This window comes from Pseudoclavibacter sp. RFBG4 (genome assembly GCF_002931515.1).
Lineage (GTDB): Bacteria > Actinomycetota > Actinomycetes > Actinomycetales > Microbacteriaceae > Pseudoclavibacter.
The window spans coordinates 1-56,429 of sequence record NZ_PSYC01000039.1; the positions used below are offsets into that span (position 1 = coordinate 1).

The 56,429-nt window shown below is 68.5% G+C and carries 50 protein-coding genes and 2 tRNA genes (1 of these 52 running past the window's edge); 22 read left to right on the forward strand and 30 right to left on the reverse strand.

Annotated features, from left to right (window positions below):
- Nucleotides 1-437: 437 nt before the first annotated feature.
- Complete coding sequence (locus tag C5E10_RS14580; RefSeq protein WP_104332253.1) at nt 438-1,352, forward strand: endonuclease domain-containing protein; 915 nt, start codon at nt 438-440, stop codon at nt 1,350-1,352.
- 522 nt (nt 1,353-1,874) lie between these two features.
- Here C5E10_RS14580 and C5E10_RS14585 read toward each other — a convergent pair.
- Nucleotides 1,875-2,972, reverse strand: a complete 1,098-nt coding sequence (locus tag C5E10_RS14585; protein WP_104332254.1) for an SDR family oxidoreductase — start codon at nt 2,970-2,972, stop codon at nt 1,875-1,877.
- A gap of 97 nt (nt 2,973-3,069) precedes the next feature.
- On the opposite strand from C5E10_RS14585, the gene C5E10_RS14590 reads away from it, so the two are divergent.
- Nucleotides 3,070-3,723, forward strand: coding sequence for a CatB-related O-acetyltransferase (locus C5E10_RS14590; protein ID WP_258071158.1), 654 nt, complete (start codon nt 3,070-3,072; stop codon nt 3,721-3,723).
- Between the two features lie 84 nt (nt 3,724-3,807).
- Here C5E10_RS14590 and C5E10_RS14595 read toward each other — a convergent pair whose 3' ends face one another.
- Together C5E10_RS14595 and C5E10_RS14600 are read right to left on the reverse strand one after the other, a co-directional pair.
- Nucleotides 3,808-4,083, reverse strand: coding sequence for a hypothetical protein (locus C5E10_RS14595; protein ID WP_104332256.1), 276 nt, complete (start codon nt 4,081-4,083; stop codon nt 3,808-3,810).
- Between the two features lie 112 nt (nt 4,084-4,195).
- The gene (locus C5E10_RS14600) at nt 4,196-5,848 is read right to left on the reverse strand and encodes a RecQ family ATP-dependent DNA helicase (protein WP_104332257.1); all 1,653 of its coding nucleotides are present in this window, start codon (nt 5,846-5,848) and stop codon (nt 4,196-4,198) included.
- A gap of 135 nt (nt 5,849-5,983) precedes the next feature.
- Here C5E10_RS14600 and C5E10_RS14605 point away from each other — a divergent pair, with 135 nt between their 5' ends.
- Nucleotides 5,984-6,889 carry a MerR family transcriptional regulator gene (locus tag C5E10_RS14605; RefSeq protein WP_181062787.1) on the forward strand — a complete coding sequence of 302 codons (906 nt, stop codon included), beginning with the start codon at nt 5,984-5,986 and terminating at the stop codon, nt 6,887-6,889.
- A 48-nt stretch (nt 6,890-6,937) separates the two neighbouring features.
- On the forward strand, nt 6,938-7,717 hold the full coding sequence (locus tag C5E10_RS14610) for a phosphotransferase (RefSeq protein WP_104332259.1): 780 nt from the start codon (nt 6,938-6,940) through the stop codon (nt 7,715-7,717).
- A 144-nt stretch (nt 7,718-7,861) separates the two neighbouring features.
- Here C5E10_RS14610 and C5E10_RS14615 read toward each other — a convergent pair whose 3' ends face one another.
- A complete protein-coding gene (locus C5E10_RS14615) occupies nt 7,862-8,704 on the reverse strand; it encodes an aldo/keto reductase (RefSeq protein ID WP_104307033.1) in 843 nt (280 codons plus the stop codon).
- A gap of 65 nt (nt 8,705-8,769) precedes the next feature.
- On the opposite strand from C5E10_RS14615, the gene hrpA reads away from it, so the two are divergent.
- On the forward strand, nt 8,770-12,699 hold the full coding sequence (hrpA, locus tag C5E10_RS14620; RefSeq protein WP_104332338.1) for an ATP-dependent RNA helicase HrpA: 3,930 nt from the start codon (nt 8,770-8,772) through the stop codon (nt 12,697-12,699).
- Nucleotides 12,700-12,887: 188 nt separating this feature from the next.
- On the opposite strand, the gene C5E10_RS14625 is transcribed toward hrpA, so the two are convergent.
- The 4 genes from C5E10_RS14625 to C5E10_RS14640 all read right to left on the reverse strand — a co-directional run bounded on the left by C5E10_RS14625 (nt 12,888) and on the right by C5E10_RS14640 (nt 18,710).
- On the reverse strand, nt 12,888-13,643 hold the full coding sequence (locus C5E10_RS14625; RefSeq protein WP_104241755.1) for an SDR family NAD(P)-dependent oxidoreductase: 756 nt from the start codon (nt 13,641-13,643) through the stop codon (nt 12,888-12,890).
- Between the two features lie 168 nt (nt 13,644-13,811).
- The gene (locus tag C5E10_RS14630) at nt 13,812-15,515 is read right to left on the reverse strand and encodes a glycoside hydrolase family 13 protein (protein ID WP_258071159.1); all 1,704 of its coding nucleotides are present in this window, start codon (nt 15,513-15,515) and stop codon (nt 13,812-13,814) included.
- Nucleotides 15,516-15,612: 97 nt separating this feature from the next.
- On the reverse strand, nt 15,613-16,317 hold the full coding sequence (locus C5E10_RS14635) for an amino acid ABC transporter ATP-binding protein (protein WP_181062797.1): 705 nt from the start codon (nt 16,315-16,317) through the stop codon (nt 15,613-15,615).
- A gap of 107 nt (nt 16,318-16,424) precedes the next feature.
- Complete coding sequence (locus C5E10_RS14640; RefSeq protein ID WP_104299278.1) at nt 16,425-18,710, reverse strand: amino acid ABC transporter substrate-binding protein/permease; 2,286 nt, start codon at nt 18,708-18,710, stop codon at nt 16,425-16,427.
- Between the two features lie 288 nt (nt 18,711-18,998).
- On the opposite strand from C5E10_RS14640, the gene C5E10_RS14645 reads away from it, so the two are divergent.
- Nucleotides 18,999-20,690 carry a metallophosphoesterase gene (locus C5E10_RS14645; RefSeq protein ID WP_104332262.1) on the forward strand — a complete coding sequence of 564 codons (1,692 nt, stop codon included), beginning with the start codon at nt 18,999-19,001 and terminating at the stop codon, nt 20,688-20,690.
- Here the strand turns inward: C5E10_RS14645 and C5E10_RS14650 are convergent.
- From C5E10_RS14650 to nrdH, 6 genes are all read right to left on the reverse strand, one after another.
- Nucleotides 20,654-21,187, reverse strand: coding sequence for a DUF6328 family protein (locus C5E10_RS14650; protein WP_104332263.1), 534 nt, complete (start codon nt 21,185-21,187; stop codon nt 20,654-20,656). The two genes, C5E10_RS14645 and C5E10_RS14650, sit on opposite strands and share 37 nt — an antisense overlap.
- An 89-nt stretch (nt 21,188-21,276) precedes the next feature.
- The gene (locus C5E10_RS19210) at nt 21,277-21,438 is read right to left on the reverse strand and encodes a hypothetical protein (protein ID WP_181062788.1); all 162 of its coding nucleotides are present in this window, start codon (nt 21,436-21,438) and stop codon (nt 21,277-21,279) included.
- A 359-nt stretch (nt 21,439-21,797) separates the two neighbouring features.
- Nucleotides 21,798-22,781 (reverse strand): class 1b ribonucleoside-diphosphate reductase subunit beta, encoded by a 984-nt coding sequence (nrdF, locus tag C5E10_RS14655; RefSeq protein ID WP_104241767.1) that lies wholly within the window; start codon nt 22,779-22,781, stop codon nt 21,798-21,800.
- A 105-nt stretch (nt 22,782-22,886) separates the two neighbouring features.
- A complete protein-coding gene (nrdE, locus tag C5E10_RS14660) occupies nt 22,887-25,013 on the reverse strand; it encodes a class 1b ribonucleoside-diphosphate reductase subunit alpha (RefSeq protein WP_104241769.1) in 2,127 nt (708 codons plus the stop codon).
- A complete protein-coding gene (gene nrdI, locus C5E10_RS14665; RefSeq protein WP_104241771.1) occupies nt 25,010-25,441 on the reverse strand; it encodes a class Ib ribonucleoside-diphosphate reductase assembly flavoprotein NrdI in 432 nt (143 codons plus the stop codon). Before nrdI ends, nrdE begins: the two co-directional genes overlap by 4 nt.
- 121 nt (nt 25,442-25,562) lie before the next feature.
- Nucleotides 25,563-25,799 carry a glutaredoxin-like protein NrdH gene (gene nrdH / locus C5E10_RS14670; protein WP_068478736.1) on the reverse strand — a complete coding sequence of 79 codons (237 nt, stop codon included), beginning with the start codon at nt 25,797-25,799 and terminating at the stop codon, nt 25,563-25,565.
- Between the two features lie 331 nt (nt 25,800-26,130).
- Here nrdH and C5E10_RS14675 point away from each other — a divergent pair, with 331 nt between their 5' ends.
- The 5 genes from C5E10_RS14675 (at nt 26,131) to C5E10_RS14695 (ending at nt 30,538) form a co-directional block, all read left to right on the forward strand.
- On the forward strand, nt 26,131-27,345 hold the full coding sequence (locus C5E10_RS14675; RefSeq protein WP_104332264.1) for an MFS transporter: 1,215 nt from the start codon (nt 26,131-26,133) through the stop codon (nt 27,343-27,345).
- A gap of 39 nt (nt 27,346-27,384) precedes the next feature.
- On the forward strand, nt 27,385-28,215 hold the full coding sequence (locus C5E10_RS14680; RefSeq protein WP_104332265.1) for an aldo/keto reductase: 831 nt from the start codon (nt 27,385-27,387) through the stop codon (nt 28,213-28,215).
- A gap of 258 nt (nt 28,216-28,473) precedes the next feature.
- A complete protein-coding gene (locus C5E10_RS14685; RefSeq protein WP_374953517.1) occupies nt 28,474-29,217 on the forward strand; it encodes a DUF4349 domain-containing protein in 744 nt (247 codons plus the stop codon).
- Nucleotides 29,218-29,324: 107 nt separating this feature from the next.
- Nucleotides 29,325-30,242 (forward strand): PRC-barrel domain-containing protein, encoded by a 918-nt coding sequence (locus C5E10_RS14690; protein ID WP_104332267.1) that lies wholly within the window; start codon nt 29,325-29,327, stop codon nt 30,240-30,242.
- An 8-nt stretch (nt 30,243-30,250) separates the two neighbouring features.
- On the forward strand, nt 30,251-30,538 hold the full coding sequence (locus C5E10_RS14695) for a YciI family protein (protein WP_104332268.1): 288 nt from the start codon (nt 30,251-30,253) through the stop codon (nt 30,536-30,538).
- A 67-nt stretch (nt 30,539-30,605) separates the two neighbouring features.
- Here the strand turns inward: C5E10_RS14695 and C5E10_RS14700 are convergent, their stop codons facing one another.
- Nucleotides 30,606-32,093: a DHA2 family efflux MFS transporter permease subunit gene (locus C5E10_RS14700; protein WP_104332269.1), complete on the reverse strand. Its 1,488-nt coding sequence runs from the start codon at nt 32,091-32,093 to the stop codon at nt 30,606-30,608.
- A 104-nt stretch (nt 32,094-32,197) separates the two neighbouring features.
- On the opposite strand from C5E10_RS14700, the gene trxA reads away from it, so the two are divergent.
- Nucleotides 32,198-32,584 (forward strand): thioredoxin, encoded by a 387-nt coding sequence (gene trxA, locus C5E10_RS14705; RefSeq protein ID WP_104241786.1) that lies wholly within the window; start codon nt 32,198-32,200, stop codon nt 32,582-32,584.
- Here trxA and C5E10_RS14710 read toward each other — a convergent pair.
- From C5E10_RS14710 to C5E10_RS14720, 3 genes are all read right to left on the reverse strand, one after another.
- Entirely contained in the window at nt 32,524-33,474 is a 951-nt protein-coding gene (locus C5E10_RS14710) for an SDR family NAD(P)-dependent oxidoreductase (protein WP_181062790.1), read from the reverse strand. The two genes, trxA and C5E10_RS14710, sit on opposite strands and share 61 nt — an antisense overlap.
- Nucleotides 33,475-33,566: 92 nt before the next feature.
- On the reverse strand, nt 33,567-34,655 hold the full coding sequence (locus C5E10_RS14715) for a GNAT family N-acetyltransferase (protein ID WP_181062791.1): 1,089 nt from the start codon (nt 34,653-34,655) through the stop codon (nt 33,567-33,569).
- 101 nt (nt 34,656-34,756) lie between these two features.
- Nucleotides 34,757-35,527 (reverse strand): alpha/beta hydrolase, encoded by a 771-nt coding sequence (locus tag C5E10_RS14720; protein WP_104332272.1) that lies wholly within the window; start codon nt 35,525-35,527, stop codon nt 34,757-34,759.
- A 156-nt stretch (nt 35,528-35,683) separates the two neighbouring features.
- Here C5E10_RS14720 and C5E10_RS14725 point away from each other — a divergent pair, with 156 nt between their 5' ends.
- From C5E10_RS14725 to C5E10_RS14735, 3 genes are all read left to right on the forward strand, one after another.
- Nucleotides 35,684-36,493: a siderophore-interacting protein gene (locus tag C5E10_RS14725; protein ID WP_104332273.1), complete on the forward strand. Its 810-nt coding sequence runs from the start codon at nt 35,684-35,686 to the stop codon at nt 36,491-36,493.
- A 370-nt stretch (nt 36,494-36,863) separates the two neighbouring features.
- The gene (locus C5E10_RS14730) at nt 36,864-37,067 is read left to right on the forward strand and encodes a cold-shock protein (RefSeq protein ID WP_068478769.1); all 204 of its coding nucleotides are present in this window, start codon (nt 36,864-36,866) and stop codon (nt 37,065-37,067) included.
- 511 nt (nt 37,068-37,578) lie between these two features.
- The gene (locus tag C5E10_RS14735) at nt 37,579-38,781 is read left to right on the forward strand and encodes a TetR/AcrR family transcriptional regulator (RefSeq protein ID WP_181062792.1); all 1,203 of its coding nucleotides are present in this window, start codon (nt 37,579-37,581) and stop codon (nt 38,779-38,781) included.
- 70 nt (nt 38,782-38,851) lie between these two features.
- Here C5E10_RS14735 and C5E10_RS14740 read toward each other — a convergent pair whose 3' ends face one another.
- From C5E10_RS14740 to C5E10_RS14755, 4 genes are all read right to left on the reverse strand, one after another.
- Nucleotides 38,852-39,301: a DUF1622 domain-containing protein gene (locus C5E10_RS14740; RefSeq protein ID WP_104332275.1), complete on the reverse strand. Its 450-nt coding sequence runs from the start codon at nt 39,299-39,301 to the stop codon at nt 38,852-38,854.
- Nucleotides 39,302-39,309: 8 nt separating this feature from the next.
- Nucleotides 39,310-40,515, reverse strand: a complete 1,206-nt coding sequence (locus C5E10_RS14745) for an MFS transporter (protein ID WP_308471718.1) — start codon at nt 40,513-40,515, stop codon at nt 39,310-39,312.
- 132 nt (nt 40,516-40,647) lie between these two features.
- Nucleotides 40,648-41,949 carry a heparan-alpha-glucosaminide N-acetyltransferase domain-containing protein gene (locus tag C5E10_RS14750; protein ID WP_104332276.1) on the reverse strand — a complete coding sequence of 434 codons (1,302 nt, stop codon included), beginning with the start codon at nt 41,947-41,949 and terminating at the stop codon, nt 40,648-40,650.
- A 55-nt stretch (nt 41,950-42,004) separates the two neighbouring features.
- Nucleotides 42,005-42,355 carry a DUF2200 domain-containing protein gene (locus tag C5E10_RS14755; RefSeq protein WP_104332277.1) on the reverse strand — a complete coding sequence of 117 codons (351 nt, stop codon included), beginning with the start codon at nt 42,353-42,355 and terminating at the stop codon, nt 42,005-42,007.
- A 97-nt stretch (nt 42,356-42,452) separates the two neighbouring features.
- On the opposite strand from C5E10_RS14755, the gene C5E10_RS14760 reads away from it, so the two are divergent.
- Nucleotides 42,453-43,103 (forward strand): NADPH-dependent F420 reductase, encoded by a 651-nt coding sequence (locus tag C5E10_RS14760; protein WP_104332278.1) that lies wholly within the window; start codon nt 42,453-42,455, stop codon nt 43,101-43,103.
- Nucleotides 43,104-43,224: 121 nt separating this feature from the next.
- On the opposite strand, the gene C5E10_RS14765 is transcribed toward C5E10_RS14760, so the two are convergent.
- Nucleotides 43,225-43,300: transfer RNA gene (locus C5E10_RS14765), tRNA-Ala, on the reverse strand.
- A 380-nt stretch (nt 43,301-43,680) separates the two neighbouring features.
- On the opposite strand from C5E10_RS14765, the gene C5E10_RS14770 reads away from it, so the two are divergent.
- Nucleotides 43,681-44,325 carry an AraC family transcriptional regulator gene (locus C5E10_RS14770; protein ID WP_181062793.1) on the forward strand — a complete coding sequence of 215 codons (645 nt, stop codon included), beginning with the start codon at nt 43,681-43,683 and terminating at the stop codon, nt 44,323-44,325.
- A 34-nt stretch (nt 44,326-44,359) separates the two neighbouring features.
- Here the strand turns inward: C5E10_RS14770 and C5E10_RS14775 are convergent, their stop codons facing one another.
- The 4 genes from C5E10_RS14775 to C5E10_RS14790 all read right to left on the reverse strand — a co-directional run bounded on the left by C5E10_RS14775 (nt 44,360) and on the right by C5E10_RS14790 (nt 48,164).
- A complete protein-coding gene (locus C5E10_RS14775) occupies nt 44,360-45,286 on the reverse strand; it encodes a hypothetical protein (RefSeq protein WP_104332280.1) in 927 nt (308 codons plus the stop codon).
- A gap of 43 nt (nt 45,287-45,329) precedes the next feature.
- Nucleotides 45,330-46,451 carry a hypothetical protein gene (locus tag C5E10_RS14780; RefSeq protein WP_104332281.1) on the reverse strand — a complete coding sequence of 374 codons (1,122 nt, stop codon included), beginning with the start codon at nt 46,449-46,451 and terminating at the stop codon, nt 45,330-45,332.
- A 129-nt stretch (nt 46,452-46,580) separates the two neighbouring features.
- Nucleotides 46,581-47,228 carry a GNAT family N-acetyltransferase gene (locus C5E10_RS14785; protein ID WP_104332282.1) on the reverse strand — a complete coding sequence of 216 codons (648 nt, stop codon included), beginning with the start codon at nt 47,226-47,228 and terminating at the stop codon, nt 46,581-46,583.
- A gap of 12 nt (nt 47,229-47,240) precedes the next feature.
- Nucleotides 47,241-48,164, reverse strand: coding sequence for a UTP--glucose-1-phosphate uridylyltransferase (locus tag C5E10_RS14790; protein ID WP_104332283.1), 924 nt, complete (start codon nt 48,162-48,164; stop codon nt 47,241-47,243).
- Nucleotides 48,165-48,297: 133 nt separating this feature from the next.
- Between C5E10_RS14790 and C5E10_RS14795 the strand changes: the two genes are divergently transcribed.
- Genes C5E10_RS14795 through mscL form a run of 3 tightly spaced genes read left to right on the forward strand, consistent with a single transcriptional unit; the run spans nt 48,298 to nt 49,721 of the window.
- A complete protein-coding gene (locus C5E10_RS14795) occupies nt 48,298-48,876 on the forward strand; it encodes a 5-formyltetrahydrofolate cyclo-ligase (protein WP_104332284.1) in 579 nt (192 codons plus the stop codon).
- A gap of 59 nt (nt 48,877-48,935) precedes the next feature.
- Nucleotides 48,936-49,238 carry an FmdB family zinc ribbon protein gene (locus tag C5E10_RS14800; RefSeq protein WP_104241820.1) on the forward strand — a complete coding sequence of 101 codons (303 nt, stop codon included), beginning with the start codon at nt 48,936-48,938 and terminating at the stop codon, nt 49,236-49,238.
- A gap of 45 nt (nt 49,239-49,283) precedes the next feature.
- Complete coding sequence (mscL, locus tag C5E10_RS14805; RefSeq protein WP_104332285.1) at nt 49,284-49,721, forward strand: large conductance mechanosensitive channel protein MscL; 438 nt, start codon at nt 49,284-49,286, stop codon at nt 49,719-49,721.
- 219 nt (nt 49,722-49,940) lie between these two features.
- On the opposite strand, the gene C5E10_RS14810 is transcribed toward mscL, so the two are convergent.
- Genes C5E10_RS14810 through C5E10_RS14815 form a run of 3 tightly spaced genes read right to left on the reverse strand, consistent with a single transcriptional unit; the run spans nt 49,941 to nt 55,643 of the window.
- Nucleotides 49,941-51,269 (reverse strand): MFS transporter, encoded by a 1,329-nt coding sequence (locus tag C5E10_RS14810; RefSeq protein ID WP_104241824.1) that lies wholly within the window; start codon nt 51,267-51,269, stop codon nt 49,941-49,943.
- The gene (locus C5E10_RS18930; protein WP_146080296.1) at nt 51,262-51,504 is read right to left on the reverse strand and encodes a hypothetical protein; all 243 of its coding nucleotides are present in this window, start codon (nt 51,502-51,504) and stop codon (nt 51,262-51,264) included. The genes C5E10_RS14810 and C5E10_RS18930 overlap by 8 nt, the downstream gene beginning before the upstream one ends.
- Nucleotides 51,505-51,506: 2 nt before the next feature.
- Nucleotides 51,507-55,643, reverse strand: a complete 4,137-nt coding sequence (locus tag C5E10_RS14815; protein ID WP_104332286.1) for an ATP-binding protein — start codon at nt 55,641-55,643, stop codon at nt 51,507-51,509.
- 258 nt (nt 55,644-55,901) lie between these two features.
- On the opposite strand from C5E10_RS14815, the gene C5E10_RS14820 reads away from it, so the two are divergent.
- Nucleotides 55,902-55,973 (forward strand) — tRNA-Arg (locus C5E10_RS14820).
- A 75-nt stretch (nt 55,974-56,048) separates the two neighbouring features.
- On the forward strand, nt 56,049-56,429 hold the 5' portion of the coding sequence (locus C5E10_RS14825; RefSeq protein WP_104332287.1) for a DinB family protein. The gene runs 162 nt beyond the window's last position; 381 of the gene's 543 nt are visible here — the first part of the coding sequence; the start codon lies at nt 56,049-56,051; its stop codon lies off the right edge, out of view.

The following is a 56,429-nucleotide window of genomic DNA, read 5'->3' on the forward strand; positions in this document are numbered from 1 at the left end:
TCGGCATCCTGACGTCCCGACATCCCGGCGTCCCCGCAGCCCGCACGCACACCCGAATCTGCGTCCCCGCCCCGAATGGGCCACTTTGCCCCCATCTGACCACGCAACACGGGCTCAAAGTGACCTCTTCACGAGGCGCGGCGACGCCGGGATGTCGGGACGTCAGGATGCCGACGTGCGCGGGCTTCCCGCATGGCCGCGAGCATCCCCCGCACGCGCCCCCACGTCGAATGGGCCACTTTCGCCCCATCGGGCCGCGCCACACGGGCTCAAAGTGACCTCTTCACGAGGCGCGGCGACGCCGGAGGCGGCAACCGCGGTGAGCGGTCAGCGGTCAGCGGTCTGCGGATGCGCCGAGCTGTGGATGCTTCGGGCGTCGGGGCGGCGAGCTGTGGAGAACTTCAGCGCGGCGACGCCGAGATACGTAGGTTTCCGGCATGGCCGCGCGCATCCCGATCCCCGAGGAGCTCAGAGACCGCGCGTTCGGGATCGCGGAGGGGAACGCCGCGGGTCTCACCAAGAAAGCCCTCGCCCGTCAGAGCCTCGCTCGGCCCTACCGCGGAGTGCGAGCGACGGAACCCGCACTCACCAGCAGGGAGCAGGTCCTCCGCTTCGGGCCGCGACTTCGCGGTGGCCAGGCGCTGAGCGGGCGCTCCGCGCTGCGGGTCTACGGGCTGCCGGTACCGCGGCGCCATCGCTCCGACACCGTCGACGTGCTTGCCAGGCAGTCGACCTCGAGACCGCGAGCGTCGGGGGTCCGTGCGCGGCGCATCCGGGATGACCTCTGGGAGGCGGACCTCATCGAGGGGGTCCGGGTCGTTCCCGCGCCGCTGCTCTTCGCTCTGCTCGGGAGTTCGTTCAGCGAGACGGAGCTGATCACGGTCGGCGACGCGATGATCAGCGACTTCGACCGCTACCCGGGGCGCGTTTCGTCCGGCTCGTTGACGCAGCTCACGAATCTAGAGGATGCCGTCGAGCGCTGGGGCCGACTCCGCGGCTGCTCGGTCCTGCGCAGCGCCCTGCCGCGCCTTCGGGAACACGTTGCCTCGCCACCGGAGAGCTGGCTTCGCTGCCTCATCGTGGATGCGGGCATCGAGGAACCCGCCGTCAACGCCGATATCCACGCGGGCGGACGCTTCCTGGCACGAGGCGACCTCGTTTTCCGAGCCCAGCGCGTCGTCGTGGAGTACGAGGGCGAAGGGCACCTGAGCCCCGCGCAGTTTCGGCGCGACATAACCCGCACGGAGGTGCTGATCGCGGCCGGATGGCGCGTCATCCGCGTCACCCACGCTGACCTGTTCCCCGACGCCGCCGTCTTCCTCGCGCGGTTGCGTGTGGCGCTGTCGCGGTAGCGCGGCAGCGCGGCAGGCCGGCAGCGCGGTAGCCCGGTAGCGCATAGGCCCACTTGGGCCACTTTCACCCCACTCGGAGCCGTCTGGAAGGGTGAAACTGACCCAAATGACCCAAATGACCCAGGCGGAGCCGTCGGCAGGGCGAAAATGACCCAAGTAGCCCAGGCGGAGACATCTGGAGGGGTGAAAGCGACCCAAACGGGCCAGGCGGAGCCGCCTGGAGGGGTGAAAGCGACCCAAACAGGCCAGGCGGAGCCGTCGGCAGGGCGAAAGTGACCTAACTAGCCCTGGCGGAGACATCTGGAGGGGTGAAAGCGACCCAAACGGGCCAGGCGGAGCCGCCTGGAGGGGTGAAAGCGACCCGGATGGTCCAGGCGGGGCCATCCGGAGGGGGGGGGGAAGTGACCTAGCTGAACCATCCGCCGAGCGCGGTCAGCCGGGAGGCGCGCAGCCGGGAGCGCGCTGAGACGGGAGGCGCGCAGACTGGAGGCGCGCAGCCGCGAGGCGGTCAGGGAGATGCGATCAGGGGATGAGGCGGTCGGCGCGGTAGCGCTCGAAGAGGTCGGCGAAGGCTTGGTCGGTTCGGCGGAAGCTGAGGAAGCCGGCGGCGCGGCTCTTGCCCATGTCGGTGACGACCTCCATCTCGCGTCCGAGGTCGGCGTCGGTGTGCCACCAGGATGCGAGCCGCGAGATGTCCGCCTCGACGAGGCCGTGCTCGGCCGCGATGGCCGGCCAGTGCTGCTCGAGCTGCGCCATCTGCTCCTCGAGCGGCCGCGCCTGCCCGTCGAACCCGACGACCTGCTCGGCGGGGACGCCGAGCATCTCGGCGAGGCGAGGCCACATCCACCGCCAACGGAAGATGTCCCCGTTGACGATGTTGAAGGCCTCGTTGCGTCCTGCCGGCTCCGTCGACGCCCACACCATCTGCTCGGCGAGGACCCCCGCGTCGGTCATGTCGGTGAGGCCGTTCCACTGCGCCGCGCTGCCGGGGAACACGAAGGGCACGCCGAGGTGCTTCGCGATCGTTGCCTGCACGGCGATCGTCAGGCCCATGTTCATGGCGTTGCCGACGGCATGCCCGATGACGGTGTGCGATCGATGCACCGACCACGTGAAGTGCTGGCGGGCTGCTGCTGCGAAGAGCTCGTCCTCCTGCGCGTAGTAGAAGTTCGGGGTGTCGAGCCGCTCCGACTCCTCACGGAACGGGGTGTCGGGCATCTCCCCCGCGGCGTAGGCCTCGAATGGGCCCAGGTAGTGCTTGAGTCCGGTGACCAGGGCGGCGTGCTCCACTGGGGCGTGGTCGAGCGCCGCGAGCAGGTCACGGACCATGGCGCCGTTCACGGCGATGTTCTCCGCCTCCGTCGCCTGTCGCTGCCACGCGGTGAAGAACACGTGCGTGGGGCGCTCCTCCGCGAGCGCAGCGCGCAGGCTCGCCGGGTCGCGGAGGTCGGCGGCGATGCCCCGCACGGTGCCGCTCGTCACGGCGCGACGGGAGAGGGCGAGCACCTCCCATCCGTCCTGGCTCAGGCGATCGACGAGGGCGGAGCCGGTGATCCCGGAGGCGCCCACAACAAGCGCGGTCCTCGGTGCGTTGGCGGTGCTGTTCGAGTTCGAGGTCATCAGGGGTGCAACGAGGCTGCCGCGATTGCTATTCCATGGCCGCGCGGTTCGGGATGCGCACCGCAGGCCGAGAATGGGGCGGTTCTACACTGGTTCGGTGAATGAACCCGCGTCGCCCCCTGACCCCAGCACGCTGCATCCGATCGAGGGTCAGGAGCGGGTCATCCTCCTGAAGCCGCTCATCACCAGCCCGCTCATCAGCGTCGGAGACTTCACGTACTACGACGACCCCGACGACCCCTCGGCGTTCGAGACGCGCAACGTGCTGCACCACTATGGGCCCGAGCGTCTGGTTATCGGGAAGTTCTGCGCGATCGCCTCCGGCGTGCGGTTCATCATGAACGGCGCCAACCATCGCATGTCTGGGCCATCCACGTATCCGTTCCCCATCATGGGCGGAGCCTGGGGGCAGCACGTCGACCTCGTCAGCGACCTGCCGAGCCGCGGCGACACGGTCGTCGGCAACGACGTCTGGATCGGCGGGGACGTCACCATCATGCCGGGGGTGCGGATCGGCGACGGGGCGATCATCTCCACTGGATCCGTCGTGACGAAGGATGTGCCCGACTACGGCATCGTGGGCGGCAACCCGGCGACGCTCATGCGTCGCCGTTTCGATGACGACGACGTCCGAACGCTCCTCGAGGTCGCCTGGTGGGACTGGCCTCTCGAGGCGGTCACGGAGCATGTCCGTGTCATCGCCGACGGTTCAGTGGCCGAGCTCGCTTCGATCGCCGGCCGGTTGGCGTAGCGGCGGCGCTGCACGGCCACGCCGCAGCGCGGCGCCGCAGCGCGGCGCCGCTGCACAGCACCGCCGCGCCACGTCTCGGTCGGCTTACGGGTAGGCGACGTAGAGGCGGTACATGCCCGCGAACGTGCCCGTCGTGTCCTGCGAGCAGGCGTTCGGCCCGATGTACACGTTCGATCCGGTGCCGACGGAACCGCCGACGACGGCTCCCCATTTCGTCACGCATTCGGCCTGGGTCTCGAAGGCGTAGTAGGCCGAACCGGCGGCGCTGGCGGGGGTGGCGGCGAAGAGCGCTCCCGCGAGCGCGCCGACCGCGGCGAGTCCACTGAGCCCTGCAAACTTGCGAGTCTTTGAATTCGTCATCGTGCGAGGCTAGGACGCCTCCTTGAGCGAGCCGTCCGAAGTCCCTCCGTATTCCGTGGGTACGCAGGCAGCATCCCGTGGGTACGGACGGAGCCTCCGAGAAGGGTGTCGGCTACGCGGTGACGTCCGCGACCTGGCGCAGTACCTTGGAGTCGAGCGCCGCGAGTGCGACGACCTTGTACCCCTCCGACTCGAAGAAGATCGTCGCCCGGTCCTCTTCCACGCTGATGACCGTGCCTGCTCCCCACTCGCGGTGCTCGACGGTCTCGTCGATGGCGAGCGGCGCATCCGCCGGCACGCTCTCTGCCTGGGCGTCCGACGTGTCCTCGCGCCGATCGCAGCCGTCGCAGTTCCCACACCACTCCGGCCCGTCGACCCCGAAGTAGTCGAGCAGTACGCGGCGGCGGCACTGCGTCTCCTCCGCGTAGGCGCGCATCATCGACAGTCGCGACTCGGCGATTCGCTCCCGCGCTGCGGATGCCTCCTTGACGGCCTTCACCACGACATCGACTCGGGTCCTGCGCAGCGGATGCACGCCCCCGGCCGCCTCGACCAGTTCGGCATCCACGAGCTGGTTGACGAGCCTCGAGACAGTTCTTGTTGATTGACCGACGGCCTCGGCAAGGTCCCGGATGCTCACCCCTGGCGTGCGTGTGACGGCGCGCCACAGGGTGCGCAGTCCGGCCTTGTCGATCGAGCGCTTCGCGAAGAAGCGCCGCAGCGCGAGGTCCTCGACGCGGTAGTGCAGCACCGCCGTCGCGGGCTCGCCGTCCCGCCCCGCGCGGCCGACCTCCTGGTAGTAGGCGTCGAGCGATTCCGTCGTCGCCGCGTGCAGCACGAAGCGCACGTCACCCCGGTCGATGCCCATGCCGAACGCGGACGTCGCGACGACGACATCGAGCTCGCCGTGCCGCCAACGGTCCTGCACAGCTTGGCGCTCCGCGACCTTGAGGCCGGCGTGGTAGGCGGCGACCTCCCGCCCTTCCGCGGCGAGCTCTGCCGCGTACGACTCCGTCTCCCTGCGCGAGGCGACGTAGACGAGACCGGGTGCGGTCCAGCTGCGCGCTTCATCGACGATCGCAGCCCGCTTGTCGTCCTCGCTCTCATGGCGCTGGACCGCGAGCCGGATCTCGGGTCGGTCGACGCCGTGCACCTGCACGTCCGGATCCTGCATCCGCAGCCGCTCGATGATGTCCGCCCGCACAGGCTTCGACGCCGTCGCGGTCATCGCGAGCACCGGCGGGTCGCCGAGCGCTGATCGCACGTCGCCGAGCCTCAGGTAGTCGGGCCGGAAATCGTGCCCCCACGAGGAGACGCAGTGCGCCTCATCCACGACGAGCAGAGACACGTCCTGCGCTGCGAGGCGGGCGATGTTGTCCTCGTTCGCGAGCTGCTCCGGCGCGAGGAGCACGTACAGCGACCCGCCCGCGTCGATCCGCTCCCAGGCTCGGGCCACCGCAGCAGCGCCCCGTGACGAGTTGATGGCGACGACGTCGGGGGCATCCGGGGCGGCCTCGATCGAGGCGCGCTGATCTGCCTGCAGGGCGATGAGCGGCGAGACGACGAGAACGATGCCGCCGCGCGCAGCCCCCGCGACCTGGTAGACCGCTGACTTCCCGCCACCGGTTGCGAGAACGAGCAGCGTGTCGCGCCCGGCCGCCGCAGAGCGGATCGCGTCGCCTTGACCGGGGAGCAGCGACTCCCACCCGAACCGCTCCCGCGCGATGCGCTCGAGCGTGCGACGGGTTGGTGCGGAGGAACTCATGCGCCGACGCTATCGCCGTCGAACTGGGTGAGGACTTCGCTTGACAGGCCTCTCAGCCCGTGTGCTGGGTGCGGGGCGGTGTGCCGTTCGCTGCCGCCTTGACCTTGCCCATGGGGCATGGCCCAAGGTGGATGCATGACCACCTCAATTCACTCACGACTGACCGCCGGGGAGTTCCGTGCACTGACCGGCCTCTCCCCCAAGGCCCTCCGCATCTACGCGGAGCGGGGCCTTCTCACCCCGGACGATGTCGACCAGGCCACCGGCTACCGCACGTTCACGCACGACCAGCTGCGGGCCGGCCTCCGCCTGGACTTCCTCCGTCGATCTCACGTTCCACTCGCGGAGATCAGCGACGTCTCCTCGTTCTCCGTCGCCGACTGGCGCCTCAAGCTCTCCCTCCGCCGCAGCATGGAGGACTTCTACCTGGACCTCGCGGAGCACGTCGGCCAGCGCGATCTCGCGGCGTTCGTCCCAGAACTCGTCGACGTTCCCGAGACGCATTGGGTCGCTGCCAGCGTGGAGCTCAGCCTTCCGAACGATCCAGAAGACACCCTGGAGACGTTCAGCGCACTCGCCGTGGACACCCCGGGGCTCGACCGCGTGCTCCTCGATGTCCTCGACGAAGCTGGCGCAGAGGTCGAAGACGAGTCGTGGACCATGGCCGCCGCGGGCGAGAACGAATCGAGGATGCTCATCGCGCATCGCGTGGCCTCACCCCTGGCGCCTCAGCAGCTGGGCCGCTGCCAGGACGAGCTCTCCTCGCGTGCAAGCGGGAGCGCGCAACTCGTCACGGGAACCCTCCCCGAGCGTCAGGAGCTGACCTTCGCAGGGACGAGCGACGCGGACGACCCTGTCGCGGAAACCGGCGACGCCTACCTCCAGGTCGTCGCGTTCGCCCAACTCGCGAGCGAGCGCGACCTCACGCCGCTGCGGGCGCTCCCCCGCCGTCGCGTCGCGTCGCGCTCCATCTTCGATGGCGAGCCCCGTGATGTGTTCGACCTCGAGATCCCGCGGCGTGGCGGCCGCAGCACACGGTGAAAGCGAGGGGATCGGCAGCCACCTGAGGTCTGCGGCTAGCCTCGAGCGATGGATGAAGCGCAGACCCTTCCGGGAGGCAATGCAGGCGGCGAAGTCGTGCGCATCGCCGACACCGTGCGCAAGCGATGGACCGCTGCCACGCCAAGCGTGACCGCCTACGTGCATGCCCTGCGCGAGGCGGGCGTGGATGCACCGGCTCCGCTGGGGCGAGATGCCGAGGGTCGCCAGGTGCAGGAGTTCATCCCGGGGCACCTCGCGATGGCGGCTCAGCCGCTGACACACGCCGAGCTGCGCCGGGCTGGATCGATGGTGCGTTCGATCCACGATGCGAGTGCGAGCTACGTGCCCGCAGCGGACGCGGTCTGGGAGACGGCGATTCCAGCTCCCGATCATGAACTCGTGTGCCACAACGACCTGGCGCCGTGGAACCTCGTCCTCGGCGAGAGGTGGGTCTTCATCGACTGGGACGCCTCAGCTCCGAGCACGCGGCTCTGGGACCTGGCCTATGCGGCTCAGTCGTTCACCGTGAACGACCACCGTCAGCCACCCGCCGTCGCGGCCCGCGCACTCGCCGCATTCGTCGACGGCTACGGCCCGGATCCGGAAACGCGCGAACTCCTCCCGGCCGCGATGGGCGAGCGAGCCGAGGCCATGTGGGAGCTGCTCCACACGTCGAGCGGGACAGGGCACGAACCCTGGGCGTCCATGTTCCGCAACGGACACGGAGCACATTGGGAGACCGCGACGCGCTACGTCAAGGAGCACCGCGACACGTGGGCGCGTATCACTGCGCCGCGTTCGAACCAAGCGCGAGGCGATGGCTCCTGATGCCAGGCCCCATCTGCCAAGGCCTCAGCTCCGAGGGGCCGAGCGCCTAAGCCGGCTCCCTGCCGCCGCCGCCCGGACGACCGCGCCAACGACGAGACGGCCGGCGCCCCTCTGGGCGCCGGCCGTCTCAGCAGCTGCTGGGAGCTAGTTCACTTCGTTGGGGTGCGCCGCGACGCGTCCCTCTTCGCCGCGCTCGAGTGCCGTGATGGCGTCGTACTCGGCGCCCGACAGCTCGAAGTCGAAGACCTGAGCGTTCTCGACCATGCGCTCTCGCGACGTGGTCTTCGGGAAGACGATGTTGCCCTTCTGGAGGTGCCAGCGGATGACGACCTGCGCGGGCGTCTTGCCGTGTGCATCCGCTGCCGCCTTCACGGGCTCCAGCTCGAAGAGCGGGTACTTGGCCTGGCCAAGCGGTCCCCAGGCTTCGGTCTTGATGTCCTCGGCCTGCAGGTAGGCGTCGAGCTCCGGCTGCTGGAAGATCGGGTGCTGCTCGATCTGGTTGACGACCGGCTTCACGCCGGTTGCCGAGATGATGTCGCGCAGGTGCGACTCGAAGAAGTTGCACACGCCGATCGACGTGGTCAGGCCGGCCTGCTGCAGCTCGACGAGCGCCTCCCAGCTCTCGACGAACTTGTTCTGCTTCGGCGTCGGCCAGTGGATGAGGTAGAGGTCGGCCTTCTCGAGGCCGAGGCGCTCGAGGCTCGCGTCGATCGCAGCACGGGGCGTGTCGCGGCCCTGCTCGTCGTTCCAGAGCTTCGTGGTCACGTAGAGCTCGTCGCGCGGGATGCCGGACTTCGCGATGGCCCTGCCAACGCCCTCCTCGTTGCCGTAGATCTTGGCGGTGTCGATGTGGCGGTAGCCGACCTCGAGGGCGTCGGACACGATGCGCTCGGTCTCTGCCGGGTCGACCTTGAAGACTCCGAAGCCGAGCTGGGGAATGCTGGTGCCGTCGTTGAGGGAAACGTTGGGGATCTGCAATGCGGTCATCCCACTGTTCTAGCAAGCGGAACTGGTTCCGCGCTGACCGGACACGGCAATAGACTGTAATGCTCATGACTACGACTCCCCTCGAGATCTCCTACCCGCCGGAGCTGCCCGTCAGCCAGATGCGGGACGAGATCCGCGACGCCATCGCCGGCAACCAGGTGGTCATCGTCGCGGGCGAGACCGGGTCGGGCAAGACGACGCAGCTGCCGAAGATCTGCCTCGAGCTCGGCAGGCAGATGATCGGGCACACGCAGCCCCGACGTATCGCAGCGCGCACGATCGCGGAGCGGATCGCGGATGAGCTCGGCGGCGACATCGGCGGGCTCGTCGGCTACCAGGTGCGCTTCACCGACGAGGTGTCGGCCGAGACGCGCGTGAAGCTCATGACCGACGGCATCCTCCTCAACGAGATCCACCGCGACCGCCTGCTGCGCAAGTACGACACGATCATCATCGACGAGGCGCACGAGCGCAGCCTCAACATCGACTTCCTCCTCGGCTACCTGAAGACGCTCCTCCCGAAGCGACCCGACCTGAAGGTCATCATCACGTCGGCGACGATCGACCCCGAGTCGTTCTCGAAGCACTTCAACGACGCCCCGATGATCGAGGTCTCCGGCCGCACCTTCCCCGTCGACGTCCGCTACCGGCCCCTCGTCGCCGACGCTCCGCTCCCCGGCGACGAGGACGAGGACGCCGCCCCGCAGACGCCGGAGCGCGACATGTTCGAGGGCATCGTGGATGCGCTCGACGAGCTCGACCGCGACCTGCCCGGCGACGTGCTCGTGTTCCTGTCCGGCGAGCAGGAGATCCGGGACGCGCAGGACGCGATCCGCGCCCACGTCGCGCGCGACGCTCGCCCGGAGTCGACCGAGGTCCTCCCGCTCTTCGGCCGCCTCTCCTCCGCGGAGCAGCACCGCGTGTTCGAGTCGAAGCGTCCGCCCGGGGTGCGCCGCCGCGTGGTGCTCGCGACGAACGTCGCCGAGACGAGCCTCACGGTGCCAGGCATCGTCGCCGTCATCGACACGGGGACGGCGCGCATCTCCCGGTACTCGACGCGAGCGAAGGTGCAGCGCCTCCCCATCGAGGCGATCTCGCAGGCGTCCGCGAAGCAGCGTTCGGGCCGCGCCGGCCGCACCTCGGCTGGCGTCGCCATCCGCCTCTACTCGGAGGACGACTTCGATCGCCGCCCCGAGTTCACCGAACCCGAGATCCTCCGCACGAACCTCGCGAGCGTGCTCCTGCAGATGCTCGAGCTGGGCCTCGGGGCCCTCTCCGAGTTCCCGTTCCTGCAGCCACCTGACGCGCGCGGCATCAAGGACGGCACCGACCTCCTCAGCGAGCTCGGGGCCGTGGAACCCGGCAAGGCCAGCAACGGGAAAGACAGCCAGCTGCGCCTCACGAAGACGGGCCGCAGCCTCGCCCGCCTCCCCATCGACCCCCGATTCGGCCGCATGGTCATCGAGTCGAAGCAGCACGACGTGAGCCGCGAGATCCTCATCATCGTCGCCGGAATGACGGTGCAGGACATCCGCGAGCGTCCGCTCGAGAAACGGCAGAAGGCCGACGAGCTGCACGCGCGGTTCCGCGACCCGTCCAGCGACTTCCTCACTCTCGTGAACCTGTGGAACTACCTCGAGGAGCAGAGCCACGAGCTCGGCTCGAGCGCGTTCCGTCGCAAGTGCCGCGACGAGTTCATCAACTTCGTCCGCTTCCGCGAGTGGCAGGACGTGTTCCGTCAGCTCCGCCAGCTCGCCGGCCCCATCGGCTTGAAGGTGCAGCGGCCAGCCGCCGGGCAGGTGCAGGAGCCCGGCGCCCTCGCCGACGCCATCCACCGCTCCATGCTCGCCGGGCTCCTCAGCCACATCGGCATCCGCGACGAGCTGAAGCGCGACTACGCGGGAGCACGCGGCACCCGGTTCCAGATCTTCCCCGGTTCCGGGCTCGCGAAGGCGAAGAAGCAGCCGGATGTCGTCATGGCGGCCGAGCTCGTCGAGACGAGCCGCCTCTTCGCGCGCACCGTCGCGAAGATCGACCCAGCCTGGGCGGAGGTGCTCGCGGGCTCCCTCGCGAAGCGCAACCACTCCGACCCGCACTGGGAGAAGAAGCAGGGCTCCGCCGTCGCCATCGAGCGGGTGACCCTCTACGGCGTGCCCATCGTCCGCGGACGAACCGTGCAGTTCTCGAAGATCGACCCGGCCTGGTCGCGCGATCTGTTCATCCGCCACGCCCTCGTCGAGGGTGACTGGAACGGGCGCCACAGCTTCGACTCGAAGAACCGGGCGCTGCGCAAGAGCCTCGCCGACCTCGAGGAGCGCACCCGTTCGCGCGGCGCCTACACCGACGACGAGGACGCCGTCTTCGAGTTCTACGACGAGCGCCTCCCCAGGGATGTCGTCTCGCAGTCCACGTTCGAGAAGTGGTGGCAGGGCGCGCAGCAGCAGACCCCGCAGCTGCTCACGATGACGAGGGCGGATGTGCTCGGCGAAGAGCACGCCGACCCGGACGAGCAGGGTGCCGGGTTCCCCACCGAGTGGAAGCAGGGCGACCAGCGCCTCCGCCTCCGGTACCGCTTCGACCCGGGTGCGCCCGACGACGGCGTGACGGTCAACATCCCGCTGCCCCTGCTGTCGCGCCTCGACGACCGCGGCTTCGACTGGCAGGTGCCCGGCATGCGCCGAGAGCTGGTCATCGCGCTCCTGAAGTCGCTGCCGAAGGCCACCCGACGCAACTTCGTGCCCTCCGCGGACTGGGCCGACAAGCTCCTCGGCGAACTCGGCGAGGCGAGGCCAGACCTCGGCCAGGAGGTTCCCGGGGACTTCGACGACGCGCTGCGGCAGATCATGCAGCGGCAGGCGGGCATCCGCTTCGACGTGAGCGAGTTCGACTGGAGCCGCGTCCCCTCGCACCTTCGGGTGCGCTTCCGAGTCCTCGACGACCGCGGCCGCGAGCTCGGCACCGGAGAGGACCTCAGGGCGCTGCAGGAGAAGCTCAAGAAGGCGTCGGAGGCGTCGGTGCTGCGCGCGACGCAGCAGGTCGCGGCGCCCGCCCGCCCCGGGAACGGCGTGCGCGAAGCCGGTTCGGTGCCCGCGCAGAGCGCGTCGACCGCGGAGCTCCGCTACGACCAGCACGGGCTCACCGAGTGGCCGCTCGACGAGATCCCCGAGCTCATCGACATCAAGCGCAAGCACGGCGTCATCCGCGCCTACCCGTCCCTCGCCGTCGTCAAGGGGAGCATCGACCTGCGCCTCGTGACGACGCCAGAGGACCAGGCGCGCGAGCATCCCATCGGCGTCGCTGCCCTCCTCGTCGCGTCGGTGCCCTCCCCTGCGAGCTACGTGCAGGAGCACCTGACGGCGAAGGAGAAGCTGGCCCTCGCGACGAGCCCGTACCACTCGACGCCGGCGCTCTTCGGCGACATCGTCGCGGCCCTCGCCCAGGATGCGGTTGCCGCGTACAGCCAGGAGCACGGCGGCCCCGTGCGCACGCGGGCCGCGTTCGATGCGCTGCGCGAGACGTTCAACGCCACCCTGCTCGACCGCATGTTCGCGCAGACGAAGCTCGTCTCCGAGATCCTCGACCGCTTCCGCGAGGCCAACAAGGCGCTCAAGGCGGCGAACCACATCTCGGTGCTGCCATCGCTCTCCGACGCCCGCTCGCAGCTGCAGGCGCTCGTCTACCCGGGCTTCGTGTCGAAGACCGGCGTCACGCGGCTCGCGCATCTCCCCCGCTATCTGCGGGCGCTCACCTACCGCCTGGAGCGGGTGCTCAGCCACTCCAGCATCGAGCGGGCCGGCCTCATGCAGGTGGAGCAGGCGACGGCCCTGTACACGGAGGCGGGCGGCACGTTCCCCGTGAACCGCTCCGCCCCGGCATCCGTCGTCCAGGCGAGGTGGATGCTCGAGGAGTTCCGCGTGAGCCTCTTCGCGCAGCAGCTCGGCACGGCTGAGACGGTGTCGCTGAAGCGCATCCGCCAGGCCCTCGCGGAGAAGTAGCGCCGGGCGCGCGCCGCCCCTCAGGGCACCCCAGCGCCCTGCTGCATCGCGGCCTGCTGCGTCGCCCCTGCCGCATCCACCTCACCAAGCGCAAAAAATCAGCCAGATGCACGCTTCCGGTGGCGGGAGCGTGCATCTGGCTGATTCTTGGAACGCGAGCCGGGCTGCGCTGAGCCGGCCAGCTGGCGCTAGACGGCCGTGTAGCCGCCGTCGACGAGCACGTAGGAGCCAGTCATGAAGCTCGCCTTGTCGGAGAGCAGGTAGGTGGTGAGGTTCGCGACCTCTTCGGCCTTGCCGAGGCGCCCCAGCGGGTGCTTCGCGACGAGGGCTTCGAGCTGCTCCTCGCTGAGGTGCTTCTCGAGCAGCGGCGTGGAGATGTACCCGGGTCCGACGGCGTTGATCCGCAGCCCCTGGGGGCCGTACTCGGCAGCCGAGTTCTTCGTGATGCCGACAACCGCGTGCTTGGAGGCCGTGTAGGCGCCGCTGCCGATCGCCGCGACCGTTCCGTGGATGGAGGCCATGTTGACGATGGCCCCCTCTTCGGCGCCGGCCTCGAGGATCGCGGGGATCTGCGCGCGGAGCCCGTACAGCACTCCGTTGAGGTTGATGTTGATGACGCGGTCCCAGTCGTCGACCTCGACGTCTGCGGCGGGAGCCGCCTTGCCGCCGATTCCGGCGTTGTTCACGGCATAGTTGAGCTTGCCGTAGGTGGCCACGGCGTGCTCGACCGTGCGGACGCTGTCCTCTGCGACGGCGGTGTTCGCCTCGAACGGCGAGGCGGTGCCGCCGGCGGCCTCGATCTCGGCGACCACTCGCTTCGCACCCTCGAGGTTGATGTCGGAGACGACCACCTGGACGCCGTTGGCGGCGAGCTCCTTCGAGATCGCCTCGCCGATTCCCGAACCGCCGCCGGTCACGATCGCGACTTTTCCTGCAAATGCCATGGTGCTGTTCCTCTCAGAGTGCGCGGCCGGTGGTCACCGGTTGCTCCCTCGAGTGTGCTCCCGTGCATCCACAATTGGCTGTGTTTCGGGTCAGCGAACAGGCGTAGCATTCACCTGTTCTGTATCCCCGACCGGCCCCACGGCCTCCCCGGCGCGCACGCCCAGCGGTCACTCGGCGTCGGCCAGCCAGACCGTCGTATCGGTCGTCAGGAGACCGGCGTCCTCGACGTGCGCCACCTCGCTGCGGGCGAGCACTCTGAGCCCTTCAGGCAGAGCAACCGGCTGATCTCCGAAGTTGGTGATCACCGTGACGTCGCCGTTGCGATACGCGAGCACCTCGTCGCCGAAGCCGTCGACCCACGCGAAGCGGGCATCCCCCATGCCGAGGTCGTGCTCGCGGCGCAGCGCCAGCAGGGAGCGGTACAGGTTCAGCGTCGAGGAGGCGTCGTGCACCTGCTCGCTGCGCGCGAGCTCCGCCCACAGCTCCGGCTGCGGAAGCCACGACTCTCCCGTCGCGCTGAAGCCGTAGCTGTCGCCATCGGCCTCCCACGGAATCGGCACCCGGCAGCCGTCACGGCCGTACAGCTCGCCCTCCGAGCGGATGAAGATCGGGTCCTGCCGGGCCTCGTCCGCGAGGTCGATGACGTCGGGCAGGCCGAGTTCCTCGCCCTGGTACAGGTAGCTGGAGCCCGGCAGCCCGAGCATGAGCGCCGTCGCGGCGCGTGCGCGCCGCTCGCCGATTACGGGGTCAGGCTGGCCGGGGGTCTTCGGGCCGACGCCGGCTCCGTGCGCGTTCGGCTCGGTCAGGGCGAGGCGGGTCGCGTGGCGCACCGTGTCGTGATTCGAGAGCACCCAGGTGCTCGGCGCACCGGACGCGGCGAACGCGGCGAGCGACCGGGTCACGACCTCCTTCTGGCCATCCGCATCCCACGGGGCGCGCAGGTAGGCGAAGTTGAAGGTCTGGTGCAGCTGGCCAGGGCGAACCCATTCGGCCATCTCCTCGACGCTCGGCAGCCACGCCTCGCCGCACAGCACGCGGTCGCCGTCGTACTCGGCGGCGACGAGGTGCCAGGCGCGGAAGATCTCGTGGACCGCCTCCTGTCCGAGGTACGGGGTGCGGGGGTCGCCGACGATGGGCAGGTCGCTCTCGACGGGGATGTAGTCCGGCAGGCCGTCCTCCTTCGCGAGGCCGTGGGCCACGTCGATGCGGAAGCCGTCGACGCCACGGTCGAGCCAGAAGCGCAGGATGTCCTCGAAGTCCCGGTGCACAACCGGGTTTGACCAGTCGAAGTCGGGCTGCGTGGAGTCGAACAGGTGCAGGTACCACTGGCCGGGCGTGCCGTCTGCCTCGGTGAGACGTGTCCACGCTGGCCCCCCGAAGAGCGACTGCCAGTTGTTCGGCGGCAGCTCGCCGTGCTCGCCCTTGCCCTCGCGGAACAGGTAGCGCGCACGCTCCGGGCTGCCGGGGCCGGCGGCGAGCGCGGCCTTGAACCAGGCGTGCTCCGACGAGGAGTGGTTGGGGACGATGTCGACGATGATGCGGATGCCCCGCTCGTGGGCCGCCTCGAGCATCAGGTCGAATTCGTCGAGGGTGCCGAAGACGGGGTCGACGTCGCAGTAGTCGGCGACGTCGTAGCCGGCGTCGTTGAGGGGCGACGGGTAGAACGGGGAGAGCCAGATGGCGTCGATCCCGAGGTCGGCGAGGTCCGGGATGTGCGCCGTGACGCCAGCGAGGTCGCCGATGCCGTCGCCGCTCCCGTCTGCGAAGGAGCGCGGGTAGACCTGGTAGATGACGGCTGAGCGCCACCATTCGGATCCTGGGATGGTGTCCTTGGCGAACTGGGCCTCTGTGGGTGCATCGTTGAGCGTCACCACGACAGGCTAGTGGATGCGGCGTGCCCCCTGTCCGCTGGACAGGGGGCACGTCGTCGTCGAGCGCCGGTGAGCGCGGTCGCTGTTAGATGGACAGCTAGAGGACCTTGCCGAGGAAGTCCTTCGTGCGCGACTCCTTCGGGTTCCCGAAGAGCTCGTCGGGAGTGCCCGTCTCGACGATCTTGCCGTCGGCCATGAACACGACACGGTCGGCGACTTCGCGCGCGAAGCCCATCTCGTGGGTGACGAGGGCCATCGTCATGCCCGACTTGGCGAGGTCGCGGATGACCTGGAGCACTTCGCCCACCATCTCCGGGTCGAGGGCGCTCGTCGCCTCGTCGAAGAGCATGATCTCCGGGTCCATGGCGAGCGCGCGGGCGATCGCCACGCGCTGCTTCTGGCCGCCGGACAGCTGCGAGGGGCGGCGGTCCATGAGGTGGTCGAGGCCCACTCGGCGCAGCAGCTCCTCGCCGCGCTTGTTGGCCGCATCCTTCGTGACGCCCTTGATCTCGCGGGGCGCCAGCGTCACGTTCTCGAGCACCGTCATGTGCGGGAAGAGGTTGAAGTGCTGGAACACCATGCCGATGCGCTGGCGAACCTTGTCGAGGTTCGTCTTCGGGGCGGTGATGTCGTCGTCGTCGACGAAGACGTGCCCCTTCGTGACCTCTTCGAGGCGGTTCAGGCAGCGGAGCAGCGTCGACTTCCCGGAGCCGGACGGGCCGATGATCGCGATGACCTCGCCGTTCGCGATCTCGAGGTCGATGCCCTTGAGCACCTCCACGGGTCCGAAGGACTTGTGCATCTCGACGACTCGCACGCGCGGCTGGCCCGAGTTGACCGCGTCGAAGCGACCGGTGAATGGCGTCTGCTCCACGGCTGACGCATCCGACGCTGAGTTGTTCACGTCACTCATTTGTTGAACCTCTTGTCGACGTAGTTGGAGAGGACCGTCAGCAGGTAGATGACGATGAAGTAGAGCACGCCGACGACGAGCCAGATCTCGAACGACCGGAAGGTCGAGGCGATGACGATGCGGCCCTGGTAGGTGAGCTCAGCGAAGCCGAGGACGGACAGCAGAGAGGTGTCCTTCAGCGTGATGATGAACTGGTTGATGAGCGACGGCGTCATGATCTTGAACGCCTGCGGCAGCACGACCCGGCGCATCGACTTGCCGCGAGTCAGGCCGAGCGAGCGCGCCGCTTCCATCTGGCCGGGGTCGACCGACTGGATGCCGGAGCGCACCGTCTCCGTGATGTACGCGCCGGCGTTGAGGCTCAGCGTGATCACACCGGCGGTGAGCGCGTCGAGCGAGATGCCCGTCACGGCTGGCACGCCGAAGTAGAAGAAGAACGCCTGCACCAGCACCGGGGTGCCTCGGAAGATGTTCACGTACGTGGAGGCGATGCCGCGAAGCAGCACGTTCTTCGAGATCTTCAGGAAGCCGAACGCGAGGCCCAGGATCATCGCGAAGACGAGCGAGAGGGCGGTGGCGAGCAGCGTGTAGCCGAGGCCGACCATGAGCGACGGGAAGGCGGCGACGACGAGCTCGAAGAAGCCGAGCTGGCCCGATTCCTCCTCGCTGCCGAGGTAGCGGTCGCTGATCGTCGCGAGCACGCCAGTGTCCTCGGCGTTGGCGAGGCCGGCGTCGAAGAGCTCGAGGAGCTCGGGGTTCTGGCCCTTGAGGACTGCGAAACCGTACTCGCCACCCTCGATGGGGTCGGTCACCGTCATGAGGCCGTTGCCCTGCTGGATGCCGTACTGCAGCACCGGGAAGTCCTCGAAGAGCGCGACGGAGTTGCCCGTCTGCACCTCCGCGATCATGTCGGCGGTGTCGGAGAACGTGCGGATCGTGAAACCGTATTCGGAGGACAGCTCCTCGGCGGTGGTTGCGCCGACCGTGCCGGTCTTGACGGCCACGTTCTTGCCGGCGAGGTCCTCGTAGCCGGTGATGCTGGTGTCGCCGTCCTTGACGGCCATCTGCACGCCCGAGGTGAAATAGGGCTCCGAGAAGTCGAAGACCTGCTTGCGCTCGTCCGTGATGGTCATGCCGGCGATGATGCCGTCGGCCTGGCCGGACTGCACGGCCTGGAGGGCGGCGTCGAAGCCGAGCGGCTTGATGTCGATCTCGAAGCCCTGGTTCGCGGCGATGGCACGGATCAGGTCCATGTCGATGCCGAGGAGTTCGCCGTTCTGCTCGAACTCGAAGGGCGCGTAGGTGTTGTCCGTCGCGATGACGTACGAGCCCTTGTCCTTGGGGGTGTCGACGGCGAAGAGCGGGTTCTTGGGGAGCGTTCCGGGGCCGTCGTCCTCGATGACCTCGTTGCCGAGGGTGACGACGCCGCCGGAGATCTTGGTCGCATCCGGTGCGCCATCTCCGAGGTACTCGTCGAGGATGCCCTGGTAGGTGCCGTTCTCGACGACGTTCTTGAGTCCGTCGTTGAAGGCCTCGCGGAGTTCCGCGTTCTGGCCCTTGTTGACGGCGAAGCCGTAGGAGGAGGCGCGCTCGGGCTCGGTGACCGTCTTGAGGTTGATCTCGCCGGTCTCGATGCCGTACTGGAGGATCGGGAAGTCGTCGAAGACCGCGACCGAGTTGCCGCTCGTGACGTCGTTGAACGCGTCGGACGCGTCCTGGAAGCCCGTGACGGTGAAGCCGATCTCCTTGCCGAGCGTCTCGGCGAAGGTGAAGCCCTCTGTGCCGTTCTTCGCGGCGACGGTCTTGCCCTCGAGGTCTTCGTAGCTGGTGACGTCGTTGTTGCTCTTGGCGACGGCCATCTGGATGCCGGAGTCGAAGTAGGGGTTCGAGAAGTCGAACGTGCCCTTCCGCTCGTCGGTGATCGACATTCCGGCGATCATGCCGTCGACGGCGTTGGTCTGCACTGCCTGCAGCGCGCCGTCGAAGCCGAGCGACTTGATCTCGACGTTGAAGCCCTGATCTTCCGCGATGGCGTTGATCAGGTCCATGTCGATCCCGCGGAGCTCGCCGTCGATCTCGAACTCGAACGGCGCCCACGTGGTGTCGGTGGCGATCGTGTAGGTCTGTCCCTCGACGGCGCTCTTGCCGATCGTGGCCGCTTGCGCGGTTCCCGCGATGGCTCCACCGGTCAGCAGCAGCAGCAGTGCGACCGCGATGACGGACAGGACTTGGTTTCGTGAGTCTGCGACTCGTTGCAGGAGTGAGGTGAGCGAAGTTCGCATCGTGCTCCTCGGCCAGGGCAGTTTCTGGAGGAGCGATTGGAACCTGGCGGAACCCGGCGCAGCCCCCGCTTCTGCCGGTCTGTCAGCAGCCGCAGATCGCAGCAACCGAATTGTGAGCGCAACGCTACCTGGCTGGGAGTCTGCTGTATGACACGACCCGCAGATCGTGCTCGCCTTGTGATGTTCTCGCGATCGCGTCTGGAGTGTCGAAGGCGCGAACCGTTGGCGTTCTCGTGATTACGCTTGGCTGGGCCGGATCCGCGGCCGGGGTCGGCGAAGGGCGGAACGATGCGGGACGAGAACGACGTCACCTTGCTGTGCGAACCGTATCTGGTGCTGCCAGACGCCTCGGGCGTGGAGGTCGCCTGGGTGACGGACGGGGAGGCTCGCGACTCCCGCCTCATCGTCGTCCCGATCGGGCTCGGCGAGCGTCTCGGGGAGCTGTCGGTCGGGGAGCTGAAGGATCCTGCGCTCGCGAGCTCGCTGCCGGGCGCTCAGGTGACGAGGTCCGCTGGCGTTCGACTGCCCGCGATGGCGGAGGACCGCGAGAGCTTCCTCACAGATGGGCTCGAGGACCTCCGGAACGCACTCGAGACGGAGACGACGGTCGCTCGTGAGGTGTGGCGCCAGTCGGCTCGAGCCTCGGGGCTGGAGCCCGGAGTCGACTACGCGTATCGCGTCGTGAGCGGCGCCGCCGCCTCCCGGGTCGCGCGCCTCTCCGCATCCCCCTCAGCCGACGCTCCCCTCCTGCGCCTGCTGCTGACGAGCGACCACCAGCTCGGCGCTCCCGTCCCCGCCGCCATGCGGCACGCGAGCGAAGCCGCTGGTCCCTTCGACGCCGTGCTGTACGCGGGCGACTTCGTGAATATCCCCGACCGCGCCTCTGAGTGGTTCGACGATGCTCGCGGCTCCGCGTTCTTCCCGTCCATGCGAGACATCCTGCCGAGCACGCCGATCTTCTCGGTGGTCGGCAACCACGAGGTCCAGGGCAGGCGAGAGCCTGGGCGGACGCTTTCGGAGTCCTTCGAGGGCTCGTTGCCCGTGCGCGTGTCCGACGACGGTCTGAGCCTCTCGAACTACGAGACCCTGTTCCCCTCGCCGTCCGGCTCCCGCTTCTACGCGGTCACCTTCGGCGGGGTGCGCATCGTCGCCCTCAGCGCGACGCGGGTGTGGCGTTCCGACCGGGCCGACGACGACCCCGCGGCTCGCCTCGTATCGAGCCGCTACCAGGAGGCCGAGCACGCGCTCGGGGATCCGCTGGCTCAGCGCTACGGATCGCACATCGTCGACGACCTGCAAGCCGGCAGCCCGCAGTACGAGTGGCTGCGCCGCGAGCTCTCGAGCCGCGCCTTCACGGAGGCGAGGCTGCGCGTGGTCGTCATGCATGAGAGCCCGCACAGCATCGGCGTGAACGCGATGCCGCACTTCGCGCATCCCGTTCGCCTCGAGGAGCGCGACGGACTCGGCGAACTGACCGGCGTGCGCTACGACTACCCGTCGGCCGAGAGCATCCTGCTGCGCGACATCGCACCGCTGTTCGAAGCTTCGCGCGTCGACCTCGTCATCGGCGGGCACTCGCACCTGTGGTCGAGGTTCGCCTCAGCGGCGGGCGTGCAGTACCTCGAGACGTCGCACGCCGGTAGCACACACGGGGCATTCGATCGGAGCAGCGGCCGCCGTCGAACGCGCCCGCCGTTCCGGTGGAACGCGCACGATGCCGTGGCGCAGGGTGACGCGGGCGGCCTCGACCCGATCGTTCCGACGCGTGCCCCTCGGCTCGGAGCGGCCGGCGAGCCACTCCCCTACGTCGCGGAGCAGGGGCTGAGCGTGTTCACCGTGCTGACCGTGTCTGCGGGTGCGGGTGCAGGCGCAGGTGCGAAAGCGGATGCGGCTGGCATCGTCGAGAGCTACCTGTACGACGCCCGGACCCCCGAGGTGCCGGCTCAGGTCTTCGATGCGTTCGGCGTCGGCGAGGCGTGAGCCGCTCGGTCGCGCGCGTTCCTGAGGAGCTTTGGGCCGATCGTCCAGAGGAGCAGCACGAGCACGGCCACGGCTCCGCCTGCCCAGATTCCGGCGGTTGGCGAGACCACGAAGTCGAACACGAAGAGCACGATGCCCACGAAGAGCAGTGACGCTGCGATGAGGCAGAGGATGAGGATGACGCTGGCGGCGTGGACGAGCTGCGCTTTCGCCCGTTCCCCGAAGAGGATGCGATGCAGCATGACGGGCGCGAGCGCGAGGAGCGTGACGAGGACGGCGAAGATGACGAGGCATAGGTAGAGCACGTGATCGAACGGCCCAAGCTCCGTGAAGCGTTGCTGGAACGGCAGCGTCAGCAGGAAACCGGCCATGATCTGCGTGCCGGTCTGCAGCACGCGGAACTCCTGCATGAGCTCGCTCCAGTTGCGGTCCGAGCGTTCGTTGGGGGTCTCGTCTCGTCCGTCATCGGACGTGGTGTCGACGTCGCTGTCGATCATGGCTTCTCCTGCGGTTCTGGGAGGCGTTCGCCCATCGCTCGTCCCGCCGGGTGCCCGGCACGCGACTCGAGGCGTGCCGGGCTCAGCGGTCAGGCGAGGTCGCTGATGCCGTCCTGGCGTCGGCGGTCCTGCGATCCTTCGTCGTCGACGGCGCCGTCGCCGGTCTCGAACTTCTCGTCGCGATGTTCCTGGCGGTGCTCTTCCTGGTGCTCGTGCTCTTCGCGCAGCTCTTCGTTCTTGTCGTGTCCCATGGGGTCTCCTCGATCGTCTTCGGCGCATCGTTGCGCAGCCCGCGCGGCGGAGTGCCGCAGGCTGAGCGTAGCGCTCGGCGCTTGGATCGCGGCAGGAATTGGCTCCTACACACCAGGACGAGAATGTCCCTGACTCCGCACCGGGCAGGGCTGCCAAGGTCGAGGGCTGTGTTGTGGTCGTCACAACGCAGCGGAAGCGACCAGAAGTCCGCTCCCGACCTTGCGGGCAGCGGTTCGCCCGCCGGGCGCGGAGCGCTGCTCGGCGGGGGGGGGGGCGCCGGAGACGCCTCGAGGCGGTGCCCACCAGGAGTCCTGGTTGGCACCGCCTCGAGGGTGGCGCATGGTGGAGAGAGCTGGGCTTAGAAGTCCCAGTCCTCGTCTTCCGTGTTGACGGCCTTGCCGATGACGTAGGAGGAGCCCGACCCGGAGAAGAAGTCGTGGTTCTCGTCGGCGTTCGGCGAGAGCGCCGACAGGATCGCCGGGTTCACGTCGGTGACGCTCGAGGGGAACATGGGCTCGTACCCGAGGTTCATGAGCGCCTTGTTGGCGTTGTAGTGCAGGAACTTCTTGACGTCCTCGGCGAGGCCGACTTCGTCGTACAGGTCGTGCGTGTACTGCACTTCGTTCTCGTAGAGCTCGAAGAGCAGCTCGAACGTGTAGTCCTTGAGCTCCTGGCGCTTGGCCTCGTCGACCAGCTCGAGGCCCTTCTGGTACTTGTAGCCGATGTAGTAGCCGTGCACTGCCTCGTCGCGGATGATGAGGCGGATGAGGTCGGCCGTGTTGGTGAGCTTGGCGTGGCTCGACCAGTACATGGGCAGGTAGAAGCCCGAGTAGAACAGGAACGACTCCAGCAGCGTCGACGCGATCTTCCGCTTGAGCGGGTCGTTGCCGTGGTAGTAGTTCATGACGATCTGCGCCTTGCGCTGCAGGTTCTCGTTCTCCGTCGACCAGCGGAACGCGTCGTCGATCTGCGGCGTGCTCGAGAGGGTCGAGAAGATCGACGAGTAGCTCTTGGCGTGCACCGACTCCATGAACGCGATGTTCGTGTAGACGGCCTCCTCGTGCGGCGTCAGCGAGTCGGGGATGAGGCTGACCGCGCCCACGGTTCCCTGGATCGTGTCGAGCAGCGTGAGCCCCGTGAAGACGCGCATGGTGAGCGTCTGCTCTGCAGGCGTGAGCGTGTTCCACGACTGCACGTCGTTCGACAGCGGCACCTTCTCGGGGAGCCAGAAGTTGTTGACGAGTCGGTTCCAGACCTCGACATCTTTCTCGTCTGGGATGCGGTTCCAGTTGATCGCCTGGACCTTCTCGAGAAGGTGGCTCGTCTCGGCCTGCGGGTTCATGTGCGTGGAGTTCTTTTCTGTCGCGTTCGTGCGGGAATGGTCGGGCAGCTCACCCGGAGGCAGGCCTCACTCGAGAGCAGGGCCGACTCGAAAGCAGGGAGGGGCCTACAGCATGCAGCTGACGCAGCCGTCGACCTCGGTGCCCTCGAGCGCGAGCTGGCGAAGACGAATGTAGTAGATCGTCTTGATGCCCTTCTTCCACGCGTAGATCTGCGCGCGGTTGATGTCGCGGGTCGTCGCCGTGTCCTTGAAGAAGAGCGTCAGCGACAGGCCCTGGTCGACGTGCTGCGTCGCCTCGGCGTAGGTGTCGATGATCTTCTCGTAGCCGATCTCGTAGGCGTCCTCGAAGTACTCGAGGTTGTCGTTCGAGAGGTAGGGCGCCGGGTAGTAGACGCGGCCGAGCTTGCCTTCCTTGCGGATCTCGATCTTCGACGCGATCGGGTGGATCGACGAGGTCGAGTGGTTGATGTAGCTGATCGAACCGGTCGGCGGAACCGCCTGCAGGTTGCGGTTGTACATGCCGTGCTTCTGCACGAGCTCGCGCAGCTCGGCCCAGTCGGCCTGCGTCGGGATGTGCATGCCCTCGAAGAGCTCGCGGACGCGCTCCGTCTTGGGAGCCCACTCGACGTCGACGTACTTGTCGAAGAACTCGCCCGTCGCGTAGGTGGAGCGCTCGAAGCCCGCGAAGGACTTGCCACGCTCGGTCGCGATGAGGTTCGAGGCGCGGATCGCGTGGAACACGACCGTGTAGAAGTAGATGTTCGTGAAGTCGAGAGCCTCTTCTGAACCGTAGAAGATGCGCTCGCGGCCGAGGAAGCCGTGCAGGTTCATCTGGCCGAGGCCGATGGCGTGCGACTCGTCGTTGCCCTTCGCGATGGAGGGTACCGACGCGATGTGGCTCATGTCGCTGACGGCGGTGAGGCCGCGGATCGCGGTCTCGACGGCCGTCGCGAGGTTGCGCGAGTCCATGGCGGCGGCGATGTTCATCGACCCGAGGTTGCAGGAGATGTCGTTGCCGATGGTCTCGTAGCCGAGGTCGTCGGTGTACGTCGTCGGCGAGTTGACCTGGAGGATCTCCGAGCACAGGTTCGACATGTTGATGCGGCCCTCGATCGGGTTCGCACGGTTCACCGTGTCCTCGTACATGATGTACGGGTATCCGGATTCGAACTGGATCTCGGCAAGCGTCTGGAACAGCTGGCGTGCGCTGATCTTCGTCTTCTGGATGCGTGCGTCGTCGACCATCTCGTAGTACTTCTCCGTGACGGAGATGTCGCCGAACGGCTTGCCGTAGACGCGCTCGACGTCGTACGGGGAGAAGAGGTACATGTCTTCGCCGCGCTTGGCGAGGTCGAACGTGATGTCCGGGACGACGACGCCGAGCGACAGCGTCTTGATGCGGATCTTCTCGTCGGCGTTCTCGCGCTTGGTGTCGAGGAACCGCATGATGTCGGGGTGGTGCACGTTGAGGTACACGGCTCCAGCACCCTGACGCGCGCCGAGCTGGTTCGCGTAGGAGAAGGAGTCTTCCAGCAGCTTCATGATCGGGATGATTCCCGAGGACTGGTTCTGGATCTGCTTGATCGGCGCACCCGACTCGCGGATGTTCGACAGGTTGAAGGCGACGCCGCCCCCGCGCTTCGAGAGCTGCAGGGCGGAGTTGATGGAGCGGCCGATCGACTCCATGTTGTCCTCGATACGGAGGAGGAAGCAGGAGACGAGCTCGCCTCGCTGCTTCTTGCCCGTGTTGAGGAACGTCGGGGTCGCGGGCTGGAAGCGCCCGGCGATCATCTCGTCGGCGAGCGACGTGGCGAGGGTCTCGTCGCCCTGCGCCAGGCCGAGCGCGACCATGAGCACGCGGTCTTCGAAGCGCTCGAGGTAGCGCTTGCCGTCGAACGTCTTGAGCGCGTACGAGGTGTAGAACTTGAAGGCGCCGAGGAAGGTCGGGAAGCGGAACTTCTTCGCGTAGAGGCGGTTGCGGAGCCCCTCGATGAAGGAGTGCGCGTACATCGCCAGGGTCTCGGGCTCGTAGTACTCGTTCTCGACGAGGTACTCGAGGCGCTCCTCCAGGTCGTGGAAGAACACCGTGTTCTGGTTGACGTGCTGGATGAAGTACTGGTGAGCGGCTTCGCGATCCTTGTCGAACTGGATCTGGCCGTTCTCGTCGTACAGGTTGAGCATCGCGTTGAGCGAGTGGTAGTCGAGCGTGTTCGCCGCGGTTGGTGCGTTCATCGTGATGACACTTGCGTCGTCGAGAGCGGTTGTTGCTGCCAAAACCTGTCCAATCCAGAGTTGACTGCGGCGACGTCGTCTGGCGTGCCGAAGAGTTCGAAGCGATACAGCGTGGGTACGCCGCACTTCGAGGAGATGATGTCGGCGGCGAGGCCGTAGCCTTTGCCGAAGTTCGTGTTTCCGCCGGCGATGACGCCGCGGAGGAGCTCGCGGTTGCGTGGCTCGTTGAGGAATCTGATGACCTGCTTGGGGACGGCCCCGCGCCCATCTCCCCCGCCGTAGGTGGGGAGGATGAGCACGTAGGGCTCGTCCGCGACAAGCTGGGGTTCGCTCGGGAAGAGCGGGATGCGGCTCGCTGGCCGGTCGAGCTTCTCGACGAAGCGGCGCGTGTTCTCGGAGACGCTCGAGAAGTAGATGAGCCCGGTCATGGGTGCAGTCCCTTCTTCATCCGCGTCATACCTTGATGCGCGTCATGAGTCGCGTTTCGAGATGCGAGCGCTCAGAGCGGTGAACGACGATCAGCGCAGTGAGCGTCGCTCGGTGCGACGGCTAGGCCGTTGCGAGAGCAGCCAGCTGGCTGATCTTGTCGGGGCGGAAGCCCGACCAGTGGTCATCGCCCGCGATGACGACGGGAGCCTGCATGTAGCCGAGCTCCTTGACGGTCTGCAGCGCCTTCTCGTCTGCGGAGACGTCGAAGATCTCGTACTCGATGCCCTGCTTGTCGAGGGCACGGTAGGTGGCGGTGCACTGCACGCATGACGGCTTGCTGTAGACGGCGATTGCCATGGTTTTCTCCTGGTTCCTAAGTGCTTGGGGAGTGCTATTCGTGCAGTGTGTTGAAAGCGTCTCGCCCGGTCTCTCGCGGCCCTGCCGTAGCAGTCTCACGCGGTGCCAGGTGGATGAACCCCCGTTGTGTCGCAGTTTCCCGCGGCCACTACATCTTGTGCTCGATGAGGCTACCACCACTAGATAGGGTGTTACAACCGTGTAGTTCTCCACAAGTCCTCCACAGAAAATGCCCCAGTTTCCGGCGTTTCTCCACCGTTTTCCGGCGGTTGTGCACAGCCTGTCCCCAACCACCGACATTCCTCGTGCGAGGCGTACGATTGTCCGCGCTGTGACGAACTACGCGACTGTACTCAGAACCCCAGGCCTGACACGACTCCTGCTCTCGCAGCTCGTCGCCAGGTTCCCCGCTGGCATGCTCTCGCTCGCGATCCTCATGCACGTCGAGGACACCTACGACAACTTCACCTCCGCCGGCGTGGTCCTCGCTGCCCTGAGCATCGGCCAGGCGGTCTCGGGCCCGGTCGCAGGCCGCCTCATGACCGTCTGGGGCATGCGGCCCGTGCTGATCTTCACGATGATCGCGTGCTCGCTCTCGCTCACGGCGCTCGCGCTCTGGCCACCGGTGCTCTGGCAGGCGGCGATCCTCGCGGTGCTGGCTGGGCTCAGCATTCCTCCCGTCTCCCCCGCCGTCCGGACGATCTACCCCAAGGTCGTCACCGCATCGCAGCTGTCGCGCCTCTTCTCGCTCGACGCCTCCCTCCAGGAGGTCATCTGGGTGATCGGGCCCGTCGCCACGACCGCCGTCGCGTTCGCGATCTCGCCAGCAGCCGGCATCCTCGTCGGTGCCGGTATCACCCTCGTCGGCGGCCTCTGGTTCGTGGCAGCCCCCGAGGTGGGCAAGGTGCGCATCCCGAAGTCGCGACGCAGAGCGGGGGCGGTGCTGCGCAACCCGGTCGTCGTCCTCATGTCCGTGACGGGCGCCCTCCTCGTCGGCGCCTGCTCCGCCATCGAGGCCGCCGTCGTGGCGGAGTTCGGCCACGAGCGCGCGGAGACCGGCATCCTGCTCGCCGTCTTCGCCGTGGGCTCTCTCGTCGGCGGCCTCGCCTTCGGGCACCTGCCGCTCGCGCCCCTCTCCCTTGCGCGCCGCATGGGGATCGTGTTCCTCGGCATCGGCCTCGCGCTGATCTCGACGAACCCGGTCTGGCTCGGCGCCGCGTTCTTCGTGAGCGGCCTCGGCATCGCGCCCGTCTTCTCCGGCAGCTTCTCGGCCGTCTCCTCGAGCGTCCGCTTCAGCGAGAGCGCCGAGTCATACGGCTGGATGGCGACGGGGCAGCTGATCGGCGCCGCGGCCGGGTCCGCGCTCGCCGGCATCGCGAACGACCTGGCTGGTTCCCTCGGCGGCTTCCTGGTGAGCGCCGCGTTCGCCCTCGCGGGCGCAGCCGTCGCCCTCCTCTGGCGCGGGCACATCCCGGACCTGCGTGGCGCCGACATCGCCCCGCGACCCGACACCGAGCCCATGAACATCCTGAACGCCCCTTCCTGATCTCGTCCCGGTGCTCAGAACGCCGACCGAAAGGCCTCGATGACCTCGCCGCTCACCCCCAGCCTGACCATGAACGACGGCATCCAGATCCCCCAGCTCGGTCTCGGCGTCTACAAGGTCCCGGACCTCGAGGCAACCAGGGTCGTGGTGGACGCCATCGACCTGGGCTACCGACACCTCGACACGGCGGCGTTCTACGACAACGAGGCAGGCGTCGGCCGCGGCATCCGCGAGAGCGGCGTTCCCCGCGAGGAGCTCTTCGTGGCGACGAAGGTCTGGCACGACCGGCACGGCTTCGAGGAGACGCTCGCCTCCTTCGATGAGAGCCTCGAGAAGCTCGGCCTCGACTACGTCGACCTCTACCTCATCCATTGGCCTGCCCCGGCGCAGGGCAGGTACGTCGAGACCTGGCGAGCGCTCGAGCGGCTCCAGGGCGAGGGGCGTGCCCGGTCCATCGGCGTCTCGAACTTCAAGGGGCACCACCTCGACCGCCTCGCGGCAGAGACCGAGACCGTGCCGGCCGTCAACCAGATCGAGCTGCATCCTCGCCTGCCGCAGATCGAGACCCGCGCGTACAACCGAGCGCACGGCATCCTCACGGAGGCATGGTCGCCGCTCGCACGGGGCACACTGCTCGACGAGCCTGCGCTCGTCGCCCTAGCCGACAAGCATGGCAGGACGGTCGCCCAGGTCGTACTGCGCTGGCAGCTGGACCTCGGCAACGTCGTCATCCCGAAGTCGGTGCACCGCGACCGACTCGCCTCGAACCTCGAGGTCTTCGACTTCGCGCTCGACGCCGACGACCTCGCCGTCATCACCGCCCTCGAGTCCGGCGAACGCACCGGCAAAGACCCAGACCTGTTCTTCTGATCGCGCGTCTGCAGTCGATCTCTGGGGGAACTCGGAGCACGCCGAGCCCCGCCAGGTGCTTGCATGACTCCTATGCGCACCACATTCCGGCGGCTCGGCGCCGCGACCGCTCTCGCCCTCAGTGCGCTCCTGCTCTCCGGATGCGCGAGCGGCATGTCCTCGACCGAGTCGCAGTCCGAATCGGCGCCGCAGGGCGTCGCCGAGGACTACGCGGGAGCCCCGGAAGCGGCCGCGGGCGCCACGCAGGAGAATCGCGACGTGGTCACGACGGGCTACGTGGGGATCCAGACGGGCGACGTGCCCGGCGCTCGCACGCAGGTGGAGGCGCTCGTGGAGGCCCGCGACGGGCGCATCGACGCCCGATCTGAGACGGGAGGAGATTCCGTCTCAGCGCAGCTGACCGCGCGGGTGCCGGCAGCCGACTACGACGCGTTCATCACCGAGCTGCGTGAAATCGGCGAGGTGGTCTCCGTGGAGACCTCCGCCGTCGACGTCACGCTGCAGAAGACGGACATGTCCTCACGCGTCTCGACGCTCGAGGCGTCAGTGACCTCGCTGCGAGGGATGCTCTCCTCGGCAACGGAGGTCGACGACCTCCTCGCGATCGAGACGACGCTGACCGAGCGCACGAGCGAGCTGCAGAGCCTGCGCGCGCAGCTCGAGGTGCTCGAGGAGAGCATCGCGTACTCGACCGTCTCCATCTCCATCTCGAGTGATGCCCCCTCCCCCGGGGAGGAGCCCGCTGGCTTCCTCGCGGGCCTGCAGGACGGCATGGCGGCACTGCTGCGCGGGTTCGCCTCGTTCTGGACCGCGCTGGGCTTCGCGCTCCCAGGTCTCGCGCTCCTCGCCGTGCTCGGCGCCGCGGCCTGGCTCATCGTGCGTCTCAGCATGCGGTCTTCGGCAGCCCGAGCGGCCCGCCGGGCAGAGGCGGTCAGCGCTGCACAGCCTGCGCCCGCGGCACCGGACGGCACAGGCCGCGCACCCGCCGAGCCCGCTTCCTAGCGCCGACTCGGCCAGCGCACCGCTGCAATCGCTAGTCTTGTGCAGGTCGTTCGTGCGCAGGTGGGCACGGATGGCCCGCCACATCCACGTTGACCGAGGAGCACAGCATGGCTGCCGACGACACGAACACGAAGTTCGACCCCGATTTCGAGCCGCGCGACGATGACACCACGCGCATCGAGGCCGCGGGTGTCCCCGACGAGGACCTGGCTCCGGGCGACACGATCGGGGACCTCGCAGACGACCCCATCGACCCGCCCCAGGAGACCGAGGAAGCCGCTGACTCACTTGCCTCCACCGGCCACGTGAGCGGCGAGAGCAGCGCAGCCGCCCAACTCAAGGCCCACGAGGCGAAGCTCACCCGCATCTTCCAGGCGACCGTCTTCGGACCGGGAGACGAGCGGATCGGCCGTGTCGGCCAGGTGTACCTCGACGACCAGACGCGCGACCCCAACTGGGTCACGGTGAAGACGGGCCTGTTCGGCACCAAGGAGTTCTTCATCCCCCTCGACGTCGCGGAACTGGACGAGAAGCGCATCCTCGTGCCCTACTCGAAGTCGCTCGTGACGAGCGCTCCCAGCACGGAGGTCGACCAGAACCTCAGCCCTGCTGAGGAGGACGCGCTCTACGTGCACTACGAGGTTCCGGGGCGCATGCCCGAGAACGGCACCGAGACGAGCCTTGTCGAAGGTGGAAGCGAGCTCCGTCCTGGTAGCGCTCCCGTCATCCTGGAGCAGAGCGGTGACGACTTCGACGACACGGACGAGGCGACTCGGACCGAGGACGCGCTGCTCGCCGAGACCGTCGCCGATTCGGCCTTCGACACCGAGGCCAGCATCGACGCCCACGAGACGGCGGCGCCCCTGCTCTCGGCCGACGACGACGACACTCGCCTCATCGCGACGGCGGAAGCCGCGGCGAGCGACGACGAGTTCGAGGCTCCGACGGTGACCGAGTGGGAGGAAGTCAACTTCCAGCGCCCGAGCGACGAGCCGATCGACCCGACCAGCCCCGACCGCAACTAGGAGCCTCCGTGCCTCTCTTCGCCACGATCTACCACTACGCAGACGATTCAGCCGACACCCGCGACGAGCACCGCCCCGCGCACCGGGCCTGGCTCGGCGAGCAGAAGGACGCGGGCATCCTGAAGGCCTCGGGTCCCTGGGCCGCTCCTCACTCGGGCGCGCTGCTCCTCTGGGAGAGCGACGACGAGGCGTCACTGCGGGAGCTCCTCCCCGCCGACCCCTTCGCCGTTGTCGGCGTCATCCGCCAGACCGACGTCTACGAGTGGACACAGGTCTTCGGACCGTTCACCGCGTAACCGGCGAACTCCTCAGCACCTCGACGAAGCCGGTCGCCGCACTCGCGGCGGCCGGCTTCGTCACGAGCTAGGCCTGCTCGTGGGTCTGCACCGGCTCAGCGGAGCTGCTGGCCGCCGCCGCCCTGGGCTTCTCGAAGAACAGCACGACGACCGCCCCCGCGAGGAAGGCGGCGATCGGCAGCAGCAGGGACTGCCCCAGGGCTGCGGAGAACCCCTCGGCGACCGCGGGCGGCAGCGCACCGCTGCTCTGCTCTGCGGCATCCGCCGGCATGCCAGGCAGCTCGGCCGCGAGGCGCGAGCTGATGAGGGCGGCGATCGCGGCAGACCCGAGCACCGAGCCGACCTGGCGGGTCATGTTGTAGACGCCTGACCCCGCGCCCGCGAGCGCGGGAGGCAGGTTCCGCGTGGCGCTCGTCGCGAGCGGTGCCCAGAGGCCGGACAGTCCGAGTCCGAGGAAGGCGGGTGGGATAAGCAGCTGCCAGAGCGGCGTGTCGGCCGTCATGAGCAGCGACATCCATCCGAGCGCGGCAGCCACGATGAGGAATCCCGCGAAGGCGATCCAGCGTGGCTCGGTGCGGTCGGTGAGGCGGCCCACGAACGGCGCCATGACCCCGGATACGACGGCCATGGGAACCAGCATGAGCGCCGCCTGGGTCGGCTCGAGCGCACGCGCCGTCTGGAAGTAGAACGCGATCGGGAGCGGCATGGAGACGATCGCGAGGCCGAGCACCGAGATGCCGAGGTTCGCGACCGTGAAGTTCCTGTCGCGGAAGAGCCCGAGCGGCAGGAGCGGCTCCTTGCGGTTGAAGCGCTGCCAGACGACGAAGCCGATGAGCACGACCACTCCGGAGACGATGAGCCCCCACACGGAGATGGGTCCGACGATCTGCCCCCAGTCGAACGTCTCGCCTTCCTGGATGCCGAACACGAGCAGGAAGAGACCCACCGCGCTGAGCACGACGCCCAGCCAGTCGAACGAGTGCGCCTTGGTCTCGAGATCGGGCACGAGACGCCAGGCCAGGATGAACGCGACGACACCGACGGGAACGTTGACGAAGAAGATCCACTCCCAGCCGAGGCCGTCGACGAGGAACCCTCCGAGGATGGGGCCGACGAGGGTGGCGACTCCGGCGACCGCGCCCCAGAGACCCATGGCGGCACCTCGCTTGTCCGGCGCGAAGATCCGAGTGATGACCGACATGGTCTGCGGGGTCATGAGGGCGGCGCCGAGCCCCTGCACGGCACGTGCCGCGATGAGCATCCCGATGTCACCCGAGAAGCCGCACCAGAGCGATGCGAGGGTGAAGACGACGAGGCCGATGAGGTAGATGCGCTTCGGGCCGAAGCGGTCGCCGAGGCGACCGGTGATGAGCAGCGGCACGGCGTAGCTGAGCAGGTACGCGCTGGTCACCCAGATGACGGCGGTGATGTCGGTCTGGAGATCCCTGAGGATGGCCGGGTTCGCGATGGAGACGATCGTCGAGTCGACCAGGATCATGAAGAAGCCGATGACGAGGGCCCAGAGGGCGGGCCAGGGGCGGGAGACTGTTTCCACGAGGGTGGATGCTACGCCCCTTGTCGGACCGTTGCGCGCCACGCGAGGAATAGCGGGCGTGCGGGGCGCGTTGTGCTCCCCGTACGCCCAGAGACAGGAGACGCATGCCAACCATCGACATCACCACCGAGACGTTCAAGGACACGGTTGCCTCCGAGGGCATCGTCCTCATCGACTTCTGGGCCGAATGGTGCGGCCCCTGCCGCCAGTTCGGTCCCATCTACTCCGCCGCCTCGGAGCGCCACGAGGACATCACGTTCGCGAAGGTCGACACGGAGAACAACCAGGAGCTGTCCGCCGGCCTGCAGATCACGTCGATCCCGACGCTGATGGCGTTCCGCGACGGCGTGCTGCTCTACCGCGAGGCCGGCGCCATGCCGCTCGCGGGGGTCGAGAAGCTCATCGAGGCGCTCGAGAACGTCGACATGGATCAGGTTCGCGCTGAGATCGCCGAGAAGTCGGGCGCTGCGCCCGCCAACGAGGCACAGTAGGCCCAGAGCTTCTCCCCCAGCTCGGGGTCGTAGCTGCGCCACTGCGAGGTGCCGATCACGGGCATTCCTCGCGTGAGGTGGGCGGGGACGATCGTCTCCCCGCCTGCCAGCTGCGGGTCGGTGACGGCCCTGAGCTGGCAGAGGGCACCCTCGTGCTTGCCTTGCGCCGCGAAGGCGAGGAGGCTGTCCAGGGTGCGCTTGCCGAGCGATGGCTCGTGGACGCCCGGGATCGTCGGGGTGAGACCGCCCGTCGAGTAGCCGGGATGGGCGACGAGGCTGCGCACGTGCCCGCCAGCGGCGCGTGCTCGCCGGTCACCCTCGATCGCGAGCACCTGCGTCGCGAGCTTCGACTGCGCGTAGGCGTTCCACGACGTGTAGCCGCCGCGCAGCTGCACATCCTCGAGGTGCGCCCTCGTGAGGGCGGGCGCGATGCTGCCGAGCCACACGAGGGCGGCGCCCTCTCGGAGCGCTGCCCCCACCGAGAGGTGGCTCAGGAGGGCGAAGTGGCCGAGCGCGTTCGTGGCGAAGACCCGCTCGATGCCGTCGCTCGTCTCTTCTCGCTCGGTCGGTGGATGCACGACTCCGGCGTTGAGCACAAGACCGTCGAACCCGGACGCACCTGGCGAGGGGTCGCCGAGGAGCCTGGACGCCGCGCCGCGGGTCGCCTCGAGGTCCCCGATATCGAAGGCGAGGGTCGTCACGAGCTCGTCTCGAGCCATTGCTGAGGCCGCCGCCTCGAGCCTCGCGGCGCTCCGTCCCGTGATGACGACGTTCGCGCCCCGGGCAACCAGGCTCTTCGCCGTGAAGAAGCCGAGCCCCGTCGACGCGCCCGTGATCAGGTAGCGCCTGCCGGAGAGGTCATGAGGCCCGAACTCAGCTGCGGCGCTCACGCGGCGTCGCCTCCATCGAAGTGCTCGTACCGTGGCATGGCCCGCTCCTCTTGACTCTGGCTGAGAGATCTCGCCTCAGCAGTCTAGGAGTGTCAGATCTCCAGAGCCGGGGATGCCTTCAGGTCGTAGCCGAACGCGTACAGGTGCACGACGACGCCGGGTGCGACCTCCTTGGGCCCCTCCCGGTCGGTGAGATGCACGAAGCCGAGCCGCTCGTACAGGCGGTGGGCGCCGAGCATCTCCGGGCCGCTGTTCATGACGACCCGCGACGCGCCACGATCACGCCCGAGGGCGATGACGTGGCCCGCGAGCGTCTGACCGATGCCACGCCCGCGTGCTTCAGGAGCTACGGCGAGCATCCTGAAGTCGAGCTCGCCATGCCTCGCGAGCTGCGAGATCCGCTGCCCTGGTCGGGGCGTCCAGACGGAGCCGAGGATCGTTCCGGTCGCGATGTCCTCGGCGACCCACACCTCGTCCTCACTGGCTCGGCTCGCCGCGTCCCGCAGGTCCTCGGCATAGCTATCCGTGACCTCGTAGTCGTTGCTGTACGCGCGCTCGGTGAGTCGCCCGACGAGCTCGACCTCGTCGTGCCGGACCAGACGGAGGCGAACCCCTTCGGTCTGCGTGAGGTCGTAGCGATAGGCGAGCTCTGCGCCGAACGTCTCGTCATCGGTGTCGCGTCCCTTGACGCGCGAGAAGCCGACGCGTTCGGCCAGGCGCCGCGCCTGCGAGTTCGAGACGCCGACATCGAGCACTGCCGCTCGGGAACCGTTTCGCCGCGCGAAGTCGAGCGCTGCATGGACAAGCGCGTCTGCGACTCCCGCGCCGCGAGCTTCGGGTGCCACGGCGGTGAAGCGCAGTTCCGCCTCGTCACCGCGGGCGAGACGCGCCGGTTCGGTGCCGGCGCGCAGCAGCGTCGAGGTTCCGAGGATCTCGGGAGCACCATGCTCGGGTTCGTCCGTGACGGCGACGAGCACGGTCCCGGCTTCGCTGCGGGCGGCGACATCGAGTTCGGCTGCCCGGCGAGACTCACGCCAGCGCTCGTTGCCGTGCCCGCCCGAGTCGAACGAGCGAACCGTGAGTGCCCCGATGGCGGCGAATTCATCCGCTCGGGCCTCTCGAACGGTGAAGGCGCCAGGGTTCGTGTTCGTGCGGGGATCGACGCTTGGTGCGACGCTCATAGACCATCCAATACTTCTCCGGGCAAGCCGCGCCCGCATGTGCAACTGTCCAGCATACGACGACGGAGTCACGCGCGCGGCGGCACAGAGCCGCTCAGGGGTCAGCGCTCGTCGTCGTCAGGCGCGATGATGCGGTGCGAACCGGTCGCCGGATGCGCGGCCCTGGCCCGTACGGAAGCGAACTGGCTCTCGACGACGTCGGCGACGACGGCGATCGACTGCTCATCGAAGCGGTCGTGTTCCCCAGCGGCGACTTCCTGCGCGTCGACGTGGCGCAGCCACGACGTGGTGGCGCTGACCGACGAGGGTGAGTAGCCGTTCGACTCGGCCACCGACCCGCCGAACAGGAACGCGACGGGAACCCGGAGACCCGCGAGGGCGTCGCGCGACGAGGAGCCCTGGTCGTCGGCGGGCAGGGTGTCGCCGAGGCCGCCGTTGACGAGAACAAGGGCTCCGACACGGTCCGGGTGGGCGGCGGCGACGGCGACGGCGAGGTCCGCGCCCGTCTCCGTGCCGACGAGCACCGCTCGCTCGACGGAGAAGTGGTCCATCAGCTCGACGACCGCGTGCGCGGTCGTGTCCCTCGCCGCTCTCGAGCGCTGCGGCCAGCCCAGGTCGTCGATCGACGGTGCCAGGACGTGCGCATCCGGGAGGAGCCCGGCGAGCGTCTCGGCCGTGGCACCATTCGCCTCCCCGAGCAGCAGGAGATTGTCGTGCTTGCGCCCCTCTCTGGAGACGCGAACCAGCACTCCGACGCTGCCGCCGCTGAGGTCGACGCTGAGCCCTCGTGGCCCGATCGAATGCGCTTCCGCCTTTGCGGAGCCGAGTGGTCGCAGCGCGCGAACGGGAGCGTCTGCCTCGTCACCCGTCATGCGATCCACTCCTTCGCTGGCTCTCAATGCTACGCACCCTTGCTCCAGCGTAGACGCGGCACCGTGTGCACCGCAGACAGCGCACCTCTCGGATGCACCCACTGGCCCAGCCGCACCCCCGCGACTAAGGTAAACCTAACTCACGAAGGAGCGACCATGTCGAACATCACCACCACGCACGCCGCGAGCGGTCTCGTCAGGTCGCGCCTCGCGTCCAGAGAGCGCGTGAGCGAGCACGTCGTCCGCGTGACACTGGAGGGCGACGACTTCGCTCGCTTCCAAGGCCTCGGCTTCGACCAGTGGTTCCGTCTGCTGCTCCCCCAGCAGGACGAGACCGTCTTCGATCGCGTGCACGACCGCATCGACTTCAAGGGCTACCTCAAATACCTGCTCATCTCGCAGTCGACGCGTCCCGCCATCCGCAACTACACCGTGCGCGAGTTCCGCCAAGCCCAACGACAGCTCGACATCGACGTCATCGTGCACGGCGATGCCGGCATCGCCGGCCCGTGGGCTCGCGACGCGCAGATCGGCGCGCCCGTCGCGCTCATCGACCAGGGCTGCGGATACGCGCCACCCGCATCCACCGACTGGCAGCTGCTGGTCGCCGACGAGACCGGGATGCCCGCGATCGTCGGCATCCTCCGCGACCTGCCGAAGACAGCCCGCGGGCACGCGATCGTGGAGATCCCGTCTCACGGGGATGCGCAGCCTGTGGAACTGCCTTCGGGATTCACGCTCGACTGGGTGACACGCCCGAACGGGACCCGTCCGGGCGAGACGGCGCTGCAGGCGGCTCGAGAGACCCGACTCGAGGGCTCGACTCCCTACGCCTTCGCCGTCGGGGAGTCGCAGCTCGCGACGGGCGTCCGCCGACACCTGGTTCGAGACCTCGCCGTACCGAAAACCCAGGTGACCTTCGCCGGATACTGGAAACTCGGCCGCAGCGACGCAGCACACGCCTGACCGAACGGTGGGAATCGAATGCGTGACCCCGCGTGACTTTTCCGCGAGAAAACACCTTCGATTGAGAGCGCGGAGCGTGATAGCGTTGGTTTCACGCGCTGAGCGTCGGGAAGCCGTCCAGTAGCACCGCAGTTAACACGGGTCGAGCGCGCGCCCCATCCGAATCGGAACTGCCCCCAGACAGCACCGAGCCCAAGAACTTATCCACCCCTTATCTTTGCTCTCCTACGGCGCCGTGGCAGAGCAGCCCGAATCGTCAAAGATTCGGCAGCGCATTCCTGCGCGAAATAAACCGTGCCTAATAAGCACAGATCCGTTCGCGGATCACCCGCCCGAAGTACGGGCTGCATAACAATGAAGGAAGAAAAACATGGCAACTGGCATCGTGAAGTGGTTCAACGCAGACAAGGGCTACGGCTTCATCGCTCCGGACGACGGAACGCCCGACGTCTTCGCGCACCACTCCGCAATCGACGTCCAGGGTTTCCGCACGCTTGAAGAGAACCAGCGCGTGGAGTTCGATGTGACCCAGGGACCCAAGGGTCTCCAGGCCGAGAGCATCCGCCCGCTCTAAATACAGGCTCTCAGCGGTCCCCGTCCTCTGACGGGATGACCACGCACAACGAGTGCGACCTTCGGGTCGCACTCGTTTTGTCTGTCCTGACGGGTGCGTCCCGGTGACCATTCACGACGAATGACCCTGCCGCTCGCAGAGCAGAAGCAGACTTCACCTCGCCCGCAGCCTCCGATCCGTCAACGACGACGATCGCCGTCAGTGCTGCGTGCCCGCTTGGTGAAGCGGGCGAGCCGAGTACTTGCTGCGTCGACGCGGAATGGGCAGTTGCGCCCGCTTGCGCTTGCGGTTGACGGCGCCTTGGCCTGCCAGGTGCGAGTCCAGTCACGATCCGCCTCGGCGCGGCAGTTGTCGTTCACGGGGAGTCCTCCCCAGCGAGCCGAAGATCAGGTGTGTTCCAGGGTCAACCTGCAGGGAGGCAGGTATCCTTCTGGGGCGAGGTGCGGACCCCCGACCGCGAAGATCTCGTTCACTACCAGCACCAGACCTCGAACGGAGCAACACTCCCTCCATGACCACTCCCCCCACGTGGCCTCATACCCCAGTCGTCCGCCCCAAGGACCGCAAGCAGCGCATCGAATCCGCCGCCACTCAGGCATTCGCCCTGCGCGGCTACCACCAGGTGAGCATGAGCGACGTGGCAGCGTCGGTCGGCATCTCGGCCCCCGCCCTCTACCGTCACTTCGCGAACAAGTACGACCTCTTCAAGCACACGGCATTCGGCATCGTCGACGCGGTCGAGACGGCCACCGACGACGCGGCAGAGAGCGCCGCAGTCATCGGCGCTCCCCCGGCCCAGCAGTCCGCGGCGCTCATCGGCGCGACGCTCGACAGCCTCATCAAGCGCCGCGGCACCGGCGAGATCATCCGCTGGGAGTCCCGGTACCTCGAACCCGCCGACCGCGCGTCCGTCGACCAGCGCCTCGCCAAGGTCTACGGTCGCTTCTCGACAGTGCTCAAGCAACTGCGCCCGAACCTGCGCAGCGACGACGCCGCCTTGCAGAGCCGCGCCGCCTTCGCGGTGCTCGCGAGCGTCTCGATGCACCGCACGAGCATCTCGTCTGCCGCAGCCGACTACCTCCGTGCGGCCGCCCAGCGCGCCTTCGACGCCGAGCTGCCCGAGACCGAGTCGTACGTCGCTCCCGCAGCCACCGGTATCCCCTCCACGGCGAAGCGCGAGCAGATCGTCGCCCGGTCCATCGAGCTCTTCTTCGCCCGCGGATACAATCTCGTGAGCATCGAGGAGATCGGCGGCGCCGTCGGCATCACCGCCTCAGGCGTGTACCGACACTTCGAGAGCAAGAGCGGGATCCTCGCCGCTGCGTGCTCACGTGCCGCCGAGTACCTCGGCCAGGTGACCCGCGAGGTCTTCGCCGCAGTCGACAACCACGAAGCCGCGCTCGACGGGCTGATCGACGCCTACGTGGAAGCCCAGCTCGCCCACCACCGGCTGCTGCAGGTCTACATCGCCGAGTCGACGAACCTCGGCGACGACGAGCGGGAGCGTCTCATCGCGCTCCAGCGCGACCACGTCGAGGAATGGGCAGGCCTCCTGCGCGCCGTGAAGCCGCAGTTCTCCGCCTCAGAGGCGCGCTGCGTCGCGCACGCCGGGTTCCACGTCGTCGACTCGCTCGGGCGAGTGCTCGCCTGGCAGGACACGCCGAGCAACCGAACGCGCGTCGCCCACATGCTGCGTGCGGTCCTCGACGTCTGACGCTCGAGCACACCACGAGCCGTGGCCCGCCCCGTCCAGGGTGCGGGCCACACTCGTCTCTCGACCCACCTCAGACGACGGTGCGCCCCTCACCGGCCCCGGTCGCACCTGCAGACTGGGGACGCCCTGCCGCTCTGACCTGGTCGGCGAGCAGCTGTGCGCCGCTGGTGGTGAGAGCACGCCGCCACGGCAGCACACCCTCGATCTCGATCTGGATTGACATGCTCAGCACCGTTCGGATCACGACGATGAGTCCCAGGATGAGGGCATCCTCGAGCGAGGGCTTCGACGTGATCGTGCGGACGAGGTCGGCGGCCACGAGCACCTCCAGCCCGAGCAGGATGCCAGCTCCGAGCGAGGTGCGGAGCGTCGCGAGGGCGACCTTGCCGCCCTTCCCGCGCACGAGCGCCAGGACGGCGAGCACCACCGCGATGACGATGCCGATCACGATGGCCGACGCGCCGAGCGCCTCGACGACGACCGCGACGATCTCGAACACCTGGTCCATGGATTGCTGCATGCCCGCTCCTAGGAGGTCGAGTCTGGTCGGCGGGTGCGCCCGGCGAGGACGCCGGCGCACAGGAACGCCACGATTCCGGCGATCGGAACCACGATAAGCCCGACGCGGAGCGACGTCGCGTCGGCGAGCAGGCCGACGAGGGGCGGTGCGGCGAGGAAGCCGAGGCGCATGAGCCACGACACCAGCGTGATGGCCGTGCCCGGCTTGAAGCCCGGCAGCTCATCGGCCGCATGCAGGGCCGCGGGCACCAGCGTGGCGATTCCGAGACCAGCGGCCGCGAAGCCGGCGATCGTCCCCCCGACGCTCGGGAAGAGCAGCGCGACACCCATTCCGAGCGCGGTCACGAGGCCGCCCGCCTGCGCGACCCGCCGCTCACCGAAGCGATCGACGAGCCGATCCCCGAGCATCCGCCCCACGAACTGCGCCCCGACGAGCGCGATGAAGCCGAAGGCCGCGAGCGCCTGCGGGGCCTCCAGCGAACCGGAGAGGTACAGCGCCGCCCAAGTGCTGCCCGAATCCTCGACGACCGAACCGGCCACGGTGAGCAGGACGAGTGCGAGCAGCACCAGGTACTTCGCCGAACCTCCGCGAGCGGAAGTCCCGGCCTTGACGACCCTGATCCCCGCCGTCGTGACCTCGACGTCGTCGTGCTCCGGGCCGGGGATCATCCACCGATACGCGAGGACCGCGACGAGCGTGAACAGGGCGCCGCTGACGCCGAGGTGCAGCGAGAGCGGCACCTGGAGCGCCACCGCGGCAGCCCCCATGAGGCCGCCGAGCACGGCCCCGATCGACCAGATCGCATGGAAGCCGTTGATGATGGAGCGCCCGAAGCGACGCTGGACCCGCAGCCCGTGCGAGTTCTGCGCCACGTCAGTGAGTGCATCCGCTGCCCCACCGAACGCGAAGGCGGCCGCCAGCAGGAGCCCGTTGGGGGCGAAGCTCGCGGCGAACAGCGCGACGCTCGTGATGGCCGTCCCGGCCACGGCGAGACGCGACGACCAGAAGCGGCGGATGAGCGCCGCGGCCGCCAGCCCCGCGAGAAGGGCCCCGCTCGGGTAGGCGGCGACGACGAGCCCGAACTCGACGTTGCTCAACGCGAGCTCGGCCTTCAGCCCCGGATAGCGTGGCAGCAGATTCGCGAAGAGCGCCCCGTTGGTGAGGAACATGGCCGCGACCGCGATGCGCGCGCGCCGGTCGCCCCGGGAGGTCACTCCCCGACCGCGATGTCATGGTTCTTGCTGAGCATGCTGCAATCCAAGCACAGCGCGAGCAGCCGGCTCGCCGCAGTCACTCCTGCACGAGCAGGTCGGCGAGGAAGCGCAGGCGGTACTCGCCGCGCAGGATCAGTCCACCGTCTGCGAGGCGCGGGGTGCCGCGAAGGCCGCGAATCGCTGCCCGGTCCAGGTCACAGCGGCCTCCAGCGGGCCGCGCCGCTGCCACCAGAAGAACACCGCACCGATAGCCAGGGCACCCGCCACGTGGATCAGCCAGATCGGGGCGCTCGAGACGAGCCAGAACAGCTCGGGTGCCTCCGCGAGCCACCCGCCGCTGACGAGGGTCGTGTAGGTCACACCCGCGACGATCACGTGCAGCGCGTAGATGGTGAGCGGCGTCGCCCCTGCCCCCAGCGCGGGTCCGAGCACGCGGATGGCCGTGTCGCCGAGTCGGAGGCAGACGGCCAGGCACAGGCCGATCGCGATGAGCGAGGTGCCGGCCGTGATGGCGAGATCGAACGTCGTTCCCGAGTGCGGCGCGGGTGACGCGAGGAACCAGCTGCTCTCCGTCGGCGTGGTGCCGAACGCCGCCGAGTAGAAGAGCTCGGAGGCCTGCGCGCCCGTGCCCGTCGACGCGCCGATCGAGTTGAGGCCGCCGAAGGGGCCCGCCAGGAGCATGCTGACGGCGACTCCGACCAGCGCGAGGAGCGCGCCGACGGCCGTGAGGCGGAGGCTCAGCTGCAGGATCGTCCCTCGTTCTCGGGCCGCCAGCAGCATCCGCCCGACCACCATGCCCACGATCGCGTAGACCACCCAGGTGAGCACGGGATAGGTGCCCGTCACGAAGAGTCCGCGGAGCAGCTCGAGCGGATGTGCCAGGTCGAACCAGTTCGGCGTTCCGAGCTCAGAGCCCACGTTGAGCGGGGCCCGCAGCAGCATGGAGAGGAAGGGCCACAGGCCGGCCCAGGCGGTCGCGACCATGAGCAGGGAGAGGTTCGAGAGACGCAGGAGTGGGACGAGGAGCCAGAAGACGAGCCCGTAGTAGACGAGGATCACGGCGATCGGTGTGGGGACGAGACCGAGCGTCATGCCGATCAGCATGAGGGCGAGGCCGCGCCCGAACACGTTGAGGGCCGCGGCGCCGAATGCTCGGCGCTCGCGCTGCCGCTGCGTCGTCAGCACGACCCCGATGCCGGCGAGGACGGCGAACAGGGCTGCGGCCTTCCCGCCCAGGAACGCGGCGAGCGCCGGCGTCGAGCCGTCGGCGTTCGTGACCCAGACGTGCGTCGCCATCATGCCGATGAGCGCGAGGAACCTCGCGAGGTCGAGGCCGGAGATGCGTCCGCCGCGCCGAGAGCCCGCGCCGCCCCCGATCCGCCGGCGACCGAGAGAGGAGGTGGCCGGGTTGCCTGCGGGGATCGGGGCGCTCACACCCTCACGCTACCGGCAGAGGGCACCGCGCCGCACTCCGCCGACGGGCTGGGCTTCAGGCGCGGAGGATCTTCTCCATCGCCTTGCCCTTGGCCAGCTCGTCGACGAGCTTGTCGAGGTAGCGGATCTCCTGCATGAGGGGCTCCTGGATCTCCTCGACGCGGATGCCGCAGACGACCCCGGTGATGAGCGAGCGCTTCGGCTGCAGGAGCGGCGCATCGCGGAAGAACGCCTCGAAGTCGACGCGCGTCTCGATCGTGCCGCCGAGCTGCTCTTCGCTGTAGCCGGTGAGCCAGCGGATGATCTCGTCGACCTCGGCCTTGGTGCGTCCTTTGCGCTCCGCCTTCGCGACGTAGTGGGGGTAGACGTCCGCGAACGCGGTTCCGTAGATGCGATGCCCGGCCATGTCAGCTCCTCCGTGTCGTCGCGATTCTACCGGCGTCACATGCCGTCACCCGGTGTCATCCCGGAAGAGCCGACGCCGTCCGCGAGTTGTCTCGAGCATGACAACTCTTGGAATCATCGGAGCAGGGAACATCGGCAGCCAGGTCGCACGCAAGGCGGTCGAGGCGGGCTACGACGTGGTCATCGGCAACTCGCGTGAACCGGAGACGCTCGCCGCGCTCGTGGCGGAGCTCGGACCGAATGCCCGCGCAGCGACGGCGCTCGACGTCGCGGCGGCCGCCGACGTCGCCGTCGTGACCGTGCCGTTGCACGCGTACCAGAGCATCCCCGTCGACGCCCTCGCCGGCAAGATCGTGCTCGACACCAACAACTACTACCCGCAGCGCGACGGCAGCATCGCCGAGCTCGACGATGAGTCGACCACAACTGCCGAGCTCCTCCAGGCGCACCTGCCGGGGTCCCGCGTCGTCAAGGCCTTCAACCACATCGCCGCGGCCGACATCACCGCCGACGCTCGCCCAGCGGGTTCGGATTCGCGTCGCGCGCTCGTCGCGGCGAGCGACAGCGACGAGGCGCTTGAGTTCGCGCGCGGTCTCTACGACCAGTTCGGGTTCGACACCGTCGCGCTCACCCCGCTCGCGGAGGGCTGGCGCATCCAGCGCGACACTCCCGGCTACGGAGCGAAGGCGTCTGAGGCGGAGCTGCGGGACCTGGTCGCGGCCGCCAAGCGGTATCGCGAGACCGTCTGAGCGCATCCGACCGGCGGTCACCGGCGCCCCGCGAGGGACCGCGGTCAGACCCCGCACACAACCCGCAGACATGGTGCGGGCAAACAAGAAGCCCGCCGGAGACCGGCGGGCTTCTTGTGTCTGGTGGACCTAAGGAGATTCGAACTCCTGACCTCCTCGATGCGAACGAGGCGCGCTACCAACTGCGCCATAGGCCCTGACGAACGGAAACAATACCACCAGGCGTCCGACACCGCCAATCTCGCAGGTGTCAGACCGTCGACGACACGGCCCACCGAGACTAGGCATCGCCCATCACCATGGCCGAGCGGGGTTCTGCAGACTGCAGAATGACCATGAGCTTCTTGACTTCGCATGGGGGTTTGTTGGAACGGTCCGAGCTTGTGTAGCATGTCGAAATATGCACACCGCCGGACCGCTGCCCACATGGCAACCTGACTCTCGCACCCTCGTGCTCAAACCAGATATCTCGCCTCCCCCTTCACTGCTCCCCGCAGCGAAAACTTCGCCGGTGCAGGAAGGAGGGAGACCGCTCGAGTGGGAGCCCCACTCCCACCCCGTCAGTCAGCTGCTCTCTGTGCAACGCGGAGTCCTGAAGGTCGTCGTCGAACGAAGCGCGTGGGTGGTGCCTCCGCATTTCGCCGTCTGGGTCCCAGCGGGCACCGTGCACACGAGCCGGGCAACGGCCAACTGCGAATTCCAGGCAACATTCTTCTCAGAGCGCGAATCGTTCCTCCGTCCGCGCGAAGCGTACGGAGTCACCGTCACGCCGCTGCTCCACGAGCTCCTCGAACGGCTCGCGGCCGAGGAGATCTCGCAGGTGCAGCGTCGCAACATCGAGCGAGTCCTGTTCGACAACCTCAACCCGGCGAGCCACGACCTGCAGGTCCGCATGCCTCGCGACCGACGCATCGCCCCTATCGCGGAGGCGCTCAGAGCGGAGCCTGGCAACCGCACGTCACTCGAGGAGTGGGCTTCCTCCCTCGGAGTCAGCAGCAAGACACTGGCGCGCATCTTCCAGAACGAGACGGGCGTCTCCTTTCACAGCTGGCGCCAGATGGTTCGCGTGCAGTCCGCGCTCGAGCAACTCTCGAATGGGGCGAGCGTGGCCCTCGTGGCGCGCTCGCTCGGCTACGCGCAGACGAGCACCTTCATCGACGCCTTCCGGCGAGTCCTCGACGTCACGCCCGGTCACTATCGCGCGCGGGAGCTCACCGTCTGACCACCATTTGGAGGCGCTGGCTCGTCGCCGTCAGCTAGTCGTCGTTGGGAGCCGACGTGAAGTTGGGCCCACCCGTCGGCTTCGGCTCAGGATCCGGTTCCTTGGAGGGCTCAGGAGCGGACGTCTGCGACGGCGCTGGCGCCTGAGTCAGCTGGGGCGCTTCTGTCGCGGGCGGCTGGGTCGCGGCGGAACTCGTCGGAGCTGGGGCCGCGGTCGTGGGCGCGGGCGGAACGTACGTCCTCCGGTTCCCGAAGTGCTCGGCTCGCGCGTCACCGACAACCTGGGGGATCTCGATCACGGCAGACACGAGGGCGGTGAGGTCCTGCCCTTGCGCATTCGCCCGTACGATCGCGATCAGCTCGGCGAGGCGCTCGTCGGTCTCGTACTCCGACTGGACGTACTCCTCGACCTCCGTCTCGGCAGCCGTCGCGACGCGCTGCGAGTACTCCGACACGAAGTACGGCACGGCCGACTCCATCGTCGAGGCGGCACCCGCTGCATCGTTCACGTTGATCTGGTCACGAGCCGTGGTCAGCATGTCACCCATCGTCGTCTTCGACTCGTCGGTGACGAGGCCGTTCGACATGACGTAGGCGGGCTCGATGGCATCGACCTGAGCGCTGACCGCGAGCGTCTCAGCGCTCAGCACCACGACGGCAGGCTGGGCCGGCGCATCCGTGGAGGCTGCGAGCGACTCCTTGCGGACAGCGGCGAACGAGCCGATCGAGACGGGGATGACGACGACCACGACGAGCAGTGCGACGGCCGCGACGAGCCAGCTCACGCGGGCAGCGGACGGCGCCGCGCGGAACCGCGCCAAGGGACCGCCGAGCACCAGGCGCGCATTCGTCGAGCCGGTGCGGTCAAGCGTCTCGTCGCCCGCAGCGAAGATGCCGTTCGGCACATCGATCGATGCGTTGTCGGTCAGCGCGAAGGGGTCGCCGTCTACTGGTGAAGCCATGATCCGACCACACTAGTGGATGGCGCGCGAAGCCCGGCGGCAACTAGCCGACGCGACGACGGCGCAGGGCGGCATCGAGGTCGCCCATCCCGGGCTCGATCTCCTCGATGACTCCCATGCTCGCCCAGCGGCTCGGCCGCTTCTCGACGGGGGCGACGACGATCGGGTTCAGGACGACCTCGCTCAGCGCGGGCGACGACTGCGCGAGCCCCGCCCGGGTGGCAGCGGTTTGCGCGAGCGGCATGCCCTCCGTCGCAGCGGATGCGCGCGTCGAGAACGTCGCGATGCCCGGCTGCGCGTGTGCATCCCGAATCTTCTGCTCGGAGCGACGAGCCGCTTCACGGAGCAGCTCGAGGTGGTTGACCTTCTCGACCTCGACACCACCACCGGGACCATCCGGGCCCGGACGGCCGGAGGCGTCCCCCGTGTTCTCGACCGCAGTCAGCTCCTCGACTGGCTGACGCTCGAGGTAGAGCGGCTTCGGCACGGGAACCGGAACCCAGCTCGCGAGCGGCTCAGCGGCATCCGCAGCCGCAATCGGCTGGATCTCGACCGTGGGGGCGTCGCTCACGGAGAAGTCGATCGTCGAGTCGGGGCGACGCTCGGCGCGCGGCGCGCGCTGCGTACCTCCCGCCGCGCGCACCGCGAGGCGCTGCGCGTTCGCGATGCGTGCCAGGCGCTGGAGGCCTGCGACTCCGGCGAGCACGGTCACGACGCCGGCGACGAGCACCCACCAGACGCCGACGCTCGAGCCGAGTGCGATCCCGACGCCAACCGCGATGAGACCGGCGAGCGTGAGCAGGCTAGTGACGAGGCGACCTCGACGCGTCGCGCGGGCGGCCCGCTGGCGATCCTCGATGGAGCGTGGGACGGCGACCGTCGGAAGAGCCCTCCTCGCGGCTTCGTCCCGTTCGCGTTCGGCGCGCTCCGCCTCAGCCTTCGCGCGCTTGATGCGTCGCTCCTGTTCGACCACGCTGCGACCGTCGGCACGCACACGCGCCTGACCGAGCTCGCTCGTGGTCGCGAGCGAGTGGAGCGCCTGCTGCATCCGGATCGCGTTCTCCTCGGTTGCGAGGTAGTTGCGACGGCGCACCCACGTCGGCACGAAATAGGCAAGCCAGAGCGTCACCGCCAGGGCGAGGACGAGACTGCTGCCGAACTGCATGGCGTCAACATTAAGCGCGGACCGAGCCGCCGACCCCGATTGGCGCGGAGTGTCTGATTCGGGAGTGCCGAAGTTCTTGCGACGGACCACGAAGCTGTCGAAGCCTGAAGCCCGCAGAGGGGCAGAGACTCAGACGAGGGGCTGCGCTGTCCGCTCCCAGTCGGCCTGGGGCACCTGCGCTTCGCGCTCATCGGCGAGGCCCTCGCGCCAGCGCCGCAGCACACCGTGCGGGGCTTCCTCGCGGACGACGCCGAAGCAGAAATGGTCGCGCCAGTCGCCATCGATATGGATGTAGCGACGACGCAGGCCCTCGTACCGGAAGCCGAGCTTCTCGACGACCCGCAGGGACTTGGCGTTCTCCGGTCGGATGCACACCTCCATGCGGTGCAGGCCGAGCCCCTGCAGGCAGTGGTCGGTGGCCATGGCCGTGGCGATCGTCGCGAGGCCCTTGCCGGCGAACTCACGTGCGACCCAGTAGCCGAGCGTCGCGGACGAGAGTGCCCCGTAGCTGATGCCGGAGACGGTCAGCTGTCCCGCGAATCTTCCCTCATAGGTGATCACGAACGGCAGCGCCGTGTGCGCCGACGCCTGGGACAGGAGCGAGCGGATGCCGCCCCGAACATCCCAGCGGCCACCACCGCCAGGGCTCGTCGCCTCCCACGGCTGCAGCCACTCGCGGTTCGCGAGGAGCACGGATTCCAGCTCACGCGCATCCCGGACCCTGATGGGACGCAGCGACACCGGGCCGTGCGTCAGCGTGGGGACGGATGCGCTCATAGGAAGCGGAGTCTACTCGGCGATCGAGGCGGCGAACTGCTGCAGCCACGGGCTGAGCGCGGGTCCGAGCTTCGGGTCGTCGATGGCGAGCTCGACGATCGCCTTGATGTAGTCGAGCTTGTTGCCCGTGTCGAAGCGGCGCTCACGGTAGACGACCCCGACGACGCCGCCCAGCTCCTCGCGGTTCGCGGCGAGCACCTGCAGCGCGTCGGTCAGCTGGATCTCTCCCCCGGCGCCCGGCTTGGTCTGCTCGAGCACCCCGAAGACCTCAGGTCGCAGCAGGTAGCGACCGATGACGGCGTAGTTCGACGGAGCATCTTCGAGCGCGGGCTTCTCGACGAGCCCGGTGATCTGGATCGTGTCCGGCCCCGCCCCGGGAACGCCGTCTTCGACACTCGACGACGCGTCATAGGCGGCGACGCCGTACGAGGAGATCATGGCCGGGTCGACTTCCTGGAGCGCGACGACGCTTGCACCCGTCGCCTCGTGCACCTCGATCATGCGCGAGAGCAGCGAGCCGCCGCCCGCCATGATGTCGTCACCGAGGAGCACGGCGAAGGCCTCGTCGCCGACGTGCTGGTGTGCCCGCAGGACCGCGTGCCCCAGCCCGAGCGGATCACCCTGGCGCAGATAGTGGACATCGGCGAGGTTCGTCGCCGCGCGGACGCGATCGAGCTTCTCGGTCTCCCCGCGAGCCTCGAGCAGCGCTTCGATCTCGGCGACGCGATCGAAGTGGTTCTCGAGCGTCGTCTTGTTGCGCCCGGTGATCATGAGCACGTCCGAGAGCCCCGCTTCGACGGCCTCCTCGACCACATACTGGATGGCGGGACGGTCGACGACCGGGAGCATTTCCTTCGGAATGGCTTTCGTCGCGGGCAGGAACCTCGTCCCGAGGCCCGCAGCTGGAATAACGGCCTTAGTGATGCGCGAGGACATAGGCCGTATCGTATGGCCACCGAATGCCATCGCGAAACGCTGGTGCACGTGGCGTGCCACTGCGGCACGGGCTACGGGTTCTCGGCCAAGCTCTCCCCAACCCGCGACGGGACGCTTCGCTAGGCTCGTTCCCATGTCGACCGATGCGAAGACCGAGAAGCGAGCACTCCGCGCCGACACCAGACAGCGCCGCCGCAGCCACGGGGAACTGCTCCTGGCAGAGCATGGGGAGCAGATCTCCCTCCGTCTGCAGCAGCTGGTCGCCGAGCACGGTGCGAAGCGCATCTCCTGCTATCTGTCGGGCGAATTCGAACCGAGCACACGGCCCTTCCTCGCCTGGGCCGGCGCAGCCGACATCACCGTGCTGCTGCCCGTCACACGGGAGGACGGACTCCTCGACTGGGTCGTCTCCGACGGGCAATCTGAGCGCCCGCACGAGCTCGGCTTCCCCGAGGCCACGGGCGACCTCCTCGGACCCATCGCCCTGGGCGACGCCGACCTGCTCATCATCCCCGCCGCATCCGTCGACCGTGACGGCTACCGGATGGGCTGGGGTCGCGGGTACTTCGACCGCACGCTCGGCTCCATGGCCGGCCGGCCGCCCGTCTACGCGGTCGTCTACGACGACGAGGTGCTCGATGCCGTCCCTCGCGAGGTGCACGACGAGCGCGTGGATGGGGTCGTCACCCCGTCGAGAATCCGGCGTTTCTGAAGCATTACCCCGCCAGCTCTCTCGCGCGATTATGCTGTTCTGGTCCCGAAAGCGAGATTATGCCTACCTACTCATACCGTTGCACCGAATGTGACAACGCCTTCGATATCCAGCAGGGGTTCGCTGACGCGAGCCTCACCGTCTGCGACAAGTGCGGAGGCAAGCTGCGCAAGGTCTTCGGTGCTGTCGGCGTCTCCTTCAAGGGATCCGGCTTCTACCGGACCGATTCCGCAGCCAGCGCGAAGAAGAGCTCGAGCTCTTCCTCCGCCTCGACTTCCGCGGAGGCGAAGCCCGCCGCGACCAAGAAGGAACCGGCTCCCGCCGCCGCCTCGAGCGGCAGCAGCTCCCCCGCCGCGTCCTGAACTGACACGACTCAGCACTCCAGCACCGAACGAAAGGGGGACCCTGTGAAGGGATTCCGCGAATTCATCATGCGGGGCAATGTCATCGAGCTTGCCGTCGCCGTCATCATCGGCGCAGCGTTCACGAGCATCGTCAACGCCATCGTCGATGGCATCTTCAACCCGATCATCGCCAAGCTGTTCGCGGCTGACGACATCGCGGCCGCCACGGTCACGATCGCCACAGTGCCCATCGGCTTCGGCGCGGTCATCGCCGCGATCATCCAGTTCGTCCTGATCGCAGCGGTCGTGTACTTCGCGATCATCCTGCCGATCAACAAGCTCAACGACATGAGCTACCGCCTCATCCACGGCAAGCCGAAGCCTGCCGTCGAGGCCGCGGTCACCGAGAAGGACGTGCTCGAGGAGATCCGCGACCTTCTCAAGGCCCAACAAGAGGCACCCCCGAAGCTCCAGGGCGAGGGCCCCGAGACCCGCTCCTAGGTGAGTCGCCGGGCTCGGCGCAGCAGCGCTGCCAGCTCGGACCACTGCGAAGAGACAGGAACGCCGCCGGTCACCCGGCGGCGTTCCTGTCTCTTCATGCAGACGCTGCACGTCGCATCCAGCACCCCTGATACCGCCACCAAAGCCCTGGCCATGTCGCTTCCAGCCCCTCCAGCGCCTCCAGCGCCTCCAGCGCTTCCAGCGCCGATGGTCGCTCGCTCAGGACGAGCGGAACGTCTCGCGGCCCCACACCCAGGAGAGACAGGCGATGGCGAGCATCATCGAGGAGATGATGATCGCCCAGGTGAAGCCGAACAGGTCGGCGATGACGCCGGCGACGATGGGACCGAGGATGCTGCCGGCGTCCTGCGTCATCTGGTAGGTGGAGAGCACCTGGCCGCCGCTGCGGCCGTAGCCGATGATGTCGGAGATGACCGCCTGCTCGGCGGGCGCGGCCAATCCGGAGCCGAGCCCGAGCACGAAGCTGAGGGCGAGCATCGTGACGATGTCGCCGGCGAACGCGGTGGCGAACATCGCGACCGCGGAGACGCCGAGTCCGACGAGGATGAAGGGCCTTCGCCCGATGCGGTCGGTCTTCCGGCCGGCGTACTGGAGCGAGACCACGTTCCCGACGGCGCCGACCGCGATGACGACGCCGATGACCCACGGTTCCTGGCTGATGCTCGTCGCGACGAATAGCGGGAGGATCGCGGTGCGGACCCCGAAGTTCGCCCATCCGTTGGCGAAGCCGAACACGAGGGACGCGCGATACGCGGAGTCCTGGAGCGCCTCTCGGAGCGACTTCGGCTCGAGCTTCTTGGCCGCGGGTGCACGGTCGTCGCCAGCGTCGTGCAGGCCGGCCTCCTCGGCGGTCTTCTTCGCCGTGATGCGGTGAGCGCGGCCCATCATGATGCCGACGATGGCCGCCGCGATCACGAGGGTTCCCGAGTAGACGAGGAACGGCACTCCGATGCCGAACTGCGCAAGCGCCCCGCCGACCGCTGGGCCCGCGATGTTCCCGACGAGGAAGATACCGCCCCAGAGGGCGGAGATGCGGCCGCGGATCTGCGGCGGGGAGTATCGGGCGATCATGCCGGCCGCCGAGATCGTGAACATGACCGACCCGACGCCGCCGAGACCACGGAACACGAGCAGCTGCCAGTAGTCCTGCGCGAACGCCACGGCAGCAGTCGAGGCAGCCACGATCAGCAGGCCGGCGACGTAGATGCGCCGCTCCCCCAGCCGGTTGATGAGGGCTCCCGCTCCGGGCGCGAAGACGAGCCGCATGAAGGCGAACGCACTCACGACGACGGACACGAGCGTCGCGCCGACGCCGAAGCTCAACGCGTACTGCGGGAGGACGGGCACGATGAGCGCGAAGCCGATCGCGATGAAGAAGGTCGCGACGAGCAGGACCCAGATCTCTGCGGGGATGGGCGGTCGCGCGTCGTCGGCGTTCGAGACGATGGGGACCTGGCCCGTCGTCGGATGCTCGGGGTCGGAGCCGGGGACCGTCGGGTCGTTCGGCTCTATCGCCCGCTCAGCCATAATGCGGTGGCTTGTCGGCGCGCAGTCGGTCGTCGTTGGGCCCGCGCGGGCTCTCCACGCGGTCGTCGGCGTAGCGGACGGGCGCGTCGCCCCAGGCCGCGGGCGAGTCCTCGTCGGCGAGCACGGCGGGCCCGCTGGAGCCGTCGGCCGATTGGGGGTTCGGGTCGCTGCCGGGAGGTGGTTCCGTGGTGACTCGGCGTCGCGGTTTCCGTGGGGCAGGCGTGCCGGGGTTCACGCTCAGCTCGCACCGCCTGGCTCGCCGGGGCGGCCGATCGCGATCTGCTGGTTCCCGTCCGGCAGGGTGACCGATTCGAGGTTCGCGCTGGATGCCGCGCCGCTCGGCGCGGAGGCACCTGAGGTGAGCTGACCGAGCTCTCCCTGCAGGGATCCGGCCGTGATGACCGCGGTCTCCGCCGGCAGCGGCACCTTGAGTGCCTTCGCGATGCGTCGTGCCACCGCTTCCGGGTGCGCGAAGAGCTCGAAGGAGTGCACTCGAAGGTAGTACCAGCCGAGGCGCTTGAGGAGCTCAGGGCGGAGGCGAAGCGTCTCCCGCAGCGTCGCATCGGCCGAGCCCGCGATCCTCAGGTCGAGGCCGTCGGTATCGATCGCGATGGCGCGGCCCTTGTAGGCCGCGGCGAGCGGAATGCGGCCGCGGTGGAACAGCTCGACCGTCATGCCGAACGACTCGAGACGGTTCGCGAGATCGAGCAGCATGGGCGGCGCCTCGACTTCGCGGTCGTCGACCTCGGTGCCGTCGTCGGCGGAGGCGGGCGTCTGCTCCGCTGCTCCCCGCTCAGAGCCTGGGCCGGCGCCCGTGCCCGTGCCCGTGCCCGTGCCCGGTGTATCGCCGCTGGTCTCTGCCTCGCCGAGGATCTGCGCGAGTCCGAGCACCCCGCGGGACATGCGCGAAGGGTCGAGCTCGCCGGGGCGGATGCACGAGACGATGACCAGCGAGCGACGCGCCCTCGTCATGGCGACGGCAAGCGCGCGCGCGCCGAGCTCGGTGCCGAGCACTCCGAAGTTCGCGAGGACGCGCCCGTGGGGTGTGCGACCGAAGCCGATGGAGAAGATCACGCGGTCGCGCGACTGCGCTGTGGCCAGCTCGATCGTGGTGACCGTGAACGGCTCGCCACGTGCAGCCGTGAAGAAGTCGGCGATGTCGCTCCGGCGAGAGGCGGCCGAGTACACCGCCTGTTCGACTCGGCGGGCGTGCAGCGCAGAAGCCGTGACGACCATGAGCGACTCACGGGGCCGGTGCACGGCGTGGTCGACGACGAGCTCCACGACGCGGCTGACCTCGCCGTCGGTGGATTCGACCCCTCCCGTGATCGGGTCGGGCAGGCCCGTGCCGTTCTCGACGAAGGAGAAGCTGAGGCTCGAGTGCCCGAGCAGGGTCCCCGCCCACGGCATGGAGCGGATGCGCCCCTTGTAGAAGCGCCTGTTGATGAGCTCCGCGAGGTCCTCGCCGCCAGCCCGGTAGCTGCGCGTGAGCGCGTGCTCCGGCAGGAACTCCGCGAGCCGCGAGTAGACGGACTCGCCGACGGCGTCCTCGTGGCGCTGTCCCCACGCGTCGGTGCTGTCTGCCGCCGGGCGGGTGACGGCGACCGTGAACGGCGTCGGGTACTGGGTGACGGGGTCTCCGAATGCGACGACCTGGTCGCCTCTGCGGATCGCGCCGATGCTCTCGGCGATCGACATGGTTCCAGCATCCACGAGCACAACCGTGTCGAAGTGGATGCGCTCGCTCACGAGCGGCACGTCGTAGGGGGTGGTCAGCCACAGCTGCGCGATGCTCTTGGAGACGTCGCCGGCCTCGACGGCCAGCTTCGTGGAGGGGACGCCGGGACGGCGCAGGAGCTGGCGGAGCGCATCCGCCTGCTCGCTGTAGTCGACGATGGCGACCTTCCACGCTTCGGCGAGCTGCCAGGCGAGCTGGGCGGCCGAGTGGTCGGTGTGGGCCTGGTCGACGACTCGGAAGTCGCTCTCGAGGCGAGTCACGACTCGCGTGTTGGCGTTCAGGAGCGCCTTGTCGCGGTCGAGGAGGTCTTCGAGCACCGACTGCCACCAGGCGAGCTCGAGCTCGTCGCCGAGCGCCTCGGCCTCGACGTGGCGTTCGGAGAGGTCCTCGAGCAGCGGCGTGAGGCCGAGGTTCTCGAGGCGCTCGATGATGGTGAGGCGCTCGACGAGGTTGTGCAGCACCTCGCTGTCGGCCGCGAGCTCCGTGATGCGGGCCGGGAGCTCGGCTAGGGGCAGCTCGCTGAGCGAGACGGCTCCGGCGTCGACGAGCGGCTCGTCGAGGAGGCGCAGCTTCTCCGCAACCTCGCGGTGGAACTTGCGCACGTCGGAGATACCCGTCGGGACGGTCGGCGTGGAGCCGTCCGTGACGTAGCGGTGCCAGAGGATGCGCTGGCGCTGGGCGAGCTTGAGCGACTCGTGGAGGTCGTCGACGACGACACCGGGCCGCACGTAGTCCTTCGCGAGCTGGCGCAGCTGGCGGCGGCGAGCCGACGTCAGGTCGCTGCCGTCGCGCTCCGGGTTCGTGGCGTGGATGACATCCGTCAGCGAGTGGTCGAAGACCGCGGGGCGGAACCGGTCGAGGGTCTCGCGCAGGTCGAGCAGGAGTCGCAGGTAGATGCCGAGCTCGCCGTAGGTCTCGGCCGGGCGCATCCTGGTGCGTCCGACGAGTTCCTGGGCACGGTCGATGACTTCGACGAGGGTGCCGGCGTCGAGCTCGATGGCGGCTTCCTGCGCGCGGTTCGCCTCGTCGGTCGACTCGAAGGAGACGCCGTACCAGGGCGAGTCGTCCGGGCCGTACTTGAACTGGCCGAGCTCGCCGGCGGCGCGCAGCTGGCGGGCGATGGCGTCGCGGCCAGTCGCGATCGCCTCGATGGCGTCGCGGTCGAGGCGAGCGGTCGTCGTCGGGGGATGCTCGCGCAGCTCGAGGCGGGAGAGCTCCTCGAGCGCGTCGAGGGCCGAGACGCCGAGGGCGGGGTCGGGGTGCACGAGCGCGTCGCGGTAGTCGGCGAGCACGTGGCGGAGGCGGACGAGCGCGTCGTCGAGCTCGTGCATCGCGGGCTTGCGGGCCTTCTCGTTGCGGGAGATCGAGGCGATCGCGTCGCGGCGCAGGGTGCGCGGCGTGACGGCGAGTCCCTCGAGCCCGACGCTCTTGAGGCGCGCACGAATGGCGCGGATGCTCGCGGAGCGGGGCGTGACGACGAGCACGCGCTTGCCGTCGGCGACGAGCAGACCGAGCGCGTTGATGACAGTCTGCGTGAGGCCTGTGCCCGGCATGGTGTTGATGACCGCCGAGTTGCCGGCAGCGATGGCGTCGACGACGCGCTCCTGCTCGGTGTCCGCGTCGAGGAGGAACCGGTCCCCCACCGGGTCGCGGCGGTCAGGGCTCGGCCGCTGCTCAGCCGGCTGCACGGCGGCCACCTTCTGGCGCGCCTCCTCGTCTCCGGCGAGTGCCCGCAGGACGGGGTGCGTGAGCTCGTTCGTGTCGCGGAGCATCGCGCTCGCGACCTCCCCGAAGCTCGAGATGACGGCGCGCGCCGAGACCGTGAACTGCGGGATGGATGCGCCGAGCGCGCGAGTGCGGTCGAAGACGTGCTGCGGGAGGAAGGCGTCGTTCGACTTCGCCAGCTCGAGCAGCTCGGCGACCGGGAGACGCACTCCGAAGTGCTGCGCGAGGTGCCTCGCCAGGGAGGCGTTCACCCGGCTCGGGCCCTTCAGAGTGAACTCGTAGTCGCGGCCCGCGCGGCGCAGGTCGACCGTGCGGGTCAGGATGGGGGCGCGGAAGTGGGTGCCGTCCTGCGTCCACTCGGCGAAGCCCGTGGCCAGCTGGATCGTGCTCATGCCGCGGCCAGCGAGCAGCTCGGTGCCCTTCTGCGCGATGAGGTCGGCCGCGTCGCGCGCCCCGCGGAACGAGGAGTGCTCGCGGACGAGGGCAGACAGCAGCACGGTCTTGCCCGCCGCGAAGGGCGCGATGCCGCCCGGGTGCGCGCTGGTCAGCTCGACGTACGTGCCGGGTTCGTCGGCGAAGTCGAGAAGAGGGGATGGTCCGCCGAGTTGCGCGAGCTCGTGCAGCCATGAATCCTGCGCCGCGTCGACTGCGGCCTCGAGCGCCCTCGCCTGTTCGGCGCGTTCGAGGTCGAGCGCAGTGAGCGCCTCCTCGTCGGCGGAGGGAACCGGGTGGGTCCTGCGCTCGTGCGCAACCGCATCTGCGACCCAGGAACGGCCTCGTGTGAGGCTCGGGCCGTCGCCGCCTCGTGCCCTGACGCCGTCCTCGTGGTCGCGTCCGAGATCGAGATCGTCGTCCGCCTCGCGGGCCTCGCTGTCGCGCGCCTCACGCTCACGTTCGAGGCGCTCGCGCACTGGACTGAGGTCGGGTATCGGCTCCGTCTCATTGTTTGTGGGCGCACCCTTGCCGGAGCCGTGACCGTCGCTCTTCGCGTCGCCCGGCTCTGAACCTCGTTTACGAAACAGACCCCACACGCGTGACACTGTAGGTGTCTGGGCCCGTCGGCGGGTGGAGGCGCGCGTGCGTCGCCCGCACCTCGACCAAGTTTTCGTCCCGAAATCAGGCACCGCTGCACACGGGAGGCCGCCAGCACCGGTAGCATTGTCGCGCCAGCCTCTGTAGCTCAATGGAAGAGCAGTTGCGTCCTAAGCAAACGGTTGGGGGTTCGAGTCCCTCCAGGGGCACTGTTCATTCCGTGCGGCAGTCTGCGCATGTGCCAGACTCACGGCTCGCCGGATGGCGGTGCCTAGACTCGCACGATGACGACGATCTTCGACGCGCAGGACCGCCCAGAGCCGCCCCTTGGTGAGGACGAGTGGTCGACGCTCAACGGCTTCCTCGATTTCCACCGGGCGACGCTCGCCTGGAAGCTCTCGGGTCTCGGCTCGGCCGAACTGTCGAGGACGCTGCCGCCGAGCAGCATGACGCTCGGCGGCCTCGTCAAGCACCTCACCTACGTGGAGGACGACTGGTTCGGGGTTGTCCTCTTCGGCGAGGAGCAGCGCGAGCCGTGGGCGTCCGTCGACTGGACGAAGACGCCCGACTGGGAGTGGGACGCCGCGAGCGCTCAGGAGCCAGCCGAGCTGCTCGCCGAGTGGGAGGCGTCGGTGGCCCGGGCGCGGGACGCCGCGGAGCGCGCG

Excerpts from the sequence above, each read along its gene's own strand:
- C5E10_RS14580 (WP_104332253.1), top strand. The coding sequence starts at position 438 with ATGGCCGCGCGCATCCCGATCCCCGAGGAGCTCAGAGACCGCGCGTTC.
- C5E10_RS14585 (WP_104332254.1), bottom strand. The coding sequence starts at position 2,972 with ATGACCTCGAACTCGAACAGCACCGCCAACGCACCGAGGACCGCGCTT.
- C5E10_RS14595 (WP_104332256.1), bottom strand. The coding sequence starts at position 4,083 with ATGACGAATTCAAAGACTCGCAAGTTTGCAGGGCTCAGTGGACTCGCC.
- C5E10_RS14600 (WP_104332257.1), bottom strand. The coding sequence starts at position 5,848 with ATGAGTTCCTCCGCACCAACCCGTCGCACGCTCGAGCGCATCGCGCGG.
- C5E10_RS14605 (WP_181062787.1), top strand. The coding sequence starts at position 5,984 with ATGACCACCTCAATTCACTCACGACTGACCGCCGGGGAGTTCCGTGCA.
- C5E10_RS14610 (WP_104332259.1), top strand. The coding sequence starts at position 6,938 with ATGGATGAAGCGCAGACCCTTCCGGGAGGCAATGCAGGCGGCGAAGTC.
- C5E10_RS14615 (WP_104307033.1), bottom strand. The coding sequence starts at position 8,704 with ATGACCGCATTGCAGATCCCCAACGTTTCCCTCAACGACGGCACCAGC.
- hrpA (WP_104332338.1), top strand. The coding sequence starts at position 8,770 with ATGACTACGACTCCCCTCGAGATCTCCTACCCGCCGGAGCTGCCCGTC.
- C5E10_RS14625 (WP_104241755.1), bottom strand. The coding sequence starts at position 13,643 with ATGGCATTTGCAGGAAAAGTCGCGATCGTGACCGGCGGCGGTTCGGGA.
- C5E10_RS14635 (WP_181062797.1), bottom strand. The coding sequence starts at position 16,317 with ATGCACAAGTCCTTCGGACCCGTGGAGGTGCTCAAGGGCATCGACCTC.
- C5E10_RS14640 (WP_104299278.1), bottom strand. The coding sequence starts at position 18,710 with ATGCGAACTTCGCTCACCTCACTCCTGCAACGAGTCGCAGACTCACGA.
- C5E10_RS14645 (WP_104332262.1), top strand. The coding sequence starts at position 18,999 with ATGCGGGACGAGAACGACGTCACCTTGCTGTGCGAACCGTATCTGGTG.
- C5E10_RS14650 (WP_104332263.1), bottom strand. The coding sequence starts at position 21,187 with ATGATCGACAGCGACGTCGACACCACGTCCGATGACGGACGAGACGAG.
- C5E10_RS19210 (WP_181062788.1), bottom strand. The coding sequence starts at position 21,438 with ATGGGACACGACAAGAACGAAGAGCTGCGCGAAGAGCACGAGCACCAG.
- nrdF (WP_104241767.1), bottom strand. The coding sequence starts at position 22,781 with ATGAACCCGCAGGCCGAGACGAGCCACCTTCTCGAGAAGGTCCAGGCG.
- nrdE (WP_104241769.1), bottom strand. The coding sequence starts at position 25,013 with ATGAACGCACCAACCGCGGCGAACACGCTCGACTACCACTCGCTCAAC.
- nrdI (WP_104241771.1), bottom strand. The coding sequence starts at position 25,441 with ATGACCGGGCTCATCTACTTCTCGAGCGTCTCCGAGAACACGCGCCGC.
- nrdH (WP_068478736.1), bottom strand. The coding sequence starts at position 25,799 with ATGGCAATCGCCGTCTACAGCAAGCCGTCATGCGTGCAGTGCACCGCC.
- C5E10_RS14680 (WP_104332265.1), top strand. The coding sequence starts at position 27,385 with ATGACCTCGCCGCTCACCCCCAGCCTGACCATGAACGACGGCATCCAG.
- C5E10_RS14690 (WP_104332267.1), top strand. The coding sequence starts at position 29,325 with ATGGCTGCCGACGACACGAACACGAAGTTCGACCCCGATTTCGAGCCG.
- trxA (WP_104241786.1), top strand. The coding sequence starts at position 32,198 with ATGCCAACCATCGACATCACCACCGAGACGTTCAAGGACACGGTTGCC.
- C5E10_RS14715 (WP_181062791.1), bottom strand. The coding sequence starts at position 34,655 with ATGAGCGTCGCACCAAGCGTCGATCCCCGCACGAACACGAACCCTGGC.
- C5E10_RS14720 (WP_104332272.1), bottom strand. The coding sequence starts at position 35,527 with ATGACGGGTGACGAGGCAGACGCTCCCGTTCGCGCGCTGCGACCACTC.
- C5E10_RS14725 (WP_104332273.1), top strand. The coding sequence starts at position 35,684 with ATGTCGAACATCACCACCACGCACGCCGCGAGCGGTCTCGTCAGGTCG.
- C5E10_RS14730 (WP_068478769.1), top strand. The coding sequence starts at position 36,864 with ATGGCAACTGGCATCGTGAAGTGGTTCAACGCAGACAAGGGCTACGGC.
- C5E10_RS14735 (WP_181062792.1), top strand. The coding sequence starts at position 37,579 with ATGACCACTCCCCCCACGTGGCCTCATACCCCAGTCGTCCGCCCCAAG.
- C5E10_RS14740 (WP_104332275.1), bottom strand. The coding sequence starts at position 39,301 with ATGCAGCAATCCATGGACCAGGTGTTCGAGATCGTCGCGGTCGTCGTC.
- C5E10_RS14755 (WP_104332277.1), bottom strand. The coding sequence starts at position 42,355 with ATGGCCGGGCATCGCATCTACGGAACCGCGTTCGCGGACGTCTACCCC.
- C5E10_RS14760 (WP_104332278.1), top strand. The coding sequence starts at position 42,453 with ATGACAACTCTTGGAATCATCGGAGCAGGGAACATCGGCAGCCAGGTC.
- C5E10_RS14775 (WP_104332280.1), bottom strand. The coding sequence starts at position 45,286 with ATGGCTTCACCAGTAGACGGCGACCCCTTCGCGCTGACCGACAACGCA.
- C5E10_RS14780 (WP_104332281.1), bottom strand. The coding sequence starts at position 46,451 with ATGCAGTTCGGCAGCAGTCTCGTCCTCGCCCTGGCGGTGACGCTCTGG.
- C5E10_RS14785 (WP_104332282.1), bottom strand. The coding sequence starts at position 47,228 with ATGAGCGCATCCGTCCCCACGCTGACGCACGGCCCGGTGTCGCTGCGT.
- C5E10_RS14790 (WP_104332283.1), bottom strand. The coding sequence starts at position 48,164 with ATGTCCTCGCGCATCACTAAGGCCGTTATTCCAGCTGCGGGCCTCGGG.
- C5E10_RS14795 (WP_104332284.1), top strand. The coding sequence starts at position 48,298 with ATGTCGACCGATGCGAAGACCGAGAAGCGAGCACTCCGCGCCGACACC.
- C5E10_RS14800 (WP_104241820.1), top strand. The coding sequence starts at position 48,936 with ATGCCTACCTACTCATACCGTTGCACCGAATGTGACAACGCCTTCGAT.
- C5E10_RS14810 (WP_104241824.1), bottom strand. The coding sequence starts at position 51,269 with ATGGCTGAGCGGGCGATAGAGCCGAACGACCCGACGGTCCCCGGCTCC.